The following is a 57,671-nucleotide window of genomic DNA, read 5'->3' on the forward strand; positions in this document are numbered from 1 at the left end:
GCGGTCGATCACCCGGTGCAGGGCCAACCGCGCGATCAGGGCGATGACGCCGTAGGCCGCGATCCGGATCGGCACCTCGAGCAGCCAGTGTCGGTTCGTTTCGGTCCATTCGAAAGCCAGTTGGTAGACATGCACGTGTTCGACCCTACGAGAGGGCGTCGAAGCCCCTGGCCACGGCGATTCCCGGCTGCAGCCGGGACCAGCGGGGTTGGGGCGCGGTGAGATCCGGCCGGAGGGTGAGGCTGGTCGTGGCCTGGGTCACAGGCGCGCTGCCCTTCGAGGCACGTTCCTGCCAGCAATCTGGCAGGAACCTGTCTAAAACCTGTGAGCGGCAAGGAAATTCGCGTCGGCGACCCCCTGGCACCCTCGGTAAGCTCCATTCGTCAGCCAATCGCGTTGGGGGTATCGCATGGCCGAGTTACAGGTCGAACCGTCTGAGTTGGTCGCGGTGTCACACGAACTGTCCACCGTCGCGGACGGGCTCCGCACCGGCATCACGTCCCTGGACAACAAGGTGTCCGGCCTGATGGGCACGGGCTGGACTGGCTCTGCGGCCTCGGCATACGCGGACGTGTGGAAGGAATGGCACGAAGGCGCGGCCCAGGTGTCGGCCGGCCTGAGCCGGATGTCGGCGCTGCTCAACGAGGCGGCGGCCAAGTACACGAGCACCGATGCCGAGGGCGGCGCCCACATCGCAGGATCGGGCCTCTGATGAGCGAGTTCAGCGTCAACCCCGCGGCACTGGCGGCCGTCATCGACCGGATGACGGCGTTCGACAGCGACCTCGAAGCGCATCTGGCGCAGGCGGCCGGTTCGGTCACCCGGCTGGGTTCCAGCTGGTACGGCGACGCCGGGGACGCCGAACGGTCGGCTCAGGCGCAGTGGAACGAAGGTGCCCGGGAGATGCGGGAGGCGCTGGCCCGGCTCCGCCAGATCGCTGAGGGCGCTCACGAGAACTACTCGTCCGCTGCGAGCAAGAACCACCAGATGTGGTCCTGAGCTGTGACCGGCCCGATCACGGTCGATCCGACCGCGCTCAATTCAGCGGGGGCGTCGGTCGGCGCTGAGGCGAACAGCATCTCCGGCGCGGTCACGACGCTCTCTGGCGCGCTGTCCGGCCACGAAGCCGGCTTCGGCCACGATGCGGCCGCATTGGTCTTCTCCCGCAGTTATATGAACGCCGCCAACTCGTTGCTGCAGTCGGCTGCGTCGGCCGTCAACGCGTCGCACCGGACCGGCTTCGGCATCCAGATGTCGGCGTTCAACTACGGCACCGCCAACGCGCACTCCACTGTCGGCGGCGGCGAGTCGCCGGTCACCAAACCCACTGAACCCCCGAAGTATCCGACGCCCAGTGCGCCGTCGGTGTTCGGCGGCGATATCGCCGAGCCGCTGGGATGGAGTCTGGTCGAAGCGTTCGTCGGCGACTTGTGGCCCGACGGCGATCCCGCACAGATGCGTGCGACCGCGGCCGCCTGGCGCACCTTCGGTGCGTCGATGAGTGGCGGGTCGGGTCCGATGACTGCTGCGGGAACGACGTTGGGCGGATTCCAGATTCCCGATGCGCCGCAGATGCAGAAGGCCGCCAACGACATCAGTGGCGGCCTCACCGACATCAACACGCAGGCACAGAAGCTGGCCGGCCAGATCGATTCGTTTGCAACCACTGTCGAGAACACACAGAACAAGATCCGCGACCTGCTTCATCAGTTGAGTCCGAGCGGCATCCTCAGCACGATCGGCGGCATGTTCGAGGGCCACAATCCCCTCGACAAGATCAAGCAGATCGCCGACGACATCAAGGCGGTTCTGGGCAACATCAAGCGCGAAGCCGATGCGACGCAGCAGATGTTCACCCAAGGCATGCAGGACCTCGACGCGTTGACGGACAAGCTCGAGAAGTGGGCGGACAAGGAGTTCGTCGCGGTGTTCGGTCAAGAGGTCGGCGGAGCGCTGGGTTCGACGTTCAATGCGATAGTCGACTTCGACGAGGGCGCGTTCAAGTTCGTCGCGCAGACGGCCAACGGGCTCGAGCAGCTTGATCCGACCCGCTTCCTCTACGACCCCGAGGGGGCGGCCAAGGCCTGGGAGGGCACCGGCAAGGCACTCGGTGAGGTCGCGCTGGTGGCGAATCCACTGACCGCGCCGTTGGCGTTGTCGGACCCTGGCATTCGGAAGGACTTGACGACTCTCGGCAAGTCGATGATCGACTACGACGACTTCAAGAACGGCCACCCCTTCCGTGGACTGGGTTACGACACAGCACAAGTCGCGACGTTCTTCCTGCCCGGCGCCGGCGAAGCGGCACCCGCGGCCGACGCTGCCGGTGGCGCAGCGCGCGTCGGTGCGGCAGAGGCTCGGGCCGGCGGGACGGTTGCGCGCGATGCCGGTACGGCCGCGTCGAAGGTTGGTGCGGCCAGCGCTGCCGAGGAAGTCGCCGGCCAAGCCGGGAAGATCAGCAGCAATCTCGACAAGGTCGGCGTTCCGGAAGCCGCGCCTGGAACGAGTGCGGCAGGCAAGGCACCTGTCGAGGTTCCGGCACCCAAGCCCGAAGCAGTTCCCGCACCAAAGCCGGAACCTGCGCCCGCGCCACACGCCGAATCTCCGGCTCCGCACACGACCGAGCCGCACTCGGGCGCTCCCGAAGCCGAAACACACACTGCACCAAGCAGTTCAGCATCGCACGAACCGCCCGCGGGACCGTCCGAGCACTCCCCCGCCCCCTCGACCCACGAGCCGGCGCCCGTTACGCACGAACCAGCCGGGCCGGTCCATGCGCCCGGCGACACAACCCATTTCTCCGGTCCGAATGACGCCACGCCCCACGTCCCCGGCGGTCACGTCGATCCGGGCGACGGACGTGTCTACTCGATGATGGACGACAGTTCGCACACAACGTCATTCGCGCCGGAGCAGCTTGGCGACAACCAGCGGGTGCTCGATGCGATGGCTGACCACGGCGTCAGCAAGAGCGACATGGTCGACCTGATCAACACGCCTACCGATGCACTCACTCCGGCCGAGCGGGATCTGGTCAACGACGTGCGCGACGCTCTGCCCCAACCGACCGACGACACGGTGATGCAGAAGGTGATTCCGCCGGGATATTTCGATGACGCGAAAGGCTTTGTCCCGAGCCGTGCGGATGACTACATCATGGGGAACCAACCCTGGCTCAACGTCGACCAAGTGGGTGGTTCGGTGTCGATGGCCGACGATACGGCTCATCTCGGGACGCCCCAACAAATCCACGACGGCTTGCGTTTGGACTACACCGACTCTCCGTACACCCCGGAGGATCCGGGGACGCACATCATCCGGTTCCAAGCGGACCCGGACGCCCCCGGTTCCTACGAAGTGCCCCGCAATACCGACATGGGCGGCACTAACGCCTACGACGGGTGGGATGATCCATTCACCGGCAACGGGTTTACCAAGTCCGGTGACGATGTCATTCCTGAGTATTACGCCAAGAATGTGACGATGCGAGACGGCGCCGAGATGTGGGAGGTCCTCGATGACGGAACCCAGCGTCTGGTGGCCGTGCTCAAGGACAAAGAATGGATCCCGCAGGGGAACTGATGGCTGAGATACCGGTGACCGGCGCTGTGGCGGAGTACCACGGGCAGCGCTTTCGAATCTTGTTCAGCGGTACCGACTGGGTCGCATTGAACGTAGGGCCCGGCGTCGAGCTACCGGACGCGTTCGCACGCGGTGAAGCACCCGCCGAACCGGGCCACTACGACCCGTGGGCCAAGATCCCCAGGTCGGCTCTCGATGGCGTCATTCAGGTCAGTGTCAGCGCAACCCTCGCGGGACACACCGTGTACCTCAGGCGCCGGCTGCGGGACGGCAGGATCGGGATCGAGTTCATTGGCCCGCCGCAGATCGCCCGCGAAATGGGACTCGACGGCGACCAGCACACGGGATGGACCGGGCTGGTCGATCCTGACCGGTTGCAGGACATTCGGGTAGAGGAGACACGTCGTGCCTGAGCAGCTGGTGCTGCAGAAACTCCTGGCCACGCCTATGGCAAGCGCCATCGTGGGGAACGGACTCGACCAAGTGGGCGGGTATGTCACCGAGGCATCGGCGGTAGTCGGTCTCAGGACGCCGGCAGAACTGTTGGCGGCGTATGGCATCGACGCTGCTCCCGATTTCGCCGATGTGGTCCGATTTGAGCAACCGCGACTGGCGACGTTCACCAAGCCGAGTGACTCGGAGCTGCCTTGGCGCGACTTCCCTCAGGGTTTTCTTGTCGGCGGCTCGCTAGCGCCGGTCTGGCGTATGAGCCGCACCCGGTTCTCGTACGGTGCTGAGTACTGGCGGATCCGTTCCGACGGTGAGCAGAAGTGCCTTTCGCACTACGCGGGAGCAGGCCGTGGCTGGGTAGGCGCCAAGCGCTGGCGGCCGCCGAGCCCGGTAGTGGGCACGCTGGCGCGATGGCAGGGTCGAGAGTTCTTCGCCGACGTCCGTGCGGAGACCGTGTTGTTGACCGCGCTTACCGAGAATGGCCCAGCGGGTTTCGACCAAGTTCGTCCCGGAGCGTGGTCCGCCACCGTGCCGTTGTCGGAATGCGAAGTGTTCGAACGGGTTTACACCGCACAGGTCGACGGTGTACCCGTGCGCATACTGCGCCGCGCCGGTGAAACCGCCGAGGTGCTGCTGCTCAGTGATGACCCGGCCGATGCCCAGCGAGTCGGCGCCGGACTGGTTGAGGCCGGGGTGTTCGAGGCGGTGGTGGATGCCAGTCGACTGACAAACGTGCAGGGTGTGGAGAACCAGTGGGTTCCGAGCACTTCTGGCGAGGCCTGACTACGGTCGGACCAACAATCGGCCGTCGGAGCGGAGGACTAGAGCAAGCGATGATTGTTTCGCGAGAACTCGCGGATTGGGCGACACTCGCCGGCTACTCCCTAACCGTTGACGCAGAAGACGGGCTTACAGACGTTTTCTGGAATCAGCTCGGTGAGATTCGTTTGTTCATCAGGAAAGCAACCAACGGCTGGATCAATGTCACCTGCTCCGACCGTCTCCAACCGGAATACTTCTACTTCGCCGGTAGGACGATCGATGTGGTCGAGAGGTTCTTTTTCGGGTGGTTCGGCGGTACGGTGAGGTCCAATCACGGTATGCCACTATTAGATACGCCGATATCAAACAGAGCAACTTGCAACCGGGTATGGAATCACGCCGCGGCAGACTGACGGCTTCGATCGGTGCGTGCTTATCGATCCCAATGGCACTGAGGTGGCGGTCGCCAGCGGCGGCAAGATTTCAGCTGCGAGTGATCTCGTTCCGCTCTCGAGGTATTTGCAGGTGGCGCCAACAGAGATCATGCGGTCGTTCACCAATGAGACCGGAGAGCCCCTTTTCCGCGTGTTTGGCTGACTAGCGGCAGGCGAGGTAGTTCGAGTTCGGAGGCTGGCGTGAAATTCACCGATGTGTACTTCTCCAGAGAGCATCGGTACTCAATCGGCATCGAGTCCGAATCGGAAAGACACTACGTCTCGATACCGGTCAGCAACGGCTTGGTGGATTATGAAGAGTACTACGCAATTTCGCCCCAACAGGCTGCTGTCTTCCCGTCCGACGAGAGCGCGGCTATCAACTTTGTCGCGGAATGCCAGCGCCACGAACATGATGATCTCTTGATCCAAAAGCCCGGCACCAACCGAGGCACGCCTGGGTGAAGCTGCCCAACTGACGGCATGGGCGTCGTTGATCCAATCGGCGGCCGTCCTCCGAGCCGAAGCCACTTGTCGACGAAGGAGAACGATGACCGCAGAACTGACCACACCGGACGACGTAGCCACCGCGTTGCGCCACTGTATGCGTGTCGGATACGGGTTGACGGTCCCCTACTCGCGCAAGTGGGCCATCGGTGGCTGCGAACCGTCGCATTCGCTGTGGTCATTCCCTCACGACGAGATCGCAACCCTTGCCGCAGGGCTCCTACAACTCGATGTGTCGGTCGTCGCAACGGATACTGCGGTTGTGATCGGTCTGCCAAGCGGCGGGGTTTGGGTTGCGGCAAATGGGCAAGACGAGCGCGCGTCCACTGTCATGGTCGGTCTGCATGGCGAGGACAGACCGCGGTACGTCGGAAACTCAGCGAAGGTCGTGCTCGAAGTTCTCAGAGGTCTATCCGACCCTCCCGCTCCCATTCTGGCCTCGAGCGAAATCCTCCAAATAGGGTTTCCCGGCATTCATGATGACGAGCTGACCTACGTGGGCAGTTGGCAGTGGTACGTCCACGGCGAGGCATATGACGACGAGTATGTGCATCGCGCTGCGCACGCCACGCTTGGCGCCATCCAGACAAAGCTGGCCCGTGACGCAGATATCAATGATGCAGTCACCCTGTATCTCAAGCACTACCCCGGCGACAACGACAGGCCGTTCGATGCGCTCTACGGAGCGGCAGCGACTGCGACCAGGAACTCAGTGCGCGCGCTTCTCGACGAGGCAATGAACATCGAGGTGGACTGGAATTCCTTGTCCCTCAAGGAAGCCGGGTCCCTCAAGGAAGCCGGCGATTTCATCGAGTCAGTCATGCACAAGCGGCACCCTGAACTGTCCGCCACGGACCTCACGTGCATAGGCAACTACTACACCTACCAGGTGCGGTAGTCCTCAACGATCCAGTCGAAATGTCCGCGTAGCGGCAAGCCTCATCGGAGGAGCAGGGCGCACGAGCACCAGCCCGACGACTCGCAACCGCCCGCGCGCCGCTCAAGCGATTATTCCGCGATTGCATGTCAGAAACCCCACACCTGACTACCGGTCACATAAATCAGCTTTGGTGGTTCTATCTCAGTAACGAGATCATTAGTCAGATGGAAAGGGATGGGACATGACCGATGTAGCAGGCAAGGTGGTTTTGGTAACGGGTGGCAGACGAGGCCTGGGCGCAGCCCTGGTCGACGAGGTGCTGGCCCGGGGCGCCCGTAAGGTCTACTCGACCGCACGAACGGCCTTCGACGACGAGCGCCTCGAGGTGGTCGCGTATGGCCTTGAGGTCGGTTCGGCGGATTCGGTTGCAGCACTGGCGGATATCGCCAGTGACGTCGACATCGTCATCAACAACGCCGGGGTTTCGCACCTGGATGATCTGCTGACCGGCAGCTGGGATGACATCACGGACACCTTCGACACCAACGTCTTCGGGCCGCTTCGGGTGACGCGAGCCTTTGCACCGATCCTCGGGGCCAATGGTGGGGGTGCCCTGGTCAATGTGCACTCGGTGTTGTCGTGGCTCGGCGGTGCCGGCGCCTACGGTGCATCAAAGGCCGCGATCTGGTCGATCACCAACTCGCTGCGTCAGGAACTGCGGCCGCAGCACACCCAAGTGGTGGGCGTGCATGTCGGGTACATCGACACCGATATGACCGACGGCATCAACGCACCCAAGCTCGCTCCGGCGGAGGTCGCCCGACGCATCATCGACGGAGTGGAAGCCGGCGCCGCCGAGGTGCTGGTCGACGATCTCTCAGTTCAGGTCAAGGCGGCGCTGTCCGGGCCGGTCGAAAACTTGGCCTTCACCCGGTCGTAGCGAAAGGGCTGTGGCGTGCAGACGTCCTAGTTGCGGAAGCAACCGGAACCACCGGCGCTCACGCACCGGGCAGTATCCCGAGGTGAGAGTTGATCGGACTGGAGTCGGGCACCGCCCAATCGACCGGCGGCCAACGTCGGTTGGTTGGCGGCACCGCCAGTAGGGTTTGGGGTATGTCGCGACCGATCGACCTGGCGCACCCGGTGATCAAGCTGCTGACCGAGTACGGACCGCTCAGCGACGACGACGTGCTGCAGAAGTTGCGGGCCAACGGCACCAAGGACGCGGAGGCGGTCTTCGACGAGTTCGACCGTCAAATTGACTGGCCGATGGGCTTCTTGCCCGACGAGCGCGTGGTCTGGTTGCCGGCGCTGCTGGCCGGCAAGGTGTTCACCCACCGGGTCAGCGCCGTCGAGGTCGCCGACGACGTGCTGACGGTCACTCCCGATCTGGAGCCGGTGGCTCCGCTCGCCCGTGAGCGCTTCGACGGCACGCCAATCGACCTGACGGCGCCCCGGCTCACGTACACCCGCGACGATCTGTTCGAGCAGGCGCGGTTTGCGTATGACTACGACGGCGAACAGTTCAGTGCGCTGATGCTGCCACCCGGCACATTGCGCGACCTCGGGGTGGCGGCAGGCGATTTGGTCGGTGTCCGGGCGACCGCACAGGGCCTGGTGGTCGAGAAGGTCGATGCGGTGACGCCGTCGAATGCAGGCGCGTTGATGGCAGGGATCCTGGAACCCAACGACCCACGCGAACTCGAATCCGTGATGTGGGCGGTGTGCAGTCAAGATCCGACGTTGTTCACCACACCGGCCGCCCCGCTCAGTGAAATCATCGACGAGCAGGGTCTGGCCCGCGATGAACACCTCGTCGCATCGGCCGGATTCGACTTCGTCGCTTGGAATTTCGAGTCCGAATGCCGGGAGCTCGCCGACGACTACGATCTCTCCACCGCCGATGCCATTGCCGTCGCCTCGCTGTTGCAGATGCACCGGGTCATCCAACAGATGATCGAGCAGCCCGACATCGACGACGAACTGCTCTCCGACGATGAGACACCCGAAATTTCAGAGGAAGTCGCCGGCACTTACGCAGAATTCGGTGCGAAGCTCTCCGACCCCGTGGTGGCCGAAGCGCTGTTCGAGCAGGCGACGGCAACCGGGCGCAGCGGTGCCGCCGCGCTGGGCGTGCTCGCCGAAACGATACGCCGGCACATCCCTCGCAGCGCCCAGTCCAACTGTTGGTGGCTACAAGCCGCAGCGCTCGAGCGTCTCGGCGACGTCACCGAGGCAGAGCGCGAGCTGTTGGCCATCGAATCGTCCGATCCGAATTGCGAACTGGCGCTCTACGATCTGGCACGATTCGCATCCGACCGCGGGGACGCCGAACGCGGTTTGTCCCTGCTGCGCCGCGCCGGTGCCGAACCGGACGACCACATGGTGCAGCTGTTTCAGCGGTACGTGGCCACACCGCGCAGCGACATCGGTCGTAATGAGCCGTGCTGGTGCGGCTCGGGCCGAAAGTACAAGAAGTGCCACCTGGGTCATGAGCAGGCGACCCTTCTCGAACGCTCAGATTGGTTGTACACCAAGGCTGTTCAGCAGGTGATGCACAGCGACTGGGACGAGCTGTTGACCGACGTACGCGTGACGCGGGCACGAGCGGCGCGCGACGAAGAAACGATGCTCCGCCTCCTGGAGGACCCACTGGTGATCGACAGCGTGCTGGTCGAAGGCGGTGGGTTCGCCGAATTCCTCGAACAGCGAGGTGCGCTCCTCCCCACGGACGAGTTGGAGCTGCTCCGCGTGTGGGCGGAACAAGAGCGATCGGTATATGAGATCCTGCGCGTCGACGACACTGTGACGGTGCGCGACGTGCTCCTCGATGAGACGTTGACGCTGCTGAGCGACGTAGTGGGCGGGACGCTGAAACCGGGCCAGGTGGTCTGTGCCCGGGCCCTGCCCGTGGGCGCCGGCTTGCAGTTCGTCGGCGCCTTGGTCGTGGTCAACCCAGACGACGTCGACGATCTGATCGAGTTGCTTGACGCCGAGCCGTCGGCACTGGACGTGGTGGAGTTCTTCAGTCCGCCCGCCATGTGATCTGTGGCAGGTCTGACTGACGTGCTCACATTTCGCGCATCGAGCCTTGGATGTAATTTTCCACCCGCACAGTCGATTCCCCCGACCACCGGTAGGCCGTCAACGCTCCGCCCTTCACGGCGCTGAAATCCACGCACGCGGTGCGATCAGTCCAGTCGAGGCCGTGCTCAGGGATTCCGGTCCGCCAGTAGTGGCCGTACACCACCGGCACATCGCCGCGGTACACGTGGTCATCGTTCCCGACGGTCGTCGACGGCAGCTCCGGGTACGGTGATCCGTCCGGCGTGGTGAAAGTGCTTGTCATCTCGGCGAGTTCACGCAATGTCGAGCCGGTGCTCCACCACCGCAGCCGCGAGCTGCTGCGCTGGTGCCCATCCTTGTCCAGATAGGGCAGCTGGCCGTGGTCGGTCAGGCTCAGCTCTGGTCCCTTGATGAGCGTTTCCACGGCCTCGTACAACGGGTGGCCTTCGGTCGACGCGTTGGCGAACTGGTGATCGGAGCCGAATACGTTCGAACCCAGCTCCCCCTCAACAACTTTCATCGATGGCTCGTGCCAGCACGCGTGCACGACCCGCAGCCCGCCCAGGTCCAGCCACAAGGGGATGGTGCGGAACCAGTCCAGGTAGTACTGCTGCTGATCGACACTCAGCTGTTCGAGGAATGCCTGATGCTGCCGATTGTTCTTGTCCGAGTGCCGACGCAGATGCTCACCGTTGGCGCCGCGAATGCCGTAGCAGACGGCGTTGAACTCATGGTTGCCCAGGACGATCTGCGCACTGCCGGCATCGACCATGGCCTTGACGAGCTCCAACACGCGCAGCTGTTGCGGGCCGCGGTCGATCAGGTCGCCGACGAACACAGCCTGCCGGCTCGGGTGTCGGTACGCGCCGTTGGCATGCTGGTATCCTATCGCGTCCAGCAGGGATTCCAGCGGGTCGGCGCAGCCGTGGATGTCGCCGATGACGTCGTAACCGGTCACGGGCTGATCATCGCACTTCATGGCTTCACGTTCCTGCAAGTGCGGGTGTTGGCACGGCCATGTGGTTCGGAAGCCCTGTCTCATAGCGGATCCGGAGGAGGCATGTACCGTCCGTGCATTCCGCGCGGGTCGCCCTGCTGGTAAAGCCGATCCTCGTAATCGGCGCGGTCAGCCAACATGTCCCGCTGGAACTGCTCGTGGCGCAGCTGCTCGTCTCGCCGTTGCGCGGCTTTGACAGCCCAGGCCACGAGGCCTGCCAGCAGGCCGATCACGATGAAGACGCCGATCAGCCAGGGATGTTTACTCACGGTCCCCAGCAAGAACAAGCCAACGAAGACCACGCCGACGGCCAGCGGTCGGCGGTTGGTCGTGCGTACGAGGCCACCATTGCCGGCGACTGCCACCGCGGAGGACCCGCCACCACCAAAGATGGCCGCAAGGATCCAGATCGGGAGCCAGAGCCCGCAGGTCAACAACGTCAGCACCAGGTGCAGGGCGTGGCTGGTGCCGCCGCCGGTGGATACCGCCACCGCGACCGCCTGCGCAGGTGCCGGTGCAGTCGGCGGGGTCGGTACGAAGTGGGTGGTCCAGCGCCGGCCGTCGTGGTAGCGCTGGCCGGGCTGACCGCTCGGGTCCGGGTACCAACCGGGTGCGGGTGTTGAAGGTCTGGTCATTGTTCGCTCCTGTTTTCTTCGGCGGCAGTGGGGCGTCCTGCCCTCAGCCGAGCCGATCAGAATGTCATGGGGGACTGACAAATTGAGCTCCTGCGGCGCCAGGGGCCACGGTCACGTTTGGACGCCAGCACCCTTCGGCGCATTCAGGAACGCGTCGATCACCGGCTGAGCATCAGGGCACATATTGTCGACCGCCGCGACGACGATGGTGGCCGACTCATAGCGCGCGTATCCCACCTTGCTCAGGAAGCCAAGAGCGCCGGGCACGCCGGCGCCGGAACGCAACAGCCGGCAGGTCATCTTGCCCGCGTCGATGACGCCGGAGATCGACGAGTAGTAGACGCCGTTGTTGTCGAGGTTCGAAACGAAGTCGTACTGATCGGCCTGTGCGGGTGCCGCGACAAAGAGCCCGATCAGCGCCATCGCGCCGACAGCCAGAAGCACATGTACGCGGTTGAGATAAGTGGTCATCGGGGTCTCCGTCCTTCTCGAGGAACGCCCGCTTCCCGCGAGCCCTACAGATTGACAGAGCCCACCGACAAGTTCGGTTGGCTGCGCGAGGGGGACGATCTGGCACCTGACGGCGGGGCGACGTGGTACCAAGATCAGGTGCCGGACGCCATCGATCCCCTGCTGCTGGGGCAGCGCGTGGTAGCGATCCTGGAGACCGGCGTACGGGTTGCCACATACAAGCTCGCCACCCTCATGGCCCTCATCGACCACTGCATCGAGAACCTTCCGGAGCATCCGACGGAACCGCTCGTGGTGCCGATCCCCGATCGCGCGCACCGCTTGATGGAGTTGTACTGGCGACAAGTCCGGCCATTCGAGGGCCAGCTGCTGCGGCAGTCGAGTGGCGAACGCGAGCGAATTCCTCGCGCTGTCAGAGCATTACGCGCTGCCTCGGGCGCATCGTCCCTCAGCGTGGCAATGACCATGGCACCCGACGTTTACCGGTCGAGCATCGACGAGATTGGCCTGTGTCTCGCGCAGCAACCGCTCTACCGCCTTCAGCGACTGCCCGGCTCCGAGGCCAGCGAGCCCTTCCTCTACGACGACAGTTTCCTGCACTCGAACGTGTCACGCCGGACTCTCCGCGACCACAATGACGCGATCGTGCTGATGCCCGGCGTCGCCACGGGCCTCGCGCGACTGGCCGGGCTGCTCAAACCCGCCCTGGAGATCATGTGGGTCGATGATGTGCGCCGCCTCAACAAGTTCCTCAGCGCCGACGTTCCCGACATTGCCGGCATCTGTTCGGTCGCGACCGCACCGCGCTGGCCGCGGTACGAGGACCGTTCAAAGAGGCCTTCGGCCCGCACTGCTTCTACTGCAAGACCCACCTGCCTGCGGACAACCCGATCGACCATGTGCTGCCGTGGTCGCTGGTCGGCATCGACGGTCTGGCCAACCTGGTCCTGGCGTGCACGCGCTGCAACTCTGACAAGCGCCATGCGCTGCCGGCAGTTCGCATCGTGGACCGAGTGCTGACGCGCGACCAGCAGACACTGGAGCAGATCGCCGACGAAATCCGTTGGCCCACTGAGTACAACCGGGTTGTCGCCGCGGCCCGTGGGATCTACCGCGGCCAGCCACCGGGCATTGCGACGTGGTCAGGCTATAAGTCGAGCACGCGGTTCGACATCGGCTTCGCGCCCGGCTGGATCACGGCGATGCCGGCAACAGCGACGCCACCACCGCGCACAGGTGCCTGACCTCCGAGGCTGACGGCTGCAACTCGAACGCGTGGACGTGGCAGGCACTGCTCAAGCCACTCCAGGCGCGGGAAGCTGAGTCGGCGGCATCGGCAGTGTCCAGCGCCCGCAGCACGATAAGCCGGCTTCGAGCGTTCGCCCATGGCACTGCAGCGCCCAGGCTTTCGCACCGCGCAACGATGATCTCCTCCAATGCCTGACGCGCCAGGAATGCCGCCATCCGTGGCGCCAGGCCGTCGGCGCGTGGCTTGGTCAGGATCTGCTGCGCGTGGGCCAGCAGATCAACGGCGCTCATTGCAGGGCCAGTAGGTCGTTGACGGCCCGATCCAGGTCGCTCGCGTCTTCCTTCGAAATCACATGACCAGCTCCATGCATGCCGGCATTACCGATGTTGAGGGCTCGCAGCCGGTAGGGCTTGGCCTCAACCCAATCAGTGAGATCAGCCTTCGAGTCCCCTAATACTGCCAATGCCATTCGGTTCCGTGTCTTCTTGGCCGACTGCCAGTTGTCCTCGGATTCAACCCGCGAACGCCCCGCCCGTGACTGCCGAGCGAAATACGATTGCTTGGCCGCTTCTTCGAGCGCCATCCGGAAGAGGCTGGGTGCCACACGCCTTTGGACGTCATCAGGTACATCCTTGTCCCGGACCACTGCCAACGCATCATCGACCAACCGCCTCGCCGGGCTCATGTTCGTTCGTGTCTTGACCTGCGACTCGGTCGAGCGCACCACCTCCACAAGGCGAGCATCCACACCAGTCTCGCGGATCACCGAGGCCAACCGGTCGTCGTGTGAGAACACCACCACCTGATGGGTCGTGGCGATCTCCACCATCACCCGAACGAATCCATCGATCTTGGCGGGGTCCATGGCTTGGATCGGGTCATCGAGCACGATGAAACGGAAGGGACTCTTCCCCGAAGTCGCTCGCGGCAGGAACAGCGCCAGGGCAATGGCGTTCTGCTCCCCCTGGCTCATCACCGACAACGCCTGCGTCGGCTTGCCGTCCACCGAACCGCCAAGCATCACTCGGCGTTTGGTCGCGGTGCCGGCAAGCGTGATGTCGCCGAGTTCGACGTTGCTTTCCTGCCGCAGCAGACTCCATATATGTCGAGCCTGCTCGGCAATCGGTTTCAGCCGCATATTGCGAAATGCGGTGCCGTTGTCGGTGACCCATTTCTTGGCTGCCGTCGTCGCCTTGAGCACACCATCGAGCTCGCAGGCCTTCTGCTCCAATGGAATCCACGCCGCGACTTGCGCGGCCAACGGCGCCCAGGCATCCTCACGCTCGACCAACTGCTGCTCGGCCTGAGCCCGCAGCAGTTCCGCGGCGCCGACCACATCGACCAGCTTGGATTCCAGGTGGTCCGCAAGTGCCGCGTCACCCACGGGCAGCTGGCCCGCAGCGGCAACAGCGGTGTTGAACGCCTCCATCGCTGAGAGGTCGACGCCCGGGACTGCCTGCGCCGGCCGGAACCGCGAACTCAGCTCCGCCGCAGCCGTCGTCGCTGCCTTGAGCTCCGTTGTTGCCGCGCGATATTCAGCGAGCGCGGCCTCGTCATCGGAGATGGCCGACAGAGCGGTCTGCGCCCATGCTGCATCCAGCTGTCCGACGCCGCACACCGGGCAGTCGCCGTCGCCGGTCTCGTGGTGGAAGTCCAACGCAGCCTTCAAGACCGAAACTCGCTTGTCTGCAGCAGCGATCACCCCCGCGCCGGCGGCTTCGCTTGCCGCACTCGCGGCCCGCAAGCGCGCGGCACACGTCGAGATATCCTCCACCGAAACGACTTCGAGCTGAGTCAACGCGCGCAGCGCGTGAATGACGCTCTGCTCGGACGTTCCCGACCCAGTGACGATGGCCAAGATCTCATCGATCGGGCGGACGCGCTTGTTGAGCAGCGTCGCCAAGCCTGGGGCTCGATCGTCGTCAGAATCGGCCAGGACCACCAGCGCCCGTCTGCGCGCTGCGTCAGCGGTGTCGCGAGCCGACTTGGTGTCTTTGAGATCGGCGGCCAGTTTCTTCTCGACCTCTGCCAATACCTCGAGACCCAACAGCTTCGCTAGCGCGTCATATAGTTTCGATGGTCCGCCGTCGAACAGCTGCCCCAGTTCCTCGTAGGACAACACCGGCCGGCACAAATCAAGCGGATGCGCCCACCCGAGCGAGTCAATGCCCGGAACCCGCTCCTGACCTGGAGCCTGCGTCCACATCGCGCAGTCGGCCAGGGTGGCTTCGTCCGGCCAGTCGACGCCGATCTCCACCGGCCCGCTACCTTCGCGCGTGAATCCGATGCGCACAGCGGTGGGGTTGGGCTTGTGCAGGTTTCGCCACGACTCAGCCCACAGCGCCTGCTTCTCTTTCCACCGATAGCTCGTCCCTGTCAGGGCCAGTTCCAACGCTTCGGCGAAGCTCGACTTGCCGGAGCCGTTGCGGCCGCTCACCACCGTCAGGCCCGGAGCCGGGTGCAGATCGAGTTTCGCCGTCGATCCGATACCGCGGAAGCCAGACACCTTGATGCTGGCTAGAAAGGTTGGCGACCAGTCTGTGTCGGAGTTCTCGCGGTCTCCATCACCGACTTCGGCAAGCGCGGCGAGGACGACACCCTTGGCTGCTTCGTCGAGCTTCTTGTCTTCCGCCAACAGATGGATGATGACTTCCTGAACCGATTCCTCACTGCGCGCCGGATCGTCGTGTGATTCTTGCTCCACGGGGTGATTGAACTACGGGGCACTGACAGCCTGTGGAGAACCCGCGATTTCGTTGCGTCCCCGGCATGCAGGCAGCAGCCAGTCGGATGTCGGTGCACCGTGGCACGATGACGCCCATCGGTGGCAGCGCAAGTTCCAGGTATGCACGCCCATCACACAGGAGCTTGCGCGAGCAGTTTAGCATTCGCTAAAGTGAGGGAGGGGTTATGAACAGGCGGTCCATCGTGAAAGGCCAGATGCATCAGGTCGACTGCGCGGTTCGCGAGGACGGACGCTCACCGGCCGGCGAGTTCCTTGACGCCCTGAAGAGCGGCGCGTGGGACCGGGCTGAGGGCACGGAACCATTGGATGAGCAGATCGGCGACTATCACTGGTTTCTCAATGCGGTGCGACACTGGGCAAACACCGGCGAGCCGGTCTACCGGGACGCCGTCAAAGCGCTCGACAACGGCGTGTGGGAGTTCCGCCACGGCGACAAACGCCTCACCTTCTTCGACACCGACGGGCGTGGTGACTACACGGCCAAGCTACCGATACGCGAATACAAGGATGCGGACGCACCCGACAGCGAGTTCTGGCAGATCCCGTACTTCGATCCGCTGATCCGCGTCGGCCACGCATTTACCAAAGTCAGCCAGAAGACCCTGCCACAAGATCTTTCAGAATCCGAGAAAGTCAGAGAGGAGGACCTCGCTCATGACCGACCCAACCGATCCGACGCTGATCGATGAGGAAGCGGCAACCGACAGCGGCGCTCAGGGCCTGGCGGCCGCCGACCTCGCCGGTCAGGCCATGCGACTTCTGCATCAGGCACTTGATGCGTCCGACTTCGATCAGAAAACTCTCGCGGAGAAGCTCGGTGTGACGCAGGGCCGTGTATCGCAGGTACTGAACGGCGACGGAAATGTGCGGATTGCAGCGCTGGCGCGCTACCTCCGTGCGCTTGGTTACGAGACCCGGCTCTCGGCGACACCGGTAGACCCAGGCCAGCCCGCCCTGCCCCGGGCGTCGCGTCGTCGCCGAATGGAGCCAGAATCGCGACAGGCCGTCGACGAGAAACGCTACGTCGCCCGCCTGCAGAAGAAGCGCTCTCGAGTGAGGACGTCGAATGGGTGACGAAATCGAGACCACGGCGCAGCTCATCGAACTCGCAGACCTTCGCGAGGTCGTTTACCACGAACTCGTTGCTGGCCGCGTCACCGAAGCGACGGCGCGCGAGCTGACCTTGCGTTCGGAGGAGTTGCATGCGCCCGGCGATCCCGAGTGCGAAGCTGAAGTGAGTTTTCGCACTCGCGTTGAGGACGATAGCCTCGCAGTGGGGGGCCGAGTTGAAACGTGCAACGCCTACGGCAGTTTCGTTGTCGATTGTGAGGCCGTCTTCGCTGTGCCGGCGCCGGTGTCGCGCAACAAGCCGGAGATTGTCCGAGAGTTCGTCGAGCAAGTCGGAGCGTTGGTGGTGTTTCCCTACGTCCGCGCTGCGGTGGCCTCACTCGCATCCCAGATATCAGTACCAGCGCCGCCGCTGCCGCTGCTTCGTGTGGGCGACGTGGTGCTCAGGCCCGACGAGGAGCCAATCGTCGAAGAGCCACCCTCAGACTTCTACATGCGCGGGACGATGTCGGAGACCAGCGACGACGGCAGCCAAGTACAGTTGGCCGAGTTTTTCCTCGACCGCGAAACGGGATTCATTACTCGAGTGGGCGGGGAGGGCGAGACGCCTGAACTGGACGAGCTGCTCGACAACTTGGCTAAGCTGCCCCCGCCCGATGAAATGACATGGAAGTGGATGGTAGGTCAACAGGGCGAAGAGTCGGCCCGCCAATCCATCGAGGCACTGCGCGCGAGCGAGGGAGACGCGGCCACCGACGCCGCATTGACTGAAATCGACCGAGCTGTTGCAGAAATCGAAGCGGAACACGCGGTTGTCGCGCTACACGAGGCGATCGAGAGTCTGAGCGATGCGATCACGTTCGCAAGGAAGTCCGCGGACGATAGTGCTAGCGCCGAAGCCGCTGGTGCACAGCATGTTCCAGCCGCATTCCTAGCTGCCGCAATACGGGTGCGAGATAGCTGGGCGCACGTGAACGCCACATGGCACCACGCGAGTTAGCGATCCACCTCCAACTCAAACGGTGAGCAGGCCAATGACCTTCCACCCGTCACCTGGGCTCAAATAGTTCGAGCGACTCTTTGTACGGCAACCACCGGGTAGGGACACCGTAACTTCCCTGCCCGAGTCTGAACCTGTTCGCAAGAAGCTCATCAGGTTGGCCGGCGACTATGACCAGCCGCGCACCGGGGCGACCTTCCTGTGAACCGCCCCGAGTTTGGTGCACACCTTCTTTCGAGGGAAGGTTGTTCGCATCATGCCGAAGAAGTACGACGAGCAGTTCAAGGCCCGGGCGGTGCGGTTGGTCGCCGACCATGCCGATGAGTACGACACCCGCACGGCCTGCATCACTGCGGTGGCCAAGCGGTTGGGAGTGTCCATCGAGACGCTGCGCCGCTGGGTCAACCAGACCGAGGTCGACACCGGGGTCCGGGACGGAGTCCCGACCGACACCGCACGTGAGTTGCGCGACCTCAAGCGTAAGAACCGTGAGCTAGAGGAAACCATCGAAATCCTCAAGGCCGCAACAAGTTTCTTCGCGCGGGAGAGCGACCCGCGACACCGGTAATCTGCGCGTTCATTGCCGAGCATCGTGCTCGGTTCGGGGTCGCTCCGATCTGCCGCGTGCTCACCGAGCACGGCTGCCAGATTGCCCCGAGAACCTTCTACGCCTGGCTGACCCGACCCCCGTCGGCGCGGGCCTTGTGGGACACCGTCATCACCGAGGTGCTGGCCGGCTACTACGAGCCCGACGAGCACGGCCGACGCAAGCCGGAGTCACTGTACGGCGCGGTCAAGATGTGGGCTCATCTGCAACGTCAGGGCATCAGCGTGGCCCGCTGCACCGTCGAGCGCCTCATGCGGGCGAACGGATGGCAGGGGGGTGACCCGCCGCAAGAAAGTGCGCACTACGGTCGCGGATCCGGCCGCGGCGCGTGCCGCGGATCTGGTCAGACGCCAGTTCCGGGTGCCCGCCCCCAACCGGCTGCTCGTGGCGGACTGGTCCACACCCGGTTGAGCTCCCCGGCATCGAACCGTCGTTTGACCAGGTCCGGGATCGGTGGCGCGTCCAGGTCAACCACCGTTGTCGGTGGCGCGAACGACCGTGGGCTGATCCCGGCCAGCCCCTGGCGCGCCAGTGAAGCAGCCACGGTCTTACGTGACACCGTGCGGCCTTTCTCGCGGAGGTCAGCCAGAATCCGCGGTGCCCCGTACACCCCGCCAGAGGCCTCGTGAGCGGCCGCAACCGCAGCATCCAGACCGGCACACGGCGCACCGCAGCTGCCCTCGGCCCAGCGACCGCGTTGCTGCGCCATTTGTAGAATCCCGACCGGGACACCTCCAGTAGCCGGCACATCCGCACGATGCTGAAGTTGGCCTTCTCCGCGGCAATAACCTGGTAGGCCTCTACCGGTTCTGTTCAGAGGCGAAGAAGGCCGCAGCTTTCTTTAAAAACTCACGATCCAAACGCAATTCAGCGTTTTCTTTGCGTAGCCGTTCAAGTTCGGCACGCTCATCAGCATCGAGCACCGCGTCAGTATCGGTGCCCCCGGCGCGTTGCTGAGCCAGGCGCACCCAACGGCCCAGAAGTTGTTCACCGACACCGATCTCAACAGCCACATGTGCAATCGGCCGACCCGTCTCGATCACCAGGCGGGCAGCCTGCCCCCGAAACTCCGGGGTGTACTTCTTACGCTTGCCCGACATACGGACATCCTCCCCGTGGGACCAGCAGTCCCGCCAGTTAGGTGTCCACCATCAGGGGTCAACCCCAGTCCGCAATAACTGCGGACTTTTGAAGTAGATTGGCTGCTGTCTGACCAAACCCCGGTGTACCGCTACCAAGATTTTACTGCCGGGCACCGACAAGCTCACCGGCCTTGACCGCGAAGGCCGGTCCAACGAGACGCTGTAGTCCGAACGACGCACATTGCCGATTCTCGCCACACCATGTCGGTGGGTGGTCGTAACCTGCTCTCAGGATCAAGGGGAGGTAACCGTCGTGGGTGATGTCGGCGTCAAGTTTCTTGAGGTCTTGCGCGAGAAGATGATGATCGACGACGAGTGGACCCAGCAGCACGAGCGAGGCTTCACCTGGTGGGCCTACAGGTTGGCGCAGCACTTTGAGGTCGACCCGCCGGTTTCGGATGGCGTAATCGATATCTACGCGGTCCGTATCTGGACCGACATAGTCAGAAACGTCGACCCGGCAACGAATCCCGACCAAATTGTCACTGTAGCCAACATGCACCAGTCCATAAACGCGACAGTGTGGGATCCGGAGACACAAACGGTCAGCGAGTGCTGCACGACGTATGTCAACGAAGAAAACTTCGACTGGATGGCGAACCTCATTGCCGCCGCGGCCGTCATCCAAAATAGTGCGGCCCACACTCGTGCACACGCGCTTGCTGATATATGCGCTGGCGTGCCCGCAGCATCCGATCACCCAGTCAGAGGACATCGCCCCGAGATGGATGACATCCTCAACGTGCCCCAGCAGGTTCTCGTTCCGGTGGGCGCCGAACCGTCGCACTTCGCGGGTCCTAAGATGGCCGCCGTTCTGGACTTCATGACGCATATGGGCATTGCGGGCAGCTCCGGCCCCACTGAGGTGCGGTTCTCTGTCCCCTTCGCCGATCACCACACTTCTTTGGCGATGCTTGCGGCTGGGCAAGGTCCTCCCATGTCGCACGGTCAGATTCTGACCGACGCTCCGCACCCTGAGGATGGCAATGGTGCGTTGACACTGATGTGGATCCCGGCGCATCCGGACTTCAAGAATCCGGCGATGCTCGCAAATGCCCTCAATCACGCTGAGGCTCAGTGCGAATCGGGCGTTCCACTGTTGGGCGCGTGGTGCCCAGATCCGACGTCCGAAGATGGCAGCGGACTGGCCTTCTGCAGTTTTCTTCCGAACTTGGTCGCGCGGCCAGGTCTCATTGAGAATCAAGTGCTCTACCAACGACGACGCTCCGCCTTCGCGGCGCATTGGCTGTGGCAATCTGCGGGCAGCGATGCTGATCAGGATCAAGCCCGCCAGGCGGAGAATGAGACAAATTGAACCCGCCTACGCAGAAATACGACGACTTCGAGTGGGCATCGCCCGCGGATCTGGCTCGCCGCGCCCGCACGCAGGAGCCGTGGTGTTTTTACCGGGCTACTGCAGTGCATTTCGAGGCCGGCAGGGTTCTTCCTGCTGTGGATGGCGATGGGGCCGAGCCGCCATTCGGACCACTCCATGTGATCACCGCGGTCCAACCGGATGCAGACCCCGAGGATGCCGAGAGTGCCGGTCGCATGGACGTTCTGGACTGCGAGCTCGCCGAACGGGGCCTGGGCGCGGTTCCCGTCGTTGGAGCCGCCATCGATGGCAGCCATGCCGAGAATAGCCGGGCGGTGTTCGGGCTCACTGACGATGAGGCCCGCGCCATGGGGTTGCGATTCGGCCAGGTGGCGATCTTCAGCTGGAGCGGGTCACAGTGGTCGGTACTGGCAAGCGCTACTGATCGGGCCGACCACGATCGTTGGCGGTGGGAACCCAACAGTTAACAATGTGCCCCGCTGAAACACACGCGGGTCGCGAATACTGTCACTGCTCATCGGTTCCGCTGGAAAGGCGCACATCATAGTGACCGCATCTGACGATCTCACGGGCGAAAACGACTTGCGCTCATTGGGTTTCCCAGAGGACACACTGTCACTGGCGATAACCGCACTGCCGACACCGGGCGTAGCTCGACAGTGGGTTGAGATACTCGGCCCTCGAGCTTTCGTCAAGAGGCTCCTCAAGGCCATACCGGCCACCGGGTTCGACGCCGAGGACTACCTGCGGTGGCGAGAAGCTGGACTCGATGACCATGCCGCACTTGACCTGCCGCCTAAGCTTGCTGACGCGGGGTGGGGACCCGAGGACTATCGACGTTGGCGAGCAGCAGGGTTCACTGCTGAAGACCTGACGAAGCTATCGCGCTATCTGACAGCAGATTTCAGCATCGACAATGTGTTCTCGACTCTCGAGCGTTGGCTTGGTCCCGGGGAGACTTCTGGATACGGCGCGGTATATGAATTCACGGAAGTCCTGAGAAGCAAACGCGCCCATGCCGACCTTGCGCGCCTCGTCACCAGTGGCTTCAGCGGTCACGAGATCTACACGTGGTGCAGCACCGGCATCACAGACACCGCATGGATCGAGTGGAAACAAGCCGGTTTCGCCGCCTGGCATGCAGGGCAATTCGCGCGCCTAGGCATACCACCCGGCACGGCGGGACAATGTTCCGATGCCGGTCTCCGGGCTGACGATGTCGAGCCGTTCCTCACCTCCGGCATGCTGTTGGATGAAGCCTGCGACTGGGCTCAAGCGGGCGTCGATGTTGACGATGTCGATGACTTCACCGAGCTTGGCCTCGGTCCGTCGGAAGCGGTCGTCTATGCCAAAGATGGGATTCGACCGCATCAGATCACCCGAACCGAGACCGGCTACGACGTCGAACTGGAGCCGTGGCAGGAGGATCCCCTTGACCAGCTACCCAAGGTGATCGAGCCCGGAGACATCAACCTTCGCCTCTGGTCATCGACACAGTACGACGACGAACCGGTCGAATGCGCAGTGTGGCTGCATTGGGGCGGGACCCACACGATCGAATGGTCGGTGGTCAGCGGCATAGGTATGTCGATGATGTCGGAAGTGTCATTCTCCGGGATCGCAGGCTGGCCCGACGGCAAGAACGTCGAACTCTGCTACACCCGGGACTACAATGAACGCGGCGTCGACTGGCTCGCCGGGGCCGCACCGACCGCGCAAGATCCCAACGGTTCCAAGGATCCACGCCAATGGCTGGCGCTCGCCAGCTCGCTCGTCGATCTCACCGATGGACTGCTCGATTCCGGTGTCGAGTCGATCGATGAATACACCAGTGATTACCACGACCCGGCCAACCGCGAGTCGCTCAACTTCAACGAAATGTTCGCAAAATTCCTCACTACCGCGGGCGCCGAAGGCAAACGACCCGAGTTCTACGATTGGCTCACCGCCGCACTGGAGAAAGGCGCCTACACGCAAGCGTGACCTAATAACTCCCCCGGAATTTCCGAACGCATGATGTCGGTGCCCTGAGGCATAATCGAAATAGCTCACGAGCGGACGACTGTTCGGGTACCTGGCCCGTCGTCCCGGCAACCGCGCCCCTACCGCACGGTGCCCCAGGGGAAGAGCAGGCACACCTGAGGTGTGCAAGTGGTGGGCACACCCAGGTTGGGTGTCGCCGGAGAGGCGCAGTGATGACCTTCGACATCGTGCGAGCGCGTGCACTGGCCACACAGCTCGGATATTGGCCCGCAACGACCGACCCAGAATCCGTTGAGCGCTATCAGCGCGAGATCGCGGCAAGGTCCGTGCGCAGCGAACTGGATGCCGACGGCAGGTACATCCTGGTCCGCCCGCGGCCGACAGAAGGTGGTATTCCGTTGCGCGGCACCATCACCGAGTTGTCCGTCCACATCCCATGCGGCCAGCTGCGCGGACCGTTGTACAAGGACTACGACTGGTTGTGGCAGTCCTGCCCGCACGAGGACGCCCCGCAGAAGTGGAACGGCTGCGATGTATCCCGTCAAAAGGATCTCTGTGTGATCTGTGCCCGCGGCACCGCAGGCGGTACGTCACGGTGGGCGTGGATTGCCTGCAAAGACTGCACGGCAGCCAATAGTTCCCTGGCGCCCAAACTGGGCTACACGCCGTTCGCTCTCGGGCGCCACAGCCTGATGAACGGTATCGGTATTCACGGAGGGGCATCACAATACGAGCAGGAACGCCAAGCGGCACGCTTGGCAGAGTTCAGCCGCCACCATGGCGCTCTTTACGAATGGAAAAGGACCGAATTCAGAAGGCTTGCGCAAGTATTCGATGCCGTGGCCGACGTGCCACTGCGGGTGTGGCAGGAACAATGGCCACCCGGACGGGAGGCTTCCGACGACGCCATCGCCCGGATGTTGACCGGATAGCCCGGGTCACGGCCCATCTGGTAAGTACGGGGTACGCAGCGATTCTCCAGACGCCAACCTGCACAGCCAGTCTTATGAAGTGCCGTGGCACTGACATACCGCCGGCAATTGCCCATGCGGTGTCGCCACGAGCTGTTTCAATGACCTGTACGAATGATGAGGAGGATGCGTGTCGGAACGACTACTGACCCCATCGAAGGTGACCGCATGGCTTGATTGCGCCCACTACCTATCGTTGCAGAACCAGGTCGATGACGGCACGCTCGCGAAGCCGAATCAACCGTTCGGGTCGTTCGCACAGTTGTTGGCGGACAAGGGGATCCGGCACGAAGCAGATTGCCTCGCGGACTACCGACGGCAACAGAAGTCGATCTATGAAGTACCGGCCATCTGGGAAGGAGAGAAATTCGCCCGCTGGGTACAGCGGGTCGGTAACCCCATGGCCGATGGGTGCGACGTGATCTACCAAATGCCGTTCGTGCATGACGGCATCCGAGGCATCGCGGACTTCCTTATCCGAGTACAGGACTCGGAGACCGGCGTGGTCTCCTATGAGCCGGTGGACGCCAAGCTCGCGCGCAAGGAGGCCAAGCCCGGGCACCTTCTGCAGTTGTGTTTCTACGCGGATGCGGTCGAAGCGTTGACTGGGATACGGCCGGCGCTCATACATATCTGGCTGGGGTCAGGCGTCGTTGAGTCCTACCGGGTGGATGAATTCAGCGCCTACTGGCGACGGCTGCGCAACCAATTGCGCGCCGCACTCGCAGCCGGCCCCACCGCCAGCACAGCGCCGGCCCGGTGCACCCACTGCCAATTCTGCGAGTTCAGCGATGTCTGCGAAAACCAATGGCGGGACGAGGATTCCCTGATTTACGTGGCAGGGATCCGCGCAAACGACATCGAGGCTCTGACCACCGCAGGCATCAAGACGCTGACGGCGCTCGCCCAGACCACCGAGCCGATCACCGGTGCCCGGCCCCTGAGGCTGGCCCGACTGATAGGTCAGGCCGCGTTGCAACTGCAGGCCCAGCCGGAGGAGCGCCCGCCATTCACCGCAATCGAGCCAGTCGATGAGACCGATTGGGGCCGGGGACTCCAGAAACTTCCCCAGCCCGACGACGGGGATGTATTTCTGGACTTCGAGGGCCACCCGTTCTGGCGCGCCGACACCGGCCTGTTTTTCCTGTTCGGGTTGATCGAGCGCACCGTGGGCGGAACGTGGGAGTACCGGGAATGGTGGGCGCACGACCCCGAGGAGGAAGCTGCGGCCACTGCCGCCCTCATCGATCATCTGGCTGCTAGGCGGGTGGCGTATCCGGGGATGCACGTCTACCACTACAACCACACCGAACGCAGCTCCCTCGAGACATTGGTCGCCACCCACCGGGTGCGGGAGGATGCCCTGGCCGAACTGGTCGGGCAAGGGATATTCGTGGACCTCTACCCCTTGACACGCAACAGCTTCCAAGTAGGAACGGAAAGCTACGGACTGAAGTCGCTGGAACGACTAACGGATTTCGAGCGCAGCCACGAAATCGACAAGGGTGCCGGCGCAGTGGTTCAGTACGAAAAGTACATGGCAGAGGGCAATACCAACCTGCTGACCAACATCGCCCGGTACAACGAGGACGATGTCCGGGCCACCATGGCTCTACGGGACTGGCTGGTCGAGCACCGTCCCGGGAACCTCGAATGGTTCGTCTGGGAACCGGAGCCGGAAGGTTACACACCCAGTGAGCTCATAGGCCGATTGCACGAATTCGACGCAGACAGTGTGGAATACCTACTGGGAGACCTTCTGGGCTACTGGAGCCGCGAGTGGTGGGCGTACTACGCACCCAAGCGCATCAAACTCCAAGCAGACCCCGAGGACGTGGTCGATGACACCGCTGTCATCACCGCCCTTCAGTACACCGGGTTGGTCGAGCGGACCGGCACCCGGGGGCAAAAGATCCTGCCCTCGCTGGGGTTCACCTTCCCGCCGCAGGCGCTCGACGACTTCCCGATGGAGGGCGACCGGGACAGGGACGTCCATACCATCAACGCCGAGGGTCAGCGCTTCGACCTCAAGATCGCCCGACTCGACCGCGATGCCGGCCTTCTCGAGCTTGTACAGAGCAAGAAGGCCGCCGAGGACGGCCATGTGCCCAGCGCAGCGGTGCTCCATGAATGGGTTTCACAGCGCGCTAAAACGGACCGGCTAGAGGCTTACGCAACCGACTGGCTGGACGGGAACGGGGCCGCGACAGCGACGGCGGCGCTGCTGCGCCGAGACATACCGCATTTCCGTGAAGGCAACGGACCAGTCGGCGGTGCGTTCACCGATGACATCGACGACATGTGCCGATGGGTCACTCAGTTGGACACCGCGGTGGTCGGTATCCAAGGTCCACCCGGGGCCGGAAAGACCTACAGCGCTACGCATCTGATTTATACCTTGATCGCGGCTGGTCAGAGGGTCGGCATCACCGCAACCAGTCACCATGCGATCATCAACGTGTTGCGCGGCGTGGTCGCCGTTTTCACCGAGAAGAACCAACTGGGGTTGCTGCGTGGGGTGTATAAGCCGGCGGCCGGTAGTAAGCCCGCGCTGCCCGGGATCGACATAGTCGACAAGAATCCCGCCTGCGCGGACCCGCAATACAATCTGGTGGCCGGTACGACCTGGTTATTCGCATCATCGGCAATGCAAGGCGCGCCGCCGGTGGACGTGCTCCTGGTTGATGAGGCCGGGCAGATGTCGTTGGCGGATGCGGCCGTGGCGTCCACCGGGGCCCGCAACGTGATCCTGCTGGGCGATCCGCTGCAACTGCCCCAGGTCGCCCAAGCTAGCCATCCGGGGCACAGCGGCCTGAGCGTGCTCGATTACCTTCTAGGCGAAGCCACCACCATGCCCGCGGAGCGCGGGGTGTTCCTGTCCACGACCTACCGCATGCATCCCGATGTGTGCCAGTTTATTTCGACGCAGTTCTATCAAGGCCGCCTCACAAGCGCAGACTCCTGTTTGCAGCAAAACACCGCGGCCGGCACGGGCTTGCGGTGGCTGCGCGCCGAGCACACCAGCCGCTCTACCTCTTCGTCCGAAGAAGCGGATCTGATCGTCAGCCAGATCGGCACTCTCATAGGCACGCCGTGGACAAATCAGCGCGGCGAGGAAAGGCCTTTGACAGCAGCGGATTTCATGGTCGTCGTTCCGTACAATGACCAGGTCCGCACCGTCAAGCAACGGCTTGCCGACGAACCCGCGCTGAACGGAGTGCGCGTCGGTACCGTCGACAAGTTCCAGGGCGGCGAGGCTGCGGTGGTGCTGTTCAGCATGACCGCCTCTAGCCGCGACAACATCACCCGCGGGGTGGACTTCCTGTTCTCGCGCAACAGGTTGAACGTCGCAGTCAGCCGTGCTCGCTGCCTGGCCTACCTGATCTGCACCGAGGAACTCCTCAACGCACGGGCCCGGGATGTCGAAGAAATGCGGTTGATCGGGACGGTGGCGGCTTATGTGGAAGTAGCGACTCGCTAAACATTGTTTCGGTGCGGATTTCGTGTCGGGGCGGGCCGGCGCAATGCCTGATGCCGGGCCATCGCCGAGGAATCACACCTTCGTCCCAAAGATCGGCAGGCGAGGGAGCAACACGATTGCGACGTTCGATGTGCGGGTCAGTTGTACGGGGTCGCTGTCGGCCAATGTTGCCACGCCTGGCTTCGCTGACTCCTGACCCTGCAAGTGCTAGAGGCAGCCCTCGATCAGTGATCAAATACGATGCGAGTCAAATCGTAAGCCTCGCACTGGTGGTCTCAAATCCAGCTGCGCTACTTGCCTTTCTGTCGCTCCGCGCTGCCGCAATAGCTCTAACATGTCCTCCTGCCGCGGCTGGCCCAGCATCATCCGATAGAGCGTTAGAGAGTCGCGCAGCCGCTCGTACTGAGCGTCATCTCGGCTCAGGGGAAAGTGGACGAGCAGCCGCTCCACCCGTGCGTCGCCCGGATACAGCCACCACGGTGCGAACTCGCCCAAGTCTTCTCGGTCATTCGCCGCGTCGAACGCGTACTGCCATGGATTGCCTGAACTCTGTGCGGACGCCAACGCCGCGCGCCCGTGCGCCGCCGCGACGTTCTTGCGAACTGCATGGCCACCGAAACGGTTCACGCGTCCCTCCCGCTGCTCGAAATCGACTGGGTTGGAAGGCAAGTTCCAATGCACCACGGAGTGGCTCCACCAGTGAAAGTCGATGCCCTCCTGGCCGACGCTCGTCGACGCAAGAACGAAGGGCCAGAATGGACTATTGAAGGCATTGCGGACTTCCGGGGCCCGGACGCTTTCAGCGTCTTTCGCTGCGCCGCCATACCTCAGTGCAAACCGTACGGTCAGTGGGATCCTGTCAAACCTGCCATCGGTCGTGTGCGCTGTGTAGCGCGACGTGCGGAGCGTTAGTGCGTCAATCGCTCGATCGGCAATTTGCGACAAGGCGGTAGCGTCAATACGCGATCCGCCAAGTTCGAGCTTCAGCTGGAAGCAGTACTCGTCGAGCACCGATTGCAGGTTCCCATCCGCGCAGTACTGGAGCACAGTCCTCCAATATGGCTGCCCTGCGCTGTAAAGCTGGTCCAGTAGGTACATGACGTCCATGCGGTTGAATAGTGTTCGGATACCGTTGGCGAGTCGTGCAGCCGACTGCCACAGGGCTATTCGCAGTTCTTGATCGAGATCGTTACAAACTCGCTCGAGTGCGCGGTAAGCAATATTGCCCGGGCTGTGCAACGCCAGGAGCGCAAGTTCGTGATGCCATCGCTTCTGGACGCGTTGTTCGAGGCCGAGCTTTGCGTGGCTCCGGATCGCCTGGCCCGAGCCTCCGGGTTCGGCATCGACCGCAGCGCTACCACCTGCCACGAGCCAATAGGCGGCGACATCGGACCGTCGGTGGGCGTCGGCCGGCCAATTGCCCGGCCATGAGAAGAATGCCTCCCACACCTGATCGGCAGGGCTGTGGTCTGCGAGCTCCGCCTCGGACCTTATGCGCTGCTCGACCAGATCTCGTGCAGTACCAGCCGTCACTCCGCTGCCACCGTCGCGAGAAAGAGTAAGCGGATCACCGATTTTCGCTAGCTCGGGGTGCGGCCAGAACAACGCCAGCGTCGACATGCTGGCAGGTCTTCCGTCGCGGACCGCGTAGTCGAATCGCGTAGATACCGCCCGCCGCGCCTCAGCCGAGTTCTCGGTGAGGTCAGACCCAGCAACCATGCGCCGCTCAGCCTCGTAGCTCAACAGACTCGCAATCGACGTCGGAACTCCCGACCAGGCTGAAAAAATCAGTCGCTTGGTGACTGATCCGTCAGAAAACTCAGTAAAAACTCCGCCCGGCACGAGGTACGGCATCGACGCCGGAACCCATAGGAGTTTCCACCACTCCTTCTCGATCGTCTCGCCTGCGAACGCCCGCAGCCGGGCATTCGCATAGTCGATCGCCTCATACCGCTTGACGGCGCGGGGATCGATGGAGCGAAGGCGGCCAATTGAGGTGGTCAACTCTGTTGTCGCGGTTCCCTTCTCGAGCACTACCCGAACACGCTCGCCCGGCCGGTAGCCCTCCATGAAGTTGCCGAAGTACGGAATTGACTTCCAGTAGTCCAAGCTCACTGGCGACTCGACCGCGCGCGCAAACGCTTGCAGAGCCGCGTAATCACGCAGATCGTCTGGCGTCGGCACCTGGCTCACTTCACGCCGGACGAGCAGATCACGGCCCTCCTCGAGCCGAGGCCGTTCTGAACGGCTCATGAATGGCAAGAGCAGGTTGCGTAGCTCGGCAGCCTCGGTCGAGCCATCCTCCCCAGAGACGACAGCCTGGCGGTACTGGCGAAATCCCGCCCGGATCTGCTCGAGCGCCTCGGAATCCTCTCCGGTAAGGAAACTCAGTGTCGTCATGAAGTCGCGGTAGTGATCGTCGTCGCTGTCGCCCGCTGCCGTCGTAAATGGCTTGTACGGCGTGGCGGAGAGCAGCAGCACCTTGGCATCGCGATAGTTGAACAAGTGGTGGGCAAGTTCGCTCGCAGGGCTGTCGCTGCTGGAGTCGATAAGGTGCCGAAAGCGTTGGAATTCATCAAGAATCACCAGGTCCGGTTCTAACGATTCGACGCTTGCTTGCGCAAGTAAACCGCGAAGTCCGGACGTAATCTTCGCGACCTCCGGCCTCATATCCGACGGGAGGGTGTCGAGGCCTTCCAGGCGTGTCCGCGCCGCAGCAAAGTCTTCGAAAAGCCCGCTGCTGCCGATGAGCTCACGAAACTTGCGTTGAATCACTGGATCCGGTCCGTCACCCAGCCTGTCGCGCATCCGGGCAATGCCTGCTTCGAAGTCCGTCAGCTTCCTGACGTGGCCTTGGAAAAACAGGGCCGACGCGCGTTCTGCATCAGTTCCTGAGGCCACCGTCCCGTTCAGAAGGACGTGCAACAGCTGACGTTCCTCCTGAGATCCGGTTTGCCAACCCATCTCGAATGACGTTCCCGGAGTGAAGGAGACGAGGTTTACCTTCTTACCTCCCAGCGTCGAGCCTGCGGACAACGTCGAGCTCTCAAGCGCCAGCAGCGTGAGCCGGCTAGTGATGCCAATGTGCGGATCGCCAGTGACGTTAAGCCGGCGCAGATTCTGTTTGGCGAGATCGGTGCTCGAACAGATGTAGACCACATCGATGCGGTCGACATGTGCCGCGGTCTGAAGCTTGGCGATGGAGGCTGCAACGACGCCACGCGCAACAATGCTCTTGCCGAGGCCTGTCTCATCCGCAACAAGGAATCGTCCGCTGTTAGCGTCCGGACCATACAGTCGATCAACAACGTGCTGTACGGCATCGCGCTGGAAGCCTTTCAGCGACGCCAAGATCCGCTCAACGTCGTCAGACTGCATCAGCCTCAGCCTCCTCGAGACCGCTGGCTACCCAGACGGCTTCCCACAGTTCGTCGAAGCCGTCTGGAAGTACCGAGGGCGTGCCAGGTGGGCGCCGCTGCTCCGCTGCGCGGACATGTGCGACGATCTTCTGCACATCGCTCAGCCCATCGTGTTCGGCACCGATCGCGCGCACTAAGGTCTCGAACAGACCGCCGCCGTCTTCGGTCCAGCCCTCAGTCATAGAGCCCAGTGCGTCAAATCGCAGAGAGCCCTCTCCTCCGTCGAGTGCAAGCAGCAGCGCGAGGAGTCGCATGAACGCTGAGCGGTCAGTGAGTTGACGTGCGATCACGGCGTCTTGCCGGCCCGGGATGTCTCCTTCAAGGAAAGCCGCCACAACAGTCGACGCTGTGACGCCCCGTGTATCAGTTACCCGGAGGACAACGAACGGAGTGATGTCAGTGAGTGTTAGCCGTTCGAAAATGGCAGGCATTCCAGGAATCTCGGCCGCGTTCGCAGGACGTGTGAGCAGCGATGCCCGCGCTTGCGCACCTTCTGGCACGGCGAACGTCCCGTCGGCTGTCAGCTGAATGCGATATTGCGGCGCATCTGCATCACTTTCCGACGGTTGGTCCGCTTCAACCCGAGCGAAGTACCGGCGTAAGGCCAACGCCCGGAGCGCTTGTTCAAGAGCGTGATCGGCCAGCTCGTCCGCTGGCACCTCCTCGCCGCCCGAGGGCTGATATGGAAGCGTGAGTGCGCGCAGCCCGGCGCTCTCTCCGACTAGCGCGGCAACTCCGAGCTTCGGGCGTGGGCCTTCGAACTCGACCAGCAATTCAACGTTTCCACCAAATGCAGCGTCAGTAGCATTCGGCGATCCGACGAGGAGGTGTGATCCCGATTGCCTGTCAAGGACGTATGCCTTCGCGTGCAATCCAATCAAGAATTCGGGCGCAACGGAACCTACGCCGGATGCCACGTGGTCGCCATCACCGTCGTCAGTAGTAACGTCGTCGTTCGCCGCGTCGTCGAGGACGAGAGCGTTTATCCGGCCGAGGGTTTCAGGCTCAAGACGGTCGAGTTGTTCCCGACGCGACAGCACTACTATCGGTTCCTGCGTCGATGGCACAACCCGTTTGATGCCCTCGTCGCTCAGGAATGGCGAGATGACTCCGTGCCGGATCCCGGAGAACAGTTCCCCAAGTGGGGTTGAAGCAATGCCGGGGACCCCGAGCGGGTGGAACCGAAGCCACCGCACATCCGTCGGCAGTTCCCACTCGACTGTTGATATCGCGTCCGCGAGCGCGCCAATCTTGGCGATTCGATCGGCGGGCAGCGGTTGGACGGCCATCGTCGGCAAGGCACGCACCAATGCAGCAAGGGCTGTACTGTGCTCCACAGGTCCGTTTGTTGCGAGCCCGTCAAGGCGGACGACAAGATCCCAGCTTCGATCGTTGGTGAGATTTCGACTCGCACAGAGCATTCGGTAGCTCCGTGCATCGCCGCCGGCGTATTCGAGCACCCAGACCTTTGGGTGAAAGAGCATGCCTTGGCGTGGCGCTGACACAGGGTGGATCACCGGTTCGAGCAAGGCGAAAAGGTCAGAACCAACGCGTGGCTCTGAAACCTGGCCTGCCTGTGCGAACACATCAAGCTTGTCCGCGGCACGCCGCACAGCATCAAGGATCGCGATTGGATCGCGGCTCTCCCGAACCCGGTGGGCGGCAAAGGCCAGCGGAATCGACAATGCGGCAGTCAGATCGAGTGTGAAAGTCGTTGCCACACAATGTTCGAGTTGAAATCCGCTCGGTGGGCGAAGCTGTTCGGTCAGTGCTGCCCGAGTATCAGGCTCAAACATCGGAATTCTCCAGCCCATCGTGAATGTCGTGGATCACCGGCCGAAGCTGGGTCCACCGGTACACGAGCTGACTACTGCCGGACGCTCCCAGCCACGCTTGCAGCAGTCGCTTGTTCTCAAGTCGTGCCTGCGACCGCTTGTGCTCACGCTCGCGGTTGCGAATGAATCGGCGAACCTCTTCGCTGTCGGCGAGCGACGCGAGATCAATATCACCCAACATGCCGAGCCAATCGTCGATAAATCGCCGGGCCCGCCTGTTCACTCCAGGGTTCTGTGTGTGTACCCGGCGCCAGAACTCGTCACGGTTCCAGGATCGGACGTCGTCGGCTAAATTCGGCTGGGCCGCCCAATCATCGAGGCGCTTGCGATAAACCTCCGCTTGACTCTCCACGCGGTTGTACCCCTCACTGTCGTAGGCTTCCGCCAGGAGCAAGTTGTAAATCAGCGACGCACTGTTCATCAGGATTGAGAAGCGACGTGCGTCTTCGAGGATGTTCCCAGGTTCGCCCTCGGCCGCCCTCAGCACCGAATCTTCCCATGGGACAGCGCCATTGGCATCCGGCCGGTGCTTAAGCGCGTACTCGAGCATCGTGCCAGGAGAGCTAGCCATCATGAGGTCGCGCAGCCAGCTAGCTTCGTTCTGGGGCATAGAGAAGCCGCCAGCTACCTCTGCGGGGAAGCCAGCGGGAACCGGCGGCAACGTGGCGTGAAAGGCACCACCGTGCCAGGGCTGGCCTACCTCGTCGTGGTAATCGCTCGTAGCGGTACGGATGTTCTGCGCGCGATCTACTTCGGCTGCGATCGCGTCGCTTCTATTCGTTGTCGCAGCGTTGACAACTCCGTGGACGCGTAGCCCGCCCCAGTACAGGGCTGACGGAAGAGTCTTCAGCGCCGGCCCCACATTGGCACCGATCACACCGTCTTTCTCACCTGCGTCGACTAGGCCGCGGATGAGGCGTCGCTCGTTGCGATCGGCAAGTTCAGTCGATCTGTCAATGCCGCCGCGTGCTTCGGCCGCCGCGCGGTAACACCACGGGATGAAAAGGAAATACCGGGCGCGGGTGAACAGCGTTGACGTTCCCGGCCAGAGCATGTCGCTCAGCGCGTCTCTGACCTGACCGATGCCGAGCTCGTCACGGCTCTCTCGTTCGCTGAAGAGATTGACGATCTCACGCATGCGCCGTTGGTCGTCGCTCGAAGCGTCAAGCCAAGCGATGAGAGAAGACACCGTCATCGACCTCATTTCAAATACACTCTGTAACCATATCTTTGCCGGAAATAGACCGCTAAACTGCGGAAACCTGAGCTAACCGTATGTGAGCTGCAGCCAAATGAGATCTGCCTCCCAAGCTTCGATGGCCACGGAGAAGTCTCCGGACCGCTTTCTGGCGTTGCGCGCAAAGGCAGCTATTGCGTTGGCCATCTTCTTCAGCCTTCTGCTGCTACCTGGCTCGCCCCATTCGTCCACATAGTCATTGGCGGCCGGTGACGCCGCCACGATTTCAACCCCCATGACCTCGCTCAGGATGGATCTGCGTGCAGCATCTCTCAGCCCGTTTCTCCCGACGCGATAACCCATGGTGCTAAGAATTCCCGCACTCGGCCAAAGGCCACTATCAAAGCTGACCAACAGCTTTCGCTGAGAGTTGGCGGAAAGTGCGGATGGTGCAGGGAGGTCTACCTCTGCGTCCATGTAGCCATAGAAGCGCTCCAAAGCGGGGTGGCCGCGAACGAAGTCATCGAGCTCATCACCCAGGTGATCGAGAATGTCCCTGCCTATCGCCATTGACGCGACCACCATCTCTTGCGAATAGACGCGGAGATGCCGCTCTGCGCGCAGCGTGTCTACGTCTTCCTCATCCCAAAATTCGCGACCAAAGATCACGACGGGCGGCTGGATCTCGCCGGAGACCAATCGGACCTGCACTCCGCACGCAAGAAGGAAGTCGTCGAACCCAGATTCATCAAACGGGCCGCTTCCTTGGGTCCCGACCACCGAACCCAAGATTCCCCTGCAAATTGTCTTGTTTAAGGCCAACAGATCGAGCAGCGAAGTCCATGGAAGTTCGGATGTCACTTTGTGTTAGTCCCCGGCCTCGGTCCCGTTCATCTCGCCACCAGCTCGCCAGAGTGCGACCCCAGAAGCAGTCCCAGCGTCAACGCTCTTTGCAGTGCCTCGTCCAGTCGTGCGGCGACCTTCGGGCCCGTCCTCGTGACACCGAACATCTTCATAGCCTCCCGCTTGAGCTCATCCGGCAGCGCCCCACCAGACTGCTGCGCAACTATCACCATTGCGTTGCCGATCTCCACCAGACTGACGTTCTCGATGGGCCGGGTGACACCAGATTTCGGAACCCGAACGAGACGCCAAGATTCCGGGAAAACATCTAGAGGCCAATAAAAGTCGGGATCGTTGGCCCGCTGGTAGTCGGCGGGAACCAAACGTTGCAGTGATTGTTTTCGTTCTTCAGATACCTTGAGCCACCCGAACGCATTCGCAATGACCTTCGCCAACTGCTCACGGGAGATCGGGGCCTCGGCCTCGATGACTTCACGGATGATTGGAAGCACTCGGTCTTCTGCTGACTGCAGATGCAGCTCGTCGAGAACGGCCCTGTCGCCTGCTACCACCGGAATCCAGGCCTTGAAGTCCGCGATATTCGGATGGCGAGGCGTCGTGGGCACGGTGGCCGGCTCCGCCTTGAACGAAACCAGCCCCTGTGTCGCAACGGGTTCAGCAGTGGTAGGCATCTCGACAGCCGGTTCGACGACCGACACCGGCGCCGTAACCTCCGACTCTGCGACCTGCGTCAGCTTACGCTTGGCCTCAACCACAGCATTCTGGAGCCGCTCAACGGTCGCCGCGCGATGGTGCAACCACTCAGGCATCCATACCCGCTCCACGACCGGCCAGTGCATCAGCGACGACAGCACATCAACGGGCAACCCGTCGCGGTCAGCGACGGTCCCACGCTGGGACCACTCCGCCCCGTCCAGCAACACTGCGATCAACGGCCGAGCTGGGTCGTCGGGGTCAGCAATCACCAGGTCCACGCGGAAGTCAGATAGCCCGACATCAGTACGCACGACCAAGCCCTCGGCGCGCAACGCATCAGCGATGTCGTCGCGGTGCCTGTCGATCACCGCATTGCGCTTACCGCCCTGGGTGATGGTCTGGACGCCACGCGCGGCCAGTTCTAGGTAGGCCTTGAGGTGCTTGGTACCTACTTGCGTGGTCTCCTCAGCGCGCAGGTCGGCGGGGTCAAAGCTTGCGTACAGAACGACCTCACAGCGCGCCCGGGTCACGGCCACGTTGAGCCTGCGCTCGCCGCCCGGCTTGGACAGAGGCCCAAAGTTCAGCGGCAAGGCACCTTTGTCGTTCTTACTGAACGCAATTGAGAACAGGATCGTGTCGCGCTCATCGCCCTGTACGTTCTCCAGATTCTTGACGAACAACCCGTCTGGCTCATCCAGCGCGGCCAGCAGCCGTTCATCACCCGTGTCGCGGAGCATGTTCTCGATGAGGTCGCGCTGCTGAGCATTGAAGGTGATGACCCCGACCGATGGAGCGCTGTCTGACGACGCCGAGAAGCGTTCCTGAATGTCCGCAACGATCCGTTTCGCCTCAACTTCGTTTGTGCGGAGGGTTTTTCCCTTGACCGTGCGGTTGAAGTGACCATTCACCCGGATCATCGAGACGCCGTAGCCTGCCGAATCGGCCAAAGGCGTAGGGAATGACGCCAACCGTCCGCTGTAGTACTGCAAGTTACTGAAGGCAATCAGCGCTTCGTCCTGACTGCGGTAGTGCCACGACAGCCACTGTTGCGGCACTTGCGAACTCACGCACTCGCTCAAGATCGATTCTTCGTCTGCAACGACGCCAGGAATCTCGTCTGCGTCCTCGTCGTCGGCAGCAGCGGCGTTGACCTCGGCGAAACTCGTCGGGGGCATCTGCTTGCTGTCACCCACGACCACGACGGATCTTGCGCGTCCCATCGCACCGATGGCATCGGCGACGCGGATCTGCGAGGCTTCGTCGAATACCACCACGTCGAAGAAGTTGGCCCGGGCCGGGAAGAACCTGGCCACCGAATCCGGACTGGTCAGCGTGCACGGCAGAATCTGCGTGATCAGGTCGCCGTAGTGCTCCATGAGGTAGCGGACGCCCTTACCACTTTTCTTGGCGTCGACCAGCTTCTTGAGTTCACCGATTTTGCCCTTGCCGGTGGCAACATCGAACTTCCGTGCGGCCAAGATGTTCGCCGCGATGGAGCGTTTCAGTTCCCCGCGGACCACCGCCGAGCTCTCCGTAAACCGGCCGATTGCCTTGTTGTGCGCAACGACGTCGAAATCGTTCAGTCCGCTCGCAGCCAGACGTTCGGCGGTCGACGCGGTCGCAGTACCACGGTCGTAGGCCGCTGGAGCGTCCTCTCCTACTGCCGTGCCGTTGAGAATCTCCGTCCTGGCAACTTCCATTCCCGCGATCCGCAAGGGTTCGAGATGCAACAGCAGGTCGACCCAGCGTTCGGTGGTTGCGGCCGTCTCGAGCTTGCGGTCGCTGCGCGTCGCCCACCAACGCTGGATGAAGGACTCGTCGCCTGCCCAGTCGTTCTGCTGAACAGGCGTTGTTGCCGTGGCGTCACTGAGTTTCTGCCACCCAACAGCCAATGCGCGCAGCTGCTGGCCAGATGCGCCAGACGCCGTGTCGCTGTAGAACTTTCGGAGGTCCATGACACGCGGATCCGCCGGAGTAGTCGACAACACCGCACCCACGCGCCGCAGTGCTGCGACGCTATCTCGCAGGTGGGCGGCATCTTCGGCGACAAACGGATTCCATGGCTGGTCGAACAGCACCACGGGCAGCGCAGCTACCAGCTCACGAAGCTGCGTCACCTCGGTATAGGTGTCATTCAATGCGCTGGTGGTCGCCGACAACGTCTTGAGCTTGACAGTCTCCGGCTCTACGGCGAGCACATCCGCCAACTGCTCAAGCACCGCGCGCCGGCGCTTCTTGCGACCAAAGAAGCCCGATTCATCGGCGGCCACCGCGGCGCTGTGAATCTCCGGAATCTCCAAGTCCATGGCAGACGGTTTGGCCACGGCAAACCACTCAGGTTGGGTTGCAACGATCTTGGCCAACAGCTGTTCGACCGCTACCAGTCGTGTCTGACCGGAGGACGTATGCAGCGCATCGACTCCGTCGATCGGATACCGCGGCTCGCCGGTCAGCCGGGCCCAAGTGTCGACGGCGACGAGGTCCTGGTACTTGACCACGACGTCGAGTGCGATGCCGGCGCCTTGAACGGCCTCAAGCGCGCTGTCGAATTCGACTGCGGCGGAATAGATCTTGCTCGCGTCTAATCCATTCGGGGGTACGACCTCAACGAAGGACCACGGATGGCCCTTCCGTGGCTTGGCTAGGTCGGTCTTCTCACTCAATCCGCGGATAGCGTTGGCGACCGCCTCCCGCAGCTCTGGATTGCCGCTCGCGACAAACGCTTTCGGAACCTCCAGCGGCGGAACGTCGCTGTCAGCGGCCAGTTCGGTGTTACGCGCCGAATACAACGACAGCCCGGCTGCGTTAGCAGCATGCAGTTCTCTGGCGTAGTTGGCCAGTTTGTGTCGGTTCGACTTGACGGTCTGAAGCTTGCTGTGGAGCAAGTCTGGATCGTGCGTCACATGCAGCTCGAGTGCCTGTTTGATCTGGGCCCGCACCGCCGCCGGCTTCGCCGACCTGTCGTGAATGTCGAGCGCGAGGTCACCCAATCCAACGCTTTCCAGGCGCTTCTTCACCACATCAAGGGCAGCGCGCTTCTCCGCAACGAACAGCACCCGCTGACCGGACGCCATGGCGTGCGCCAGTAGGTTGGTGATCGTCTGCGACTTGCCGGTTCCCGGAGGGCCTTCGAGCACAAAGGTCCGACCGCCGACCGCGTCCGCAACAGCCCTCAGCTGAGATGAGTCTGCCGACATCGGCACTGAGACGCCGAGCTCATCAAGGTCGACATCGGCGCTAGTGACTGCGGTGTCCGCGAAGTTTTCACTGTTACCTTCGATGAGATGCTTGACTAAACTGTTGGCCGACAGCTGATTCCACGAGTCGTCGAGGTCTTTCCACAGCGGGTACTTCGCGAACTGCAGCACCGACAGGTGGACAGTTTCTTCGATATGAAAATTGAGGTTTTGGATCGCCTCGCGGACAGCTCGGAACGTGCCGTCAAGGTCGATCCCTGAGGCGTCCAGGTTCGGGTTCGCCAGGGCTGGTATATCCAAATCCAGTGCGGTGCGGAGCTTTTCGACGAGGCAGTAGTTCGGCGTCGATATGCCGGCCTCGTCGATGGTGAGCACGTAGCGCTGACCCTTGTTCTTCGGCGTTATCGTCACCGGCACCAGGACGAGCGGCGACCGCAGCTCTTTCCCGTTGAACTGCCAGCACAGCATGCCAAACGCCAGATACAGATTGTTGGCTCCGGTCTCCTGCGTAATGGTCCTGGCCTTGTTCGCCAAGTAGCGCAGCTTCGAGGTGTACGACGCTTCGGTGATGTCGATGTATGCGCTGCGCTTGTCGGCGAGCAGGACCTGCCGGTCGCCTTCGGAAAGGTCTCGGCCATAGCGCACCCCGCGGGCCGCTGCAGCCGCACTGATGATCTCGTCCGAGCCCAACAGGCTGATAGGCATGCCCTCGTTGACCGCATCTTCAAAGTAGCCGAGGTTTGGCCCCGGGATTTCGATGCGATAGCCCGACCGGTCGGTGTAATTGATCAGTTTGTTGCGCAGGCTCAGGTCCAGCAGCGCGTTCTTCCACTGCTGAACTCGTGGCGGTACCTGCTGCACCTGTGCCGTGTGTGTGGCCCCGCCGGCCTCGTACGGTCTGATGACCTGCCCACCGATCGGCTGGTACTCAATAACCTCGATCTGGCCGTCTGGCTTGACGGTGCGACTGGGCAGCGGAAAAATGCCGGCCTGACGCGCCTGACGAATGTCCGTGACACCCATGATGTTTGAGATGTCGTCGAGCCGGCCACTTGCTTTTGGAGCGCGCCGCGCGTCGTCAAACGTCAGTGATGAATGACGGTCGGTGACCATGGTGGTCTCGACCAAGCCTATGTTCCCGAGATCGACGGTGTTGACGGCGCCGGCTGTCTCGATGGTCGACACTGTCTCCAGCGACTTCTCCTCGCGCCAGTAGCCCAGGAGGGCGTGCCCACGGAGGAGCCATATGGTCGAGTTGATTCCGGCCTGCTCCAGAACTGCCGACATCACCAGCGCGGTGTCCAAGCACGTGCCGAGGCGCCCTTTGAGGACCTCCGCCGGGGTACGGACCTTCTGGCCAACGTCGCCCCAACTAGCGGGCGGTTCGGCGTACCGGATGTCCCGTGCCTTCATGGCCTCAAAAACGGCCCGGGCGATGGCGTCGACCCGCTGGGGATCCTCGCTCTGGTAGCCGTTGAGCGCGGAGTTTCCCGTCGATGCCTTCAAGCGATCAGAGGCTTCCAGCAAGAGTGTGGCCACAGCGGCGGAGTTGGGTTGGGCATACGCCGCCATCAGCTCCATGGCAAGTTGCGGAGGTACTGCCTTCCACTGGTTGGCCGCCAGGATATTGACCGACTTAGTCGCCGCGGCCAGGATGTCACCAGCGGCGTTCTTGAGGACGGCGCGAATCTCGCCGGGTCGTTGTTCGTCGACGCTGAGCATCGATGCCGGATCGAGCTTCAGGTTGATTTCAGTGAGCACCGTCTGTTGTCCGGCGCTCAGATCGAGGTGGAGTTCTGTTGGGCCGCCGTGTGATCCGTCGGCGCTGACAATGTCGACTTCGAGGACCGCGCCGTGCGCTTCTCCCCCGGTGTTGTCAACGGTGATCTGTTCGATCACCGGAATACGGCAGTGCGCCATCGCGTAGCTGAGGTCAGCGATTGCGGTGATTTGGATCGTGGCGGACTGCGGGCCCGGCTCCGGAAGCTGCGCTGCAGCCGAAATGGCGCTAGTCGGTTCCGTGGTTACGGCAGTCTGTGGCTGAGACAACGACGCTTTCAGCTCGGCCACAGCTTGAGCCTGGGTGACTGCGCCGATGGCGCGCAGCAGGAGCTCTGCTGTTTCGATTGCCCGGTGGGCTTCGGCCTGCGTGAAGGGCTCCGTGTGCGCCCAGCTGTTCCGGACGCCCTTGAGTTCCTTCGCATAGGCCTCTGCCTGGCGCGACATCTGCCCGTTGAACGGGTAGCCAAGAGTGCCAAGTCGCTCAGTCATGGCCCGCAGCATCAACGCAACGTCGGAGTTCTGGAAGTCGCGGTTGCCTGCCTTACCGGCCGCCGCGTCCTTCTGTTTGAGCGCCTGAGCCCAATCGGTGCCCGGCGGCAGAACTCGGTTGAGGACCTGCGCGACAAATGGTGCCAGGCCGCCGGCCAGAGTCTTCAGTGCCTGCCCGACAACCTGATGATGGTCGACGTTGGCCACGGTTCAGTACCCCCCACTTGCTGATCGCTGTTGTTCCCGTCGACCTCTGCTCACCGCACCACTGTGGAGAGCAAACTTGCCGGAACGCCCCAGGTATGTAACTACTCCCAAACCATCGGCGCTGTCAATTTGCTGAAATTGGCCCACGCGCTGGTATCCCCCGGTTCGAACCACGATGGCCGAGTGTCGCCTGGGCCCGTTCAGCCCAGCCCGAGCAGCTGACGTCAACATTTGCACTGAGCAACCTCCATAGTTCCTGGTCAGCACCGCCGATTTTGGCGAGCCGAACAGAATGGCAGAAGGCACCGACAAGTCGGTGGAGGTGAGCCACGAGGTGCGCACACGTCCAGCGAATCCGGCTGACGACAGCGCCAGGCCGCGGATTCGCTCACAGCATGTCAGCAGGTTCCCCTAGGCTGTGGCTGCACAAGGAGGGGGCACTAATGACTGATGGCAAAGACGTGGTGGTACCGCTGTGGATGCTCGCGACCCAGGAGACCGCTCTCCCCGCCATCCCGAGCGCCGCTGGGTTGACACCTGAGCGACTGTCCGAGCTACGCAACGCGCTGACGCTGCTCGCCGACAGTCCGATCGCGACGCTGGAACAACACTCAATGCCCAAAGATGTCGACCGCACTGGCGCCGTCGCATTGCATAGTGCCAGCCCTCTCGCTCAGCATCTTTCCCTGCTGATTTCGCAGACTTCGAAAGGCGCGCCTAAGGCGGGGGCGTCAGGCGAAGCGCTGTATCGGATGGTGGTGCCAGCGAAAGTCGCCGCGCAGATGGGCAACGGGCTGGTCCGGCCGATGGCCTCGAAGGCAGCGGCCGGCGGCATTCATGGCGCGATTGTCGGATCGAAAGGTATTACAGCCCAAGCAACGTTCGTGCCCGCTGCAGGTGGTGCCGGCGCTGCAGTTGCTGGTGCCGGCGCGCTGGCAATCGCTGCGCCTCTGGTCTTGATGGCGGTGGCCGTCGGAGTCAGTGCGCATGCGGAGCACCAACGGCAGCAGGCGATTGCACGCATTACGGAGCTGTTGGAGCATTTAGTCGAGGGGAAGCTGAACGAAGAGCGCGACGCCTTGAACGGGTGCCGTGCTGCCATAGACAAAGCGACGGCGGTTGTGCTCGACAAGGGTGAGATCGGACAGGCCATTGGGATCGGCCCCGCTGACCACACCATCGACATCGCCATCGCGACAGCTGAGCGTCGCCTCAAGAACTGGCAGAAAGCAGTCGACTCGATCGATTCCAATACGGCCGAAATATCTTATTTGACAAAGACATTCGCAGGCATTGACAAAACCGGTGGCGAGTTTCGTGCGCATTTGGAACTCGCTCACCTGGCCATCGCTCTCAAGCGGCGGGTGATCATCCTGCAGGCGGTGGAGCAGGGGCAGAAGGACGCGACAAACCCGTTCGAGCGCTTCGTCCAGTCGCTGAAGGCCGACCAACAGCGGGTCGACGAGCTCCAGGCAGGCATCTACGGCGTCTTACGCAAGCTCGGCGAGCTGCAGCTGAAGCGGCCCGGAGGCTTCACCAACACCCTGTTCAGCAAGGGCGAAGTGGACGACCTACTCAAAGCGGCTTACCGGCTGCGGGAGTTGGGTGAACGAGCTCACGCACCAAACACCAAGGCCGACATGGTTATTGATATCGCTCGCGAAGCGGATGGGTCGGTGGTCGTGTTTCCGGCGGTCGCGTCGTAGCAATGACGGGCGAGTCTTTGTCGGTGGGTAGCTATACCTTGTTGCCATGGACAAAAGAGCGGTCATTGTGTTCGACGGAGATGACACGCTCTGGGCGACCGAGGCACTTTACGAACGCTCACGTGCTCATGTTCGTGCACTGCTGCACACGTTTGGTATGGCTGCCGACTTATGGGACTCCACCGAACGCACACTCGATCTACAGCGCGTTGAGCAGCATGGATTCGCATGGTATCGCTTCCCTAGTTCGTGTGCCCTGGCGGTCTTGTCTTCGCAGGAGCACTTCAACCGGATTGCGCGGCTGGCAGCGTCATCAATGGCATTTGCGCTGGCTTGCTGCGTGTTCCTCATGCGCGCGGAAGTATCTTCCGATGCTGAGTCAGTGCTCCAGCAGCTTGGAAAGAGGTGCGAACTCGTACTTCTTACAAAAGGGCAACCGTGGGTCCAACGTCGACGACTCCGGCAGTCTCGCCTGCGGCGTTACTTCGCACGCGTCATGTTCGTGCCGTCAAAGAGCGTCGAAACGTTCGTCGCTGCCGCGGGTCCACTTCGCCAAAACGTGCAATGCGTATCCGTAGGCAACAGTTTGAGATCGGACATCGAACCCTCAATCGCCGCCGGCCTCCGTGGCATACACCTAGACGGACCCATGTGGGACTTCGAACGACGCGAGTGTTCGATCCAGTTGGATGGCGTCGTTTCAGTTCAGCGACTCGCTGAACTGCCTAACCACATCGATGAGCTCCTCAATATCGATGCCAATGTGGTGCGATGATGGGCACGTGACCGATACAGCCACGAAGCCGTCACCGAGTGTTCCTGCAAGCCTGACATTTGTTGACCTCCTATTTGCAGTCGCCGTCGGCAAGTACCTCGATGTGATCGCAGCCAAGCATCTGTCGGCCGTTGACTGGTCGCACTTATGTGTGGGCGCGATCCTGACTTTGGGAAGTTGGATCGGTTACCACAACAGCAGATTCCGGTCCGAGGAGAAGATCCGCTTCTGGAATTGGCCACTCGCCCTATTTGCCATCGACATTGCACTAGTCGTTGACTATTGGTTGATACCAGCTCGATTTATCGGAAACGACCCCGGGCGCACAATTCGAGTCGCAACTGCTGTGCCTACCACCACCGTCGTCGCCGTCAGCTTCATTCTCTACACCCTCTGGGACCTAATCGGCACAAGGTTACCTCGCGTCGGAAAGTCGCAACCAATTCGACGTATCGTGACTTATCTTTTCGCTTTTGCATCAATTGTTGTGTGGGTATCTGTCATCATCACCCAGCCCAAAGGAAATTGCATGGTCATAGCGATCGATGTGCTATTAATCGTCATGTTGTTCGCTTACCGTACGGCGAAGGATTTGGTCCGGAGGGCCAACTGAGCCTGAGCGCCATCAGGCGTCACACAACGCCGGCCAAGTTCCCGAACCCACCTCACGCGACTACCGGTTCCGATTCAGCCACCGCGGGAGGGCAATTATCGTCCTGACTTTTGTCAACTTGGTGGGCACCGATGCGGTGGATCGCTGCTGAGCCCGGGGCGATTCAAGGCGTTCCGCTGCGGTGAGCGTTTGATTGCCGGCGGCGAGGGTGATGGCGCGGTTGCAGCGGGTGGTGCGCATGAATTTCTTCATGCTCCAACGCGTTTGGAGTTCGATCCAATGCTCACTGCCAGCGCGGCGACAACGACGCTGCGATGTGTCGATCAATTCGTACAGGTGGTGGTAGATCGGGCGGGCCGCCAGATCGTGCTTGGACATTCGGAAACTCATCTCGATGTGCTAAAGCTGGTGCTAGGCACCGATTACGAATGGATCGGCAGGTCTCGAACCTGCTTTTTTGTGTTGGTCGTAGTCGAAATGTGCGCACCAAAACACACCCAAACCACAGGTCAACGGACTACCGAATCGGCGGAGCCCGCCAAGATGACAAAAGTCGGGTATCGGGGTGTCACCGTCCCCGCTCGTGCCTTCGGCAATCAAACGCACAGGCACGCTGGACTACACGGTCAGTACCCAGTCGGGGAGCAATCCAGTGAGCGCCAATGATCCGAAGACCCTGCGCCAAGGATCAACCGACAAGCTGGGGCAATCCCCATGCAGAACGCCTTACGCATGCGCCTGGAGGCAACCGCCTCGTCATGCGTGATAGCGAATGATGCGGGCTTGGACAGTCTCCGCAGCGCCAGCCGGATCGGCGAGCCGCTCACCAAGAGTCGTGACGGCAAGGTCCGGCGGCAGCGCCACCGAAAACTTGAGCCCTGAGACGGCATCTTCGTCAACGAGTGGAACGGCATTGACCTCTGCAGCCTTGATGTCTTCGCCGGTGATCCCTTCTGGCAGAACGACACTCTCGTTCTCCACCCCGCTCGATTCCAGCCCGAGTCCTGCGAGCAGTGTCGCGTTGGCCTTCAGACCAGCCCAGGTCCACAAGCGCGCACCCCCTGCACCCCGCAGATGCATCACCAGGCCGCTCTCACTGACCTCCGCAGCGCGTTCTTCACGGAGGCGCTCCATCGCTACAGGAACGCGCTTGGACAACTCGACCTCAGGCACCGCCCCAAGCAGAACTTCTCGCTTCGCCTGGCACATCTCGAACGATTGCGTTACCGCACCGGACGGCCACTTCACATCACCTTTGGTCGAGATCTCCTCGACCCACACAGTGAAGCGCTCCCAATCGACGTGTTGCACATGCCAGCCTCGCCCAGCGAGCACAAGAGGTCGCTGCTCCCGATCCGGCCTGGCCGGAATAGCCAGCGGCGAAACAAATCCGATGTCCTTTACTCCAGCGACGACCCGCAGCTCGAGATCGGCAACGAAGGTAGAGAGGAGGTCCATGAAGTGACGCTGCCCGAACTCCTTCTCCGCGCGCGGCCCGATCATCAATAACCCTGAGTCCTCGACGAGGAACTCGTGCTCGCGCAGGTAGGCGAGTACTTCCGCACCGTCGGCGATGAGCGGAAGGTCTCCCCACCACCACGGCCAGTCCGATGCGCCGAACGCCCCTTCTTGGAGCGCCAGCGCAAGAAGTTGTTGGGCAGCAAGGTGACGTGGATGTGGTGGGGCGACTACCTTCTCGACGAATCCGCGCTCCCAGAGAAGTAGCACGGCAGCTGCGTCGAGTAGCCCGTCGAGGCTGGTGGCAAGGAACAGGGTATTGCGGCTCGTGCCCAGCCGCCTGCCGGTACGGCCGAGTCGTTGCAGGAACGAAGAAACGGTGCGCGGCGCGTCGATCTGGATAACGCGATCGAGGTCGCCAATGTCGATGCCAAGCTCGAGGGTCGAAGTCGCGACAATGACCGTGTCTTTGGCCTCGGCGAAAGCACGTTCACTTTGTCGCCTCTCGTCAGCCGAGAGCGACGAGTGGGACACGAACGTCTGGACGCCGTGCTCGCGTAAGAGGAAGGCGATTTCCTCGGCGGACCGCCGTGATTCGGCGAACACCAGTCGCTTGTCGCCCCGATGCAACCGAGAAATGACCGTGGCGGCGTTGTCCATGCTGCCGACGTAGTCGATTGTGATCTCTGGGTTTACCGTCGACGGTGAGTCCTCGCGCACCACGACGACCGGTTCCCGACCTTCGGTCGAACCCTGCATCCATGCGCCAACTACTTCTGGGTTGCCGATGGTTGCGGAAAGCCCCACTCGCTGAATCCTGTGCCCAGCTATTCGTTCCACTCGCTCCAGCACGGCGAGTAAGTGCCAACCTCGGTCAGATCCAGCGAACGCGTGAAGTTCGTCGATCACGACAGCTCGAACGGAACCCAAGAAGCGCTCATGATCGACTCGCCGCGACACCAGCATGGCCTCAATGGATTCCGGGGTCGTCAGCAGAATGTCTGGCCTGTCGGCCAGCATGCCGCGACGCTCGGACTGTCCAATATCGCCATGCCACAACCCCGCGCTTCGGCCTAGCCAGGAGCAGTAGGCACTCACGCGTGGGTGAATGTTGTTCAGGAGAGCACGAAGTGGCGTGACGTAGAGGATCGTCGTACCTGACCAGTTGCCCTCGATCATCTCAGAGAGCAGAGGAAAAACAGCAGCCTCGGTCTTGCCACCGGCAGTCGGTGCGACAAGGACGCAGTCCGATCCAGACCTCACCGGATCGACCGAGGCTGCTTGTAGTGGCCTGAGCGCGGCCCAGCCCAGCGAGTTGACTATGTGGTACTCGATAGCCGGGTCGAGCCCAGTGGACGCCGACATCGGCTAGAGGTCCAACTCGATTTCGTCGACGCTTACTGCCGGAGCGCGGTTGGTGCGCGCGTGCGCCTCCCGCTCCGCCGGCGTCAGCTCGTCGGTGCTGACAGTGAGGTGGTAATCGCGGCGTGGATTGAAGTCCTCGAAGAGGTCCACGCGGTCGAGGACGTCGGACACCAACTTCTTGAGGAAGAGCCGCGGTGCGATTCCGGTTCGTCCACCCAACTCGCCGCCGACCGCGGCAGCGAGGTCCTTCAAGTAGCCGTCGTCGACGACGCTCCTGATCCGCTCAGGATTCTTAGCTCCGGCCGCGTAGATGTCTCGAACACGACTACCTAGCTCCAAGAGCGACTCTGGTGTAAAGCCGGTGAGGCGGACCTGCGTTGCGCGCGGGTTGTCGAAGCGCGCGTCGGTAGTGAAGTCAGTCTGAAGACGTTGGGCCAGTGGCGGAAGACGCTGCACGCCTTGCTGTCCGTCGAAGAAGGCGGGCGTTCCCGTGAGAAGGAGATACAGACCAGGAAATCGGCCGCCATCGATCTCGTCCATAAGCTGCCGAAGTGCGTTCAGCGACTTCTCCCGAACATCGCTTCTCATGCGTTGCAACGTCTCAACTTCATCGAAAACAATGACAAGCCCCACGTAGTCCGAATCGCGAAGAACCGTGAGGAGACCCTGAAGAAAACCGAGAGCACCGAAATGGTCGAGGTCGCCGCGCACTCCCGCGGCACGCTTCACGGAGGCCGCTACGTGAGGCTGACCACCGAGCCATGCCAATAGTCCATCTGCCTCCGCAGTGTTACCCGCAGCCTGCGCCAACCGATACTGCCGCAGCACCGCGGCGAAAGCCGGCGCCTCCTTCGAGACATCTGAGAGCCGGCGGTGGAGGAGTTCGAGTGTTTCTTCCGAACCGGTCGGCTGTCCGGCCCCGTCCTTTACGTCGTGATCAAGGATGTAGAACCAACCATCAATGACGTCTCGAAGAGCACCAGACTGAGTGGTCGAGGTAGAGAGGTTCTCGGTGATTCGCCGATACACGGTCTCCAACTTGTGCAGGGGCGTCTCCGTCTCGCTGATCTGCACTTCGGAGGTTGCAAACCCTGCGCGCTTGGCGCGCTCGGTGAGCCAGCGGGAGAAGAAGGTCTTACCGGAGCCGTACTCGCCGCGGACGGCTTTGAAGACGGCGCCTCCGCCGGAAACCGTTTGCAGCTCTTCATCGATCGCTTCCTCGAAGCGGCCCAGACCGACAGCGAGGACGTCGAGCCCTTGTTGTGGCACGGTGCCGCGGCGCAGCGCATCGATGATGTCCTTGCGACGGCGCGGGCTGATGCCGCCCGAGACGTCGGTCATCTCGCGCCTCTGACGTCGAACTGTTCGCGCAGGAGGTACTCATCGAGCCGCAGCGTGACGCCATCGGTGTCGAGCTCGACGACGCCGTACCCGTCGACATTGAATAACCGCCGAACGGCCGCAAAGACCTGTCCAAACTCGGCGGTTGGAATTCCGACGGCAGCGGCCACCGTGTCTTGGTGAGCGCGACCACCACGATCCACCAGTGCGCGCAAGAACGCCCCGGCAGTGCCGTCGTCGAGCGCACGCCGACCTGCCATCCGCTTTTGCTCGGCATACGTGGTCGATGCAAGCACCGCTTCGACAATCCCCGCGGGGGCTTTCGTCGACGTGGGCAACTCGTGGAGTTCGAACAACCCATCACGTTGACCCGACGCCTTCGTCTTCGTCGGCTGCCCGGTGGGCTTCGTCGGGGCCTCCGCGGTGGAGGCGACCGGATCGTTCCACCACAACGGCACCTGCGGCGCGGCCGGCTCCCACCCAGGTGCCCCGGCCGCCACTGCAGCAGCTTGAAACACGAGTACCGGAATCGTCAGCTCCGCGAGGCTGGCACCACCGTGGTAGCCCGCATGTCGGGGGCCGTAGTGCGCGTCATCACGCCAGAGCAACACCGCTTCGCCTCCTGGTGCGATCACCCGCGGCCCTGATACGAGCACTTCTCCATCGCCAGCAGCACCGGCCGAGGCCGGCCGCCAACGGGAATCGGCACCGCTGACGCTCAGCGCCTCGGTACCGCGCTCGACGACGTGGCCGTGATCTGACGTCAGGATAACTGCGCGCCGGGCGGAGATGGCGGCCTCCAGGAGCGCTCGCAGAGGATCGAGCGAACGCAGATCCCAATTCCACGCTGACAGGTCGTTCTTATGGGTCGCGTCATCGATTGCGTTGATCACCACTCCGACAACGGGAATGGCGCCATCCCTCACCGCGGCCATCACATCGCTAGGCAGCGACGCACCACCTTCGGACCGCAGGTCGTTCTTATGGAAAAGTTTTGCGCCGGGGAATGCCGTTGACAGCCCGCGTTTCTCGTCTTCACCGGTGCCTGAGCAGATCTCACCACAGAACAACGAAGCGCGAGAGACGTTCGTCAGCGATGGCAACGCCGCCGCCACAGCACGCCGTGCGTGCGTTGACGAGGGAACCCACTCCACAAGGCCCAACCGGGCAACTTCGGAAGCGAGCGCTGTGGCTATGGCGCTACTCATTCCATCCAGCACGATGAGAGTTGCACCGCCTTGGCGACGCCACGGATCAACGATCTCGGCGAGCAGTCGCTCCACACCGATCGCGTGTTGGTCGTCAGCCCCGTTGACTTGGTCTAGTCGCGATGCTGCGGCGCGATCACGCTGCTTGCGGCGCCCGTGCACCTTGTCGAGAAGCTGTTGATACGCAGCCGTGACAGTCGGGTCATCGGAACCATGCCACACAGCACCGGTGGCGGCGTCCACCCACGCACCGTCGTTCATCTGTCGTTGGAGATCGCTACCGAGTGATGCTGAGGAATTCTCATTGGTGGCAAGCCAGCGATGGAGGCGCACGGCCATCGCCGGTGCCTGCGAGGCATCGGCGTCGCGGTGTGCAAGGACGTGAGCTAGTGCCTGCTCGACGTTGTCACCGGAGGTCAGCGCCGACGCGAGTCCACGGACACGTGCCAGATACCCAGGATGCAGGACGGCCGATCGCTCGGTTCCCTCAGCCCAGCCGAGGTCACCGAGGAGTGCTTCTGCTTGCTGCAAGGCGACACCCAGTTCGGGAGGGTTATCCACCTCTAGGCGCAGCACGGCCGCCTTGGCCAGTTGCGCAGTGGCCTTCGCGACGTCGACAGGAACCGCCTTCCCAGCGATGAAGGCCTCGACCCGCACCCGCGCGGAAATCTGTGTCTCCGTGGGCGGAACACCGTCCTCAGGCCACAAGACGTCTAACACCAGGCCAACGGCAAGTGGGGTGACGTGCTCATTGCGCTGAGCGATCTGCAGGGCAACGGCTGCAGGATCGCCCAATTCGGTTCCAGCCCAATCGATCAAGTGCGCACGCAACGGCGCATCAATCGCGGCCCACGCAGCACGCACGTTTCGTCTCCCCAACGCCGTCAGGAGCACAACGCCATCCAGCTGAACCTCGGCACTCAGTCCGAGAACACGTGCGAGGAGAGAACCGACGGCATGGCGAGCGGTGAGCGCGGGTTCAACCGATCGCGGCCATCCACCTGGTGGCTGGTGATCGAGCAGTGCTGTTGCGGCCCAATCCAGACGCCGGAGGTCGCGACCGACCTCGATCGCCCCAGGAAACAGCCGAGGAACGGCCTGCCACTCATCTGGCAGTTCGATGACATTCTTGTACGCGCGAGCAAGAACTGCGTCGCCAAGGTCCTCCGCTGGCCGGTCGGTCAGAACGATTGCTCGCTCATCAGTTGCCAACGACGCCAGGATGTCGAGAACGGCGAGCTGAGACACACCTGGCAGTACTCGGACAACTGCGTCCCCAACCTTGACATCGCCGTGTCTCCACTCGGGACGCGCACGAAGTAAAAGGATCTGGGCATCCGACTTGACCAGGTCTGCTGCTCTCTGCTGCACCATCGCCGGCGAGATGCTGACGGTGCGGAGCCGCTCGCTCAGAACCATCGCCAGTCAATCCTCAACTTCTTGCCCTCCACCGGACGGCTGAGTTCGGCTGTCAGATTCTTGACGAGAGACTCGAGTTGCGAAACCGCCTCGACTTCGATCGTGTGTTGCTGGCTGGCGCGTGCTTCGGCTTCGCGTTGCGCCTCCTCTTGCCGACGGCGGAACTCGTCTTCCTGTTCCCGCAAGCGACGCTCGCGGTCGGCGGCTTCCTGCTCACGCCGCTTGAGTTCCTCTTCTTGCTCGCGTCGACGTTGGTCCTCTTGCTCACGACGGATTCGTTCTTGTTCTTCGTCGGCCACATGGTCGGGCTTAGGATCCTTGGGACGCTGCTCGACGAGGATCTTGGTGATCTCTCGAGCTGCTAAGACAAGGGCGGGAGCCAAATCCGCGTGCATCTGGTCGGCTTCGGCAGCGGCCCGCAACGTGGCAAGGAGAGCGGCGGACCGCTCTCCGCCCAAACTCGGAAGTTGGTTCAGGAGCTGCCAATTCGCGCCCTGAATAGCTGTCGCGACAACGGCTGCAGTGGCGAGCGATCGGGCAAGCGGCTGCAGTTCGTCCGGCAAGTCAAATTCGGCAACCACCCGAATCCGGTCGACATGGTCTGCGGCATCGCGCAAAGCCCCGATCAGATCCCGTGCACGACGCGCGGTACCAAGGCGGGGACTCACGTCCTCCAAGCCGAGCACGTCACTGTGCCCTTCAAGGGCTCCGACCAGGTCAGTCACTCCCCGGTCAAACTGCCGGACCTTCTCCATCAATTCGTCACCAAGCCGCTGTACAGCACTGCTGGACAGGTGGTGCTCACTGGCCCCTATTCCGAACAACGCTTTGACGCGGACGAGGGCGTTGGTCCAGTCCTCCGAACTTGGGAGGATTGGCTCCTGAAGGGTGATGTCGTTGGCCAATCCGCCGATCCCCGGCGAACCTGCTGATGACCCATGGCGGCGCAGTTGCCGATCAGTGAGTGCCACCCACGCCAAAATCAACAGATCCTGGGCATCGGTGGTCATGCCCGTGGGTGCGAGCGCGGTTCGGAGCGCGCCGACGGTCGGATCGCCACTGGCGAGTGCCTTCGTGAAGTCGTCATGCCAGGCAAAGCGCACCGTGTCCAGGACGTAGGTCACTTCGCTCAGGGCACCGACGCCGTAGGCATCGACCACCCGCCGCACCTTGCTCGCAGTGGTTCTGTCGACGGTGTCGATGCGTCCGCCCTGTGCCATTGCATTGCGCGCGAGGTCGAGCACGGCGCTGAACTCTGTCTTGCGGACTTCGTCAGTACGGCGATCGACAACTGGATGGGTCGGGAAACGCGCATCAAGCCCGCCTCCGAGAACTGCCACGACGGCATCGGCAAAGGAGGGCGAAGACGGTTTCTGCGGGTCGTAGTCGGGTGCGAGGGTGACGAAGGTGTTCCCTTCGGGCACTCGTTCGCCGAGGTGGTCATCAGTCGGCGCATCAATGCTGTAGGACTGGCGCAACGCCAGCACGATCTGTTCGCGCAGGGAATCTCGTTGGTTGGCGAGTTGCCTTCGGGCAGGCTCGCGGTCGTTGACCGGTAGGGATGTCGAATACTGGTCGAACCGTGCCCCGGTCAGCAGGTAGTCAAGAACGACGAGTTTGCCGATATCGTCCATGCGCGAAGCGGTCAGGAAATGTGGCAGCCACGCGATCGTGTCGCTCTCCAGACCGTCCAGCTTGAGTTGCACGAGGCGCAGCACATCATCGGACGGCGGGTGGCCCGCGTCGTCGAATGGGAAGTCGATCACCAGTTTCCAGCGTCCGCCAGTGGCGGTGAGAGCGCTATCAGGCAGCGCCCGTGCGTCACGGACGTTCCCGAATACGACATCAACCTCGCGCTTTTGGCCCCGCCACACATGAGCAAGGGAGTATTCGCTCCCCAACGTGCCAGTCGGCGAGGCACCGATCTGCTCGGCCAGCAGGCGCCGCAGCAAGCTGCGCCGGTTTTCGTGAGTGTCTTCGTTCTGTACGTGGACAAGGACCGAGTCATAGTCGACGCCCGACAGTTGCAGGGTGATGACCGGATCACCCGCTGGCGACCCGACGGTAATTTCACCGAACTCTGTCGTCCACTCGCGGGCAAGTGCGACAACCTGGATTGCTTCCTGCCCAGGAATCATCGTGACCACGGTGCCGAAGTTGAGCGCCGCCAGCTTCGAGGCGGTGAGGTCCTTCAGCGACGGTGCGCCCGGGGCGATGGCAGCGACCAAAAGCGTCTTGGCGAGCCGGTCGTCGCGCCGGAAGGGGTGGTTCCGCGGCAGTCCCTTCGCTTCCTCCTCGGTCAGGCTGTGCCGGTTCAGCAGGTAGGGATGCATCTTTCGGGTGTAGAAGGCACGCGCGGCACGAAACAGTTTCTTCATGTCGTCGGTCAGCGGCTCGGCGTCGCCAAGGACGACCACATCGAAGAGGTCGCCGACCGGGATCACGTCGCCGACGGTCAACTCGTCACGACCGCGCGACAACAACTCACTCATGATCTTCAGCGCCGTGCGCTCGCGCTGCATGATCGACGAGAGCGCGACCATGGCGTCTACCAGCGCAGGTGAGAACGGGTAGACCTGCTCGAAGTCGACGGCGGCCGAGCCGGCTTCGTCGGTGAGCAGGTATTTGAAGGCCACTGGGTTCGCGCGTACCCGAGCTACTGCCGCGGCGAGGGCGTCCCGACCGACTTCATTGGTCGGCTCGAGGAGTCGCTTGTGGACGATCTGGGGAAGGTTAGCTGCGGCGAGGGTGATCTTCTCGAAGCGGCCCTCCCACCACTGGAAGGAGTCATCGAGGGCGACCTGCTCCGCACCGACCGCCCCGCCGCCGAGGAAGTCCTTGAGGTTGCGCTGACGAGCAACAAAGGACACCAACGGAATTGGCAGTGCGCCGATGCCGGTCTCGACGAGCTTGGCGACCTTTGAGGTTTCGGTCTGGATGAACGCGGTGTCGCGCAGGTGGTTGGCCAGCCACAGCACCAGCTCATCGAGGAAGAGCACGACACCCTCGTAACCGAGGTTCTTGGCGTGCGCGGTCATGGCTTGCAGACCGTCGGTCATGTCCAGCCAGGTACCTGTGTTCTCGAAGGCTGGGAAATAGGTGCGAACGAGGTCGGCTACGACACGCTGGCGGTCGGCGTCGCCTGCTGGCTTGGTGCGTGCAGCGTCATACGTCTCAGGAGTCAACGTGGCGGCGAACGTGCCCCAGCCTGAGGAACCCGAGCCACTTGCCTCGAACCGGGCGAAGAACTGGTCGTCCCCGAGCTGCGAGCGCAACTGATCGGCGTTCTCGAACAGCGACTCCGACCGGTGCAGCACCGGCACCGGCGCATCTGGGTGGCGCTTTTTCATGGTCGCGAGGTAGCCACCGAAGAGTGCTGACTCGAAGGACTCTGCCCCGATGAGGTGGTAGTCGATCGCGAGCAGTTTGCGGTTGAGCAGGGCATCATGTTTAGCGACTTGGGCCTGGAGGCCGGGCAGCGCCTTGGCATCTGGGTTGCCGGCAAGGAGGAGATGCATGACGGCCATGTAGTGCGACTTACCGGAACCGAACGAGCCGTGGATGAAGGCACCTTTGGAGGATCCGCTCGACAGCGTGGCCTCGACCAGCGTCAGTCCCTTCTCGAACGACTCTGCGATCGACTCGGTGACCACGTAGTCGGCGAGTGTTTGAGACGCCGCTTCTTGTGCGCGGTGGATCTGTAGGACGAAGTCGTCGTCGTGGACGGCGTACGGGATGTCGATCGCGTCCCGCAAAGGCAAAGACAAGCTGGTCATCGCGACGTCTTCCGTCCACGGGTTGTGGCCGGCGGTGTCCACGCCGTCACCTGATCGCGTGTCTTCTCCATACGGGCAAGGTACTGGTCAACGACGCCTGTGATGACCGAGGCGGGGCTGGCGCCGAACTGAGGTTCGATCTCCGAGTGCCACTGCGTCAGCCAGGGTTCCAACTCCACAAGTCCTGCGACGAGCGGCTCCAGGGCCTCGTCGTCGGCACCGAGCGCCTGCTGGACAGGAATCTCGCGGGCGAGGGCGAGTGCCTGGTCTCGGTAGGACCAGCCAGCCCAGCCGAGCACCGGTGTCGCGTCTCCTTCGCGCGCCACACCGGGATATGAGATGAAACGCTCCTTCGGTACGTCGAGCTTGCCCCGTGCCTTCCAGTACGACGTCTTCCGGAAGTCGCCCTGCGAGTACTTCGGCGGCACCGGGATGGTGACCTTTTCGCCGGCGTCCTCACGCCGCTGCAGCGACCACACGCTCTGCCACGCGCGATACTTCTCAACGCCTGCAGGCTTGTAGCGGTGGGCGGCCAGGAACGGCACAGCCTCGTCGGTGACTAGGCCTCCGATGACGGCACCAAGATCCGGCTCAGCGGTGCCGGTGAGGGCGCGAGCGAGCTCTTTAAGTACCTGGTCGGTACGGAGCAGGTCAGCGAGTTCAGCCACCGACCTAGTGATCGGCCCCTGCGGATCCTGCCACAGGACCGGGTCTTCAAGCCGGTCGAGGACTGCCGCTTGCAGAGCGGCGGTGCGCTGTGCGTCCCAGGCGGTGACGGCCCAGCGGCGCTTGAATTCCGGCTTCTCCAGAAGCCGAACAGATTTGTCGGATTCCATCAGGTCAAGACGCTGCTGAACAAGTGCCTCGTAGTCGTCCGGCCAAGAGTCGGGCAGTTCAGTGATCGGGGTCGAACGGTGCCGCTCAAACCAGGCTGTCTTCTCAGAGCCATCCTCGACACGCCGAGCGAGAGCAATCTCAAATGCCCTTTGGCCCAGCGCAATTCCGTCGACGACGGAACCGGAGTACGTCAGGTCGGCATCGATCAAGCCGTACAGCCGGTAGACTTCCCAATCCAACTCTTCCTGCTCGAAGATCATCCGTGACCGGAGCCGACTCCAATCTGCTTCGGCGGTCAGCAGCGAATCGCCCAGGCTCCCGGTCGGACTGGCGAGCCAGGTCGCTGTCACAGCGGACGGCGTGGAGGCCTCGAGTTCTCGCGCCAGCTCATCAAGAATGCGCCCGCGGTCCAGCGGAAGCGTCGAAGGCAGCGGGAATTGTTGGAGTTTCGTGCCGGTGAACTCGTAGCGATCATCCCAGCCCGAGGCGCTGACACGCGCACCTTCCGAACCCACCGGGTCGCCGCCCTTCGGGTAACTGACCTGCTTGAGCCAGAAGCAGCCCGTGGAGGAGTTTAGGGCACCAAGCAGTTCCAGGTGCTGATCCTCAGTCGCACCTTCTGGCAGCTTGATCACAGGTGCTGACTTGTTGAACAGGTGCCCCCCTCGCTCCAAAGCGAAGTGATTATGCGTGGAGACGAACGCGTAGGTGATCAATAGGCCATTTGCATGCTTTCCCGGCTGGTAGATCGCGTGGTCGTACCAGCGCAAACCTCGCTGTTCTGGGGTCTTTCCGAAGTATATGGCTGAGCGAAGCAACTTCCGGAACAACCACACGTGCTGAATCGCGGTCAGCGGCGGTTCAATCGGACTGCCCGAAGCAGTCATCGACAAGAAGGCGACCGAACGAGAATCAAATTTGTAGTCGCGAACGACGTCACCTTCCACAAACGGGCGACATTGGGTTTCCATTCGTTTTCTGGTCGCCACTCGCGGGGGCATAAGAAATACATCGTCATTACCGGTGATGTCGGAAAACCCCGCTTCTTCCATTACCGACCCAAGCTTGCGAGGTGCTGCATCCTCAATGGCCTCACGTAGTTCAGCGGCGCCGCCACCGGTAAGCGACCACGGATGCGCCGATAAAACACTTCGATCGAGGTCGGCCACAGTGACAAAGTCTCCGTTGTATTCAGGACCACCGACGTGCTCCACAATCTCGGTCCACACCAGACCCTGCGAAGGGTCCGCTGGTTGGCCAGGCTCACCGCGTACACCAAGAACCGCACGCACCCGATCGGCAACAGGTCTGCGGCGGCGGCCAACGATAATCACCGTCGGGGTTCCGTGGCCGGGGATATAGGCGCCCGAGCTGTCGATAACCGTTGTGAGATCGATCGGGTTGCCGATGGCATGACCGGCGAATAGATACTCGATGAGCTTCTTACCAAACTCCCTCTTCATGAACGAATTCGACGTGATCTGCCCGACGTACCCAGCTCCTTGTGCCGGCTCACCGCGAATCGCGAGGCGGAATAGCAACTCCATGAACGGCGCGGATAGTGCGTACTTCCGGGAGGCCGAGACGTATGCGGCCCGGTACAGCGCATTGAGAGCTTTGTCCTTCGGCTGGATGTACGGCGGGTTTCCGACCACCACGTGGTACTGGCCTGGCTGAAGAATCCCGAAGTACTCGTTGAGGTCTTCGGTGTCGTAGGAGAACGCAGGCACGGCATCGTCCTCTTCGAAGTCAATCGTCTGAGCAAGGCCACCTTGGATGCCCAGCAGTGAGTCGCCGATGGCGAGGCGGAATCCCATCGCCGGCACACCAACGAGCGACCGTTCACCCGCCGCCTTCAGGCCGGCAACAGTGAGTCGGAACCGGGCAATCGCTGCGGCGAAGGGGTTGATATCCACGCCGTGAATCGACGCCATCGCTCGGCGCACCCGCTCCTTGGCGTCAAGTCCGGGTGCGGCTTCGAGCCACGCCTGGTTGAGCCGCTCGAAGGCACCGAGCAGGAAGTGCCCTGATCCACAGGCGGGGTCGATCAGCTTGAGGCCGTCGAGCCCGAACTCCGCAACCGCAGGGGTCAGCGTCTGGTCGAGGATGAACTCCTCCACGAACACCGGCGTCTGCAGCA

39 protein-coding genes, 2 pseudogenes and 1 riboswitch (2 of these 42 cut by a window edge) are annotated in these 57,671 nt (G+C 62.5%); of the genes and pseudogenes, 22 read left to right on the top strand and 19 right to left on the bottom strand.

The window, feature by feature from the left end; genetic code table 11:
- Positions 1 to 135, bottom strand: the 5' end (the start) of a protein-coding gene (locus tag VXD91_RS10760) for a mechanosensitive ion channel domain-containing protein (RefSeq protein WP_212812429.1). The gene continues 822 nt to the left of window position 1, outside the view; only the first 135 of its 957 coding nucleotides appear in the window; its start codon is at positions 133 to 135; its stop codon lies off the left edge, out of view.
- Positions 136 to 409: 274 nt separating this feature from the next.
- Here VXD91_RS10760 and VXD91_RS10765 point away from each other — a divergent pair, with 274 nt between their 5' ends.
- The 9 genes from VXD91_RS10765 (at position 410) to VXD91_RS10805 (ending at position 9,660) form a co-directional block, all read left to right on the top strand.
- Positions 410 to 712, top strand: coding sequence for a WXG100 family type VII secretion target (locus VXD91_RS10765; RefSeq protein ID WP_318985635.1), 303 nt, complete (start codon positions 410 to 412; stop codon positions 710 to 712).
- Positions 712 to 999 (top strand): WXG100 family type VII secretion target, encoded by a 288-nt coding sequence (locus VXD91_RS10770; protein WP_318985636.1) that lies wholly within the window; start codon positions 712 to 714, stop codon positions 997 to 999. The genes VXD91_RS10765 and VXD91_RS10770 overlap by 1 nt, the downstream gene beginning before the upstream one ends.
- A gap of 3 nt (positions 1,000 to 1,002) precedes the next feature.
- Positions 1,003 to 3,582, top strand: coding sequence for a hypothetical protein (locus tag VXD91_RS10775; protein WP_318985637.1), 2,580 nt, complete (start codon positions 1,003 to 1,005; stop codon positions 3,580 to 3,582).
- The gene (locus VXD91_RS10780; RefSeq protein WP_318985638.1) at positions 3,582 to 3,995 is read left to right on the top strand and encodes a hypothetical protein; all 414 of its coding nucleotides are present in this window, start codon (positions 3,582 to 3,584) and stop codon (positions 3,993 to 3,995) included. The genes VXD91_RS10775 and VXD91_RS10780 overlap by 1 nt, the downstream gene beginning before the upstream one ends.
- The gene (locus VXD91_RS10785; RefSeq protein ID WP_318985639.1) at positions 3,988 to 4,815 is read left to right on the top strand and encodes a hypothetical protein; all 828 of its coding nucleotides are present in this window, start codon (positions 3,988 to 3,990) and stop codon (positions 4,813 to 4,815) included. The genes VXD91_RS10780 and VXD91_RS10785 overlap by 8 nt, the downstream gene beginning before the upstream one ends.
- Before the next feature lie 614 nt (positions 4,816 to 5,429).
- Complete coding sequence (locus tag VXD91_RS10790; protein WP_318985640.1) at positions 5,430 to 5,693, top strand: hypothetical protein; 264 nt, start codon at positions 5,430 to 5,432, stop codon at positions 5,691 to 5,693.
- Between the two features lie 85 nt (positions 5,694 to 5,778).
- Complete coding sequence (locus VXD91_RS10795; protein ID WP_318985641.1) at positions 5,779 to 6,633, top strand: hypothetical protein; 855 nt, start codon at positions 5,779 to 5,781, stop codon at positions 6,631 to 6,633.
- 223 nt (positions 6,634 to 6,856) lie between these two features.
- On the top strand, positions 6,857 to 7,555 hold the full coding sequence (locus VXD91_RS10800) for an SDR family oxidoreductase (RefSeq protein ID WP_318985642.1): 699 nt from the start codon (positions 6,857 to 6,859) through the stop codon (positions 7,553 to 7,555).
- 173 nt (positions 7,556 to 7,728) lie between these two features.
- A complete protein-coding gene (locus tag VXD91_RS10805; RefSeq protein ID WP_318985643.1) occupies positions 7,729 to 9,660 on the top strand; it encodes an SEC-C domain-containing protein in 1,932 nt (643 codons plus the stop codon).
- A gap of 25 nt (positions 9,661 to 9,685) precedes the next feature.
- Here VXD91_RS10805 and VXD91_RS10810 read toward each other — a convergent pair whose 3' ends face one another.
- The 3 genes from VXD91_RS10810 to VXD91_RS10820 form a co-directional block, all read right to left on the bottom strand.
- Positions 9,686 to 10,660 carry a metallophosphoesterase gene (locus tag VXD91_RS10810; protein WP_318985644.1) on the bottom strand — a complete coding sequence of 325 codons (975 nt, stop codon included), beginning with the start codon at positions 10,658 to 10,660 and terminating at the stop codon, positions 9,686 to 9,688.
- Between the two features lie 59 nt (positions 10,661 to 10,719).
- Positions 10,720 to 11,313, bottom strand: coding sequence for a DUF2510 domain-containing protein (locus VXD91_RS10815; protein WP_318985645.1), 594 nt, complete (start codon positions 11,311 to 11,313; stop codon positions 10,720 to 10,722).
- A 111-nt stretch (positions 11,314 to 11,424) separates the two neighbouring features.
- Complete coding sequence (locus tag VXD91_RS10820; RefSeq protein ID WP_318985646.1) at positions 11,425 to 11,784, bottom strand: DUF732 domain-containing protein; 360 nt, start codon at positions 11,782 to 11,784, stop codon at positions 11,425 to 11,427.
- A 138-nt stretch (positions 11,785 to 11,922) separates the two neighbouring features.
- On the opposite strand from VXD91_RS10820, the pseudogene VXD91_RS10825 reads away from it, so the two are divergent.
- Positions 11,923 to 13,028: pseudogene (locus tag VXD91_RS10825) on the top strand (HNH endonuclease).
- On the opposite strand, the gene VXD91_RS10830 reads toward VXD91_RS10825, so the two are convergent.
- Together VXD91_RS10830 and VXD91_RS10835 are read right to left on the bottom strand one after the other, a co-directional pair.
- Positions 12,979 to 13,323, bottom strand: coding sequence for a hypothetical protein (locus VXD91_RS10830; protein WP_318985647.1), 345 nt, complete (start codon positions 13,321 to 13,323; stop codon positions 12,979 to 12,981). The pseudogene VXD91_RS10825 and the gene VXD91_RS10830 overlap by 50 nt on opposite strands.
- Entirely contained in the window at positions 13,320 to 15,668 is a 2,349-nt protein-coding gene (locus tag VXD91_RS10835; RefSeq protein WP_346415396.1) for an AAA family ATPase, read from the bottom strand. Before VXD91_RS10835 ends, VXD91_RS10830 begins: the two co-directional genes overlap by 4 nt.
- A 275-nt stretch (positions 15,669 to 15,943) precedes the next feature.
- On the opposite strand from VXD91_RS10835, the gene VXD91_RS10840 reads away from it, so the two are divergent.
- The 4 genes and pseudogenes from VXD91_RS10840 to VXD91_RS10855 all read left to right on the top strand — a co-directional run.
- Positions 15,944 to 16,468, top strand: a complete 525-nt coding sequence (locus VXD91_RS10840; protein WP_318985649.1) for a hypothetical protein — start codon at positions 15,944 to 15,946, stop codon at positions 16,466 to 16,468.
- Positions 16,434 to 16,853 carry a helix-turn-helix transcriptional regulator gene (locus tag VXD91_RS10845; RefSeq protein WP_318985650.1) on the top strand — a complete coding sequence of 140 codons (420 nt, stop codon included), beginning with the start codon at positions 16,434 to 16,436 and terminating at the stop codon, positions 16,851 to 16,853. Before VXD91_RS10840 ends, VXD91_RS10845 begins: the two co-directional genes overlap by 35 nt.
- Positions 16,846 to 17,847: a hypothetical protein gene (locus VXD91_RS10850; RefSeq protein WP_346415397.1), complete on the top strand. Its 1,002-nt coding sequence runs from the start codon at positions 16,846 to 16,848 to the stop codon at positions 17,845 to 17,847. Before VXD91_RS10845 ends, VXD91_RS10850 begins: the two co-directional genes overlap by 8 nt.
- 256 nt (positions 17,848 to 18,103) lie before the next feature.
- Positions 18,104 to 18,853, top strand: a pseudogene (locus VXD91_RS10855) (IS3 family transposase); the annotation flags it as partial.
- Here the strand turns inward: VXD91_RS10855 and VXD91_RS10860 are convergent.
- On the bottom strand, positions 18,798 to 19,163 hold the full coding sequence (locus VXD91_RS10860) for an IS3 family transposase (RefSeq protein ID WP_346415398.1): 366 nt from the start codon (positions 19,161 to 19,163) through the stop codon (positions 18,798 to 18,800). The pseudogene VXD91_RS10855 and the gene VXD91_RS10860 overlap by 56 nt on opposite strands.
- 91 nt (positions 19,164 to 19,254) lie before the next feature.
- Entirely contained in the window at positions 19,255 to 19,554 is a 300-nt protein-coding gene (locus VXD91_RS10865) for a transposase (protein ID WP_318985652.1), read from the bottom strand.
- Positions 19,555 to 19,849: 295 nt separating this feature from the next.
- On the opposite strand from VXD91_RS10865, the gene VXD91_RS10870 reads away from it, so the two are divergent.
- The 5 genes from VXD91_RS10870 to VXD91_RS10890 all read left to right on the top strand — a co-directional run bounded on the left by VXD91_RS10870 (position 19,850) and on the right by VXD91_RS10890 (position 27,367).
- Positions 19,850 to 20,911 carry a hypothetical protein gene (locus tag VXD91_RS10870; RefSeq protein WP_318985653.1) on the top strand — a complete coding sequence of 354 codons (1,062 nt, stop codon included), beginning with the start codon at positions 19,850 to 19,852 and terminating at the stop codon, positions 20,909 to 20,911.
- A complete protein-coding gene (locus VXD91_RS10875; protein ID WP_346415399.1) occupies positions 20,908 to 21,399 on the top strand; it encodes a DUF3293 domain-containing protein in 492 nt (163 codons plus the stop codon). Before VXD91_RS10870 ends, VXD91_RS10875 begins: the two co-directional genes overlap by 4 nt.
- Before the next feature lie 79 nt (positions 21,400 to 21,478).
- The gene (locus tag VXD91_RS10880) at positions 21,479 to 22,915 is read left to right on the top strand and encodes a hypothetical protein (protein WP_346415401.1); all 1,437 of its coding nucleotides are present in this window, start codon (positions 21,479 to 21,481) and stop codon (positions 22,913 to 22,915) included.
- Positions 22,916 to 22,978: 63 nt separating this feature from the next.
- A riboswitch (SAM riboswitch) is annotated at positions 22,979 to 23,092 on the top strand.
- Positions 23,093 to 23,127: 35 nt separating this feature from the next.
- On the top strand, positions 23,128 to 23,847 hold the full coding sequence (locus VXD91_RS10885; protein WP_346415402.1) for a hypothetical protein: 720 nt from the start codon (positions 23,128 to 23,130) through the stop codon (positions 23,845 to 23,847).
- A gap of 169 nt (positions 23,848 to 24,016) precedes the next feature.
- Positions 24,017 to 27,367 (top strand): TM0106 family RecB-like putative nuclease, encoded by a 3,351-nt coding sequence (locus VXD91_RS10890; protein WP_346415403.1) that lies wholly within the window; start codon positions 24,017 to 24,019, stop codon positions 27,365 to 27,367.
- A 231-nt stretch (positions 27,368 to 27,598) separates the two neighbouring features.
- Here VXD91_RS10890 and VXD91_RS10895 read toward each other — a convergent pair whose 3' ends face one another.
- From VXD91_RS10895 to VXD91_RS10915, 5 genes are all read right to left on the bottom strand, one after another.
- Positions 27,599 to 30,745 carry a helicase-related protein gene (locus VXD91_RS10895; RefSeq protein ID WP_346415404.1) on the bottom strand — a complete coding sequence of 1,049 codons (3,147 nt, stop codon included), beginning with the start codon at positions 30,743 to 30,745 and terminating at the stop codon, positions 27,599 to 27,601.
- The gene (locus tag VXD91_RS10900) at positions 30,735 to 32,582 is read right to left on the bottom strand and encodes a phospholipase D family protein (RefSeq protein ID WP_346415405.1); all 1,848 of its coding nucleotides are present in this window, start codon (positions 32,580 to 32,582) and stop codon (positions 30,735 to 30,737) included. Before VXD91_RS10900 ends, VXD91_RS10895 begins: the two co-directional genes overlap by 11 nt.
- Entirely contained in the window at positions 32,575 to 33,825 is a 1,251-nt protein-coding gene (locus VXD91_RS10905) for a DUF6361 family protein (protein ID WP_346415406.1), read from the bottom strand. Before VXD91_RS10905 ends, VXD91_RS10900 begins: the two co-directional genes overlap by 8 nt.
- Before the next feature lie 63 nt (positions 33,826 to 33,888).
- On the bottom strand, positions 33,889 to 34,659 hold the full coding sequence (locus tag VXD91_RS10910) for a hypothetical protein (protein WP_346415407.1): 771 nt from the start codon (positions 34,657 to 34,659) through the stop codon (positions 33,889 to 33,891).
- Positions 34,660 to 34,688: 29 nt separating this feature from the next.
- Positions 34,689 to 41,033: a DUF3320 domain-containing protein gene (locus VXD91_RS10915; protein ID WP_346415408.1), complete on the bottom strand. Its 6,345-nt coding sequence runs from the start codon at positions 41,031 to 41,033 to the stop codon at positions 34,689 to 34,691.
- A 443-nt stretch (positions 41,034 to 41,476) separates the two neighbouring features.
- Here VXD91_RS10915 and VXD91_RS10920 point away from each other — a divergent pair, with 443 nt between their 5' ends.
- From VXD91_RS10920 to VXD91_RS10930, 3 genes are read left to right on the top strand one after another with little or no spacing between them, the layout of a single operon-like run.
- Positions 41,477 to 42,739, top strand: coding sequence for a hypothetical protein (locus VXD91_RS10920; RefSeq protein WP_073694446.1), 1,263 nt, complete (start codon positions 41,477 to 41,479; stop codon positions 42,737 to 42,739).
- A gap of 46 nt (positions 42,740 to 42,785) precedes the next feature.
- Entirely contained in the window at positions 42,786 to 43,514 is a 729-nt protein-coding gene (locus VXD91_RS10925) for a hypothetical protein (RefSeq protein WP_142239437.1), read from the top strand.
- Between the two features lie 7 nt (positions 43,515 to 43,521).
- A complete protein-coding gene (locus tag VXD91_RS10930) occupies positions 43,522 to 44,127 on the top strand; it encodes a hypothetical protein (RefSeq protein ID WP_142239438.1) in 606 nt (201 codons plus the stop codon).
- Positions 44,128 to 44,187: 60 nt separating this feature from the next.
- Here VXD91_RS10930 and VXD91_RS10935 read toward each other — a convergent pair whose 3' ends face one another.
- The 6 genes from VXD91_RS10935 to pglX all read right to left on the bottom strand — a co-directional run.
- Positions 44,188 to 44,505, bottom strand: a complete 318-nt coding sequence (locus VXD91_RS10935; protein ID WP_346415409.1) for a hypothetical protein — start codon at positions 44,503 to 44,505, stop codon at positions 44,188 to 44,190.
- A 378-nt stretch (positions 44,506 to 44,883) separates the two neighbouring features.
- Positions 44,884 to 46,950, bottom strand: coding sequence for a DEAD/DEAH box helicase (locus VXD91_RS10940; protein WP_346415411.1), 2,067 nt, complete (start codon positions 46,948 to 46,950; stop codon positions 44,884 to 44,886).
- Positions 46,951 to 46,953: 3 nt separating this feature from the next.
- Entirely contained in the window at positions 46,954 to 48,291 is a 1,338-nt protein-coding gene (brxD, locus tag VXD91_RS10945) for a BREX system ATP-binding protein BrxD (RefSeq protein ID WP_073695755.1), read from the bottom strand.
- Positions 48,288 to 50,918, bottom strand: a complete 2,631-nt coding sequence (pglZ, locus tag VXD91_RS10950; protein WP_083612208.1) for a BREX-2 system phosphatase PglZ — start codon at positions 50,916 to 50,918, stop codon at positions 48,288 to 48,290. The genes brxD and pglZ overlap by 4 nt, the downstream gene beginning before the upstream one ends.
- Positions 50,909 to 54,736, bottom strand: a complete 3,828-nt coding sequence (locus tag VXD91_RS10955) for a DUF6079 family protein (protein WP_073695752.1) — start codon at positions 54,734 to 54,736, stop codon at positions 50,909 to 50,911. The genes pglZ and VXD91_RS10955 overlap by 10 nt, the downstream gene beginning before the upstream one ends.
- Positions 54,691 to 57,671 carry the 3' portion of a BREX-2 system adenine-specific DNA-methyltransferase PglX gene (pglX, locus tag VXD91_RS10960; protein ID WP_073695751.1) on the bottom strand. Its footprint extends 631 nt past the window's final position, so 2,981 of the gene's 3,612 nt are visible here — the last part of the coding sequence; its start codon lies off the right edge, out of view; it ends in the stop codon at positions 54,691 to 54,693. Before pglX ends, VXD91_RS10955 begins: the two co-directional genes overlap by 46 nt.

Source organism: Mycobacterium sp. SM3041 (genome assembly GCF_039668335.1).
Taxonomy (GTDB): Bacteria; Actinomycetota; Actinomycetes; order Mycobacteriales; family Mycobacteriaceae; genus Mycobacterium.

Bases quoted from the DNA above. Each gene is read 5' to 3' on its own strand.
- VXD91_RS10935 (WP_346415409.1), bottom strand. From the start codon at position 44,505: ATGTCCAAGCACGATCTGGCGGCCCGCCCGATCTACCACCACCTGTAC.
- VXD91_RS10840 (WP_318985649.1), top strand. From the start codon at position 15,944: ATGAACAGGCGGTCCATCGTGAAAGGCCAGATGCATCAGGTCGACTGC.
- VXD91_RS10920 (WP_073694446.1), top strand. From the start codon at position 41,477: ATGACTGATGGCAAAGACGTGGTGGTACCGCTGTGGATGCTCGCGACC.
- brxD (WP_073695755.1), bottom strand. From the start codon at position 48,291: ATGACCGACGTCTCGGGCGGCATCAGCCCGCGCCGTCGCAAGGACATC.
- VXD91_RS10830 (WP_318985647.1), bottom strand. From the start codon at position 13,323: ATGAGCGCCGTTGATCTGCTGGCCCACGCGCAGCAGATCCTGACCAAG.
- VXD91_RS10905 (WP_346415406.1), bottom strand. From the start codon at position 33,825: ATGAGGTCGATGACGGTGTCTTCTCTCATCGCTTGGCTTGACGCTTCG.
- pglZ (WP_083612208.1), bottom strand. From the start codon at position 50,918: ATGGTTCTGAGCGAGCGGCTCCGCACCGTCAGCATCTCGCCGGCGATG.
- VXD91_RS10805 (WP_318985643.1), top strand. From the start codon at position 7,729: ATGTCGCGACCGATCGACCTGGCGCACCCGGTGATCAAGCTGCTGACC.
- VXD91_RS10940 (WP_346415411.1), bottom strand. From the start codon at position 46,950: ATGTCGGCGTCCACTGGGCTCGACCCGGCTATCGAGTACCACATAGTC.
- VXD91_RS10780 (WP_318985638.1), top strand. From the start codon at position 3,582: ATGGCTGAGATACCGGTGACCGGCGCTGTGGCGGAGTACCACGGGCAG.
- VXD91_RS10850 (WP_346415397.1), top strand. From the start codon at position 16,846: ATGGGTGACGAAATCGAGACCACGGCGCAGCTCATCGAACTCGCAGAC.
- VXD91_RS10770 (WP_318985636.1), top strand. From the start codon at position 712: ATGAGCGAGTTCAGCGTCAACCCCGCGGCACTGGCGGCCGTCATCGAC.
- VXD91_RS10860 (WP_346415398.1), bottom strand. From the start codon at position 19,163: ATGGCGCAGCAACGCGGTCGCTGGGCCGAGGGCAGCTGCGGTGCGCCG.
- VXD91_RS10845 (WP_318985650.1), top strand. From the start codon at position 16,434: ATGACCGACCCAACCGATCCGACGCTGATCGATGAGGAAGCGGCAACC.
- VXD91_RS10765 (WP_318985635.1), top strand. From the start codon at position 410: ATGGCCGAGTTACAGGTCGAACCGTCTGAGTTGGTCGCGGTGTCACAC.
- VXD91_RS10820 (WP_318985646.1), bottom strand. From the start codon at position 11,784: ATGACCACTTATCTCAACCGCGTACATGTGCTTCTGGCTGTCGGCGCG.
- VXD91_RS10865 (WP_318985652.1), bottom strand. From the start codon at position 19,554: ATGTCGGGCAAGCGTAAGAAGTACACCCCGGAGTTTCGGGGGCAGGCT.
- VXD91_RS10800 (WP_318985642.1), top strand. From the start codon at position 6,857: ATGACCGATGTAGCAGGCAAGGTGGTTTTGGTAACGGGTGGCAGACGA.
- VXD91_RS10815 (WP_318985645.1), bottom strand. From the start codon at position 11,313: ATGACCAGACCTTCAACACCCGCACCCGGTTGGTACCCGGACCCGAGC.
- VXD91_RS10810 (WP_318985644.1), bottom strand. From the start codon at position 10,660: ATGAAGTGCGATGATCAGCCCGTGACCGGTTACGACGTCATCGGCGAC.
- VXD91_RS10795 (WP_318985641.1), top strand. From the start codon at position 5,779: ATGACCGCAGAACTGACCACACCGGACGACGTAGCCACCGCGTTGCGC.
- VXD91_RS10925 (WP_142239437.1), top strand. From the start codon at position 42,786: ATGGACAAAAGAGCGGTCATTGTGTTCGACGGAGATGACACGCTCTGG.
- VXD91_RS10895 (WP_346415404.1), bottom strand. From the start codon at position 30,745: ATGCAGTCTGACGACGTTGAGCGGATCTTGGCGTCGCTGAAAGGCTTC.
- VXD91_RS10900 (WP_346415405.1), bottom strand. From the start codon at position 32,582: ATGTTTGAGCCTGATACTCGGGCAGCACTGACCGAACAGCTTCGCCCA.
- VXD91_RS10885 (WP_346415402.1), top strand. From the start codon at position 23,128: ATGACCTTCGACATCGTGCGAGCGCGTGCACTGGCCACACAGCTCGGA.